This window comes from Rhodococcus sp. PvP016, assembly GCF_017832185.1.
Lineage (GTDB): Bacteria > Actinomycetota > Actinomycetes > Mycobacteriales > Mycobacteriaceae > Rhodococcoides.
Genome location: NZ_JAFIBH010000001.1, coordinates 286,942 through 342,962, shown reverse-complemented (window position 1 = coordinate 342,962; position 56,021 = coordinate 286,942). Strand labels below are relative to the sequence as shown.

At 69.0% G+C, this 56,021-nt stretch carries 60 protein-coding genes (2 of these 60 only partly in view); 46 read left to right on the top strand and 14 right to left on the bottom strand.

The window, feature by feature from the left end; genetic code table 11:
• Both JOE30_RS01415 and JOE30_RS01410 read left to right on the top strand, forming a co-directional pair.
• Positions 1–217, top strand: the 3' end of a protein-coding gene (locus JOE30_RS01415; RefSeq protein WP_204869078.1) for a glycosyltransferase. 1,286 nt of this gene lie to the left of the window's left edge; the window shows 217 of its 1,503 coding nt (coding positions 1,287–1,503); its start codon lies off the left edge, out of view; it ends in the stop codon at positions 215–217.
• The gene (locus tag JOE30_RS01410) at positions 214–1,878 is read left to right on the top strand and encodes a glycosyltransferase family 39 protein (RefSeq protein ID WP_204869077.1); all 1,665 of its coding nucleotides are present in this window, start codon (positions 214–216) and stop codon (positions 1,876–1,878) included. The genes JOE30_RS01415 and JOE30_RS01410 overlap by 4 nt, the downstream gene beginning before the upstream one ends.
• An 8-nt stretch (positions 1,879–1,886) precedes the next feature.
• On the opposite strand, the gene JOE30_RS01405 is transcribed toward JOE30_RS01410, so the two are convergent.
• Positions 1,887–3,455, bottom strand: a complete 1,569-nt coding sequence (locus JOE30_RS01405) for a Rieske 2Fe-2S domain-containing protein (protein ID WP_204869076.1) — start codon at positions 3,453–3,455, stop codon at positions 1,887–1,889.
• Positions 3,456–3,558: 103 nt separating this feature from the next.
• Here JOE30_RS01405 and JOE30_RS01400 point away from each other — a divergent pair, with 103 nt between their 5' ends.
• Complete coding sequence (locus tag JOE30_RS01400) at positions 3,559–4,647, top strand: UDP-N-acetylmuramate dehydrogenase (protein ID WP_204869075.1); 1,089 nt, start codon at positions 3,559–3,561, stop codon at positions 4,645–4,647.
• Positions 4,648–4,684: 37 nt separating this feature from the next.
• Positions 4,685–5,866 carry an Ig-like domain-containing protein gene (locus tag JOE30_RS01395; RefSeq protein ID WP_204870679.1) on the top strand — a complete coding sequence of 394 codons (1,182 nt, stop codon included), beginning with the start codon at positions 4,685–4,687 and terminating at the stop codon, positions 5,864–5,866.
• Positions 5,867–5,888: 22 nt separating this feature from the next.
• On the opposite strand, the gene JOE30_RS01390 is transcribed toward JOE30_RS01395, so the two are convergent.
• Both JOE30_RS01390 and JOE30_RS01385 read right to left on the bottom strand, forming a co-directional pair.
• Positions 5,889–6,656, bottom strand: a complete 768-nt coding sequence (locus JOE30_RS01390; protein WP_204869074.1) for an SDR family NAD(P)-dependent oxidoreductase — start codon at positions 6,654–6,656, stop codon at positions 5,889–5,891.
• A 20-nt stretch (positions 6,657–6,676) separates the two neighbouring features.
• A complete protein-coding gene (locus tag JOE30_RS01385) occupies positions 6,677–7,564 on the bottom strand; it encodes a TauD/TfdA family dioxygenase (protein ID WP_204869073.1) in 888 nt (295 codons plus the stop codon).
• A 320-nt stretch (positions 7,565–7,884) separates the two neighbouring features.
• Between JOE30_RS01385 and JOE30_RS01380 the strand changes: the two genes are divergently transcribed.
• Complete coding sequence (locus JOE30_RS01380) at positions 7,885–9,213, top strand: ROK family transcriptional regulator (protein WP_204869072.1); 1,329 nt, start codon at positions 7,885–7,887, stop codon at positions 9,211–9,213.
• 22 nt (positions 9,214–9,235) lie between these two features.
• The gene (locus JOE30_RS01375) at positions 9,236–9,964 is read left to right on the top strand and encodes a hypothetical protein (RefSeq protein WP_204869071.1); all 729 of its coding nucleotides are present in this window, start codon (positions 9,236–9,238) and stop codon (positions 9,962–9,964) included.
• Here JOE30_RS01375 and JOE30_RS01370 read toward each other — a convergent pair whose 3' ends face one another.
• Positions 9,965–11,188 carry an alkane 1-monooxygenase gene (locus tag JOE30_RS01370; protein ID WP_307806021.1) on the bottom strand — a complete coding sequence of 408 codons (1,224 nt, stop codon included), beginning with the start codon at positions 11,186–11,188 and terminating at the stop codon, positions 9,965–9,967. It lies immediately after the preceding gene.
• A gap of 89 nt (positions 11,189–11,277) precedes the next feature.
• On the opposite strand from JOE30_RS01370, the gene JOE30_RS01365 reads away from it, so the two are divergent.
• The gene (locus tag JOE30_RS01365; protein ID WP_204869070.1) at positions 11,278–12,105 is read left to right on the top strand and encodes an alpha/beta fold hydrolase; all 828 of its coding nucleotides are present in this window, start codon (positions 11,278–11,280) and stop codon (positions 12,103–12,105) included.
• A gap of 19 nt (positions 12,106–12,124) precedes the next feature.
• On the opposite strand, the gene JOE30_RS01360 is transcribed toward JOE30_RS01365, so the two are convergent.
• Positions 12,125–13,639: a DUF222 domain-containing protein gene (locus tag JOE30_RS01360; RefSeq protein WP_204869069.1), complete on the bottom strand. Its 1,515-nt coding sequence runs from the start codon at positions 13,637–13,639 to the stop codon at positions 12,125–12,127.
• Positions 13,640–13,815: 176 nt separating this feature from the next.
• Between JOE30_RS01360 and mshA the strand changes: the two genes are divergently transcribed.
• The 4 genes from mshA (at position 13,816) to JOE30_RS01340 (ending at position 19,013) form a co-directional block, all read left to right on the top strand.
• On the top strand, positions 13,816–15,162 hold the full coding sequence (mshA, locus tag JOE30_RS01355; protein WP_204869068.1) for a D-inositol-3-phosphate glycosyltransferase: 1,347 nt from the start codon (positions 13,816–13,818) through the stop codon (positions 15,160–15,162).
• Positions 15,159–15,716, top strand: a complete 558-nt coding sequence (locus JOE30_RS01350) for a YbjN domain-containing protein (protein WP_204869067.1) — start codon at positions 15,159–15,161, stop codon at positions 15,714–15,716. Before mshA ends, JOE30_RS01350 begins: the two co-directional genes overlap by 4 nt.
• A gap of 130 nt (positions 15,717–15,846) precedes the next feature.
• On the top strand, positions 15,847–17,448 hold the full coding sequence (locus tag JOE30_RS01345; RefSeq protein ID WP_204869066.1) for an AMP-binding protein: 1,602 nt from the start codon (positions 15,847–15,849) through the stop codon (positions 17,446–17,448).
• 98 nt (positions 17,449–17,546) lie between these two features.
• Positions 17,547–19,013: a carboxylesterase/lipase family protein gene (locus tag JOE30_RS01340; protein WP_204869065.1), complete on the top strand. Its 1,467-nt coding sequence runs from the start codon at positions 17,547–17,549 to the stop codon at positions 19,011–19,013.
• On the opposite strand, the gene JOE30_RS01335 is transcribed toward JOE30_RS01340, so the two are convergent.
• Positions 19,010–19,828 (bottom strand): triacylglycerol lipase, encoded by an 819-nt coding sequence (locus JOE30_RS01335; protein ID WP_204869064.1) that lies wholly within the window; start codon positions 19,826–19,828, stop codon positions 19,010–19,012. The genes JOE30_RS01340 and JOE30_RS01335 overlap by 4 nt on opposite strands.
• Before the next feature lie 114 nt (positions 19,829–19,942).
• On the opposite strand from JOE30_RS01335, the gene JOE30_RS01330 reads away from it, so the two are divergent.
• The 3 genes from JOE30_RS01330 to JOE30_RS01320 all read left to right on the top strand — a co-directional run bounded on the left by JOE30_RS01330 (position 19,943) and on the right by JOE30_RS01320 (position 22,673).
• Positions 19,943–20,698 carry a phosphoglyceromutase gene (locus tag JOE30_RS01330; protein ID WP_204869063.1) on the top strand — a complete coding sequence of 252 codons (756 nt, stop codon included), beginning with the start codon at positions 19,943–19,945 and terminating at the stop codon, positions 20,696–20,698.
• Positions 20,699–20,803: 105 nt separating this feature from the next.
• Positions 20,804–21,973, top strand: a complete 1,170-nt coding sequence (locus JOE30_RS01325; protein ID WP_027504493.1) for a cell wall metabolism sensor histidine kinase WalK — start codon at positions 20,804–20,806, stop codon at positions 21,971–21,973.
• Between the two features lie 16 nt (positions 21,974–21,989).
• The gene (locus tag JOE30_RS01320; protein WP_027504494.1) at positions 21,990–22,673 is read left to right on the top strand and encodes a response regulator transcription factor; all 684 of its coding nucleotides are present in this window, start codon (positions 21,990–21,992) and stop codon (positions 22,671–22,673) included.
• An 82-nt stretch (positions 22,674–22,755) separates the two neighbouring features.
• Here the strand turns inward: JOE30_RS01320 and JOE30_RS01315 are convergent, their stop codons facing one another.
• A complete protein-coding gene (locus tag JOE30_RS01315; protein ID WP_204869062.1) occupies positions 22,756–23,625 on the bottom strand; it encodes a type IV toxin-antitoxin system AbiEi family antitoxin domain-containing protein in 870 nt (289 codons plus the stop codon).
• Positions 23,626–23,805: 180 nt separating this feature from the next.
• Positions 23,806–24,606 carry a hypothetical protein gene (locus tag JOE30_RS01310; RefSeq protein WP_204870677.1) on the bottom strand — a complete coding sequence of 267 codons (801 nt, stop codon included), beginning with the start codon at positions 24,604–24,606 and terminating at the stop codon, positions 23,806–23,808.
• 154 nt (positions 24,607–24,760) lie between these two features.
• Between JOE30_RS01310 and JOE30_RS01305 the strand changes: the two genes are divergently transcribed.
• From JOE30_RS01305 to JOE30_RS01260, 10 genes are all read left to right on the top strand, one after another.
• Positions 24,761–25,717 carry a Ppx/GppA phosphatase family protein gene (locus JOE30_RS01305; RefSeq protein WP_056073899.1) on the top strand — a complete coding sequence of 319 codons (957 nt, stop codon included), beginning with the start codon at positions 24,761–24,763 and terminating at the stop codon, positions 25,715–25,717.
• Complete coding sequence (locus JOE30_RS01300) at positions 25,714–26,727, top strand: Yip1 family protein (protein ID WP_204869061.1); 1,014 nt, start codon at positions 25,714–25,716, stop codon at positions 26,725–26,727. The genes JOE30_RS01305 and JOE30_RS01300 overlap by 4 nt, the downstream gene beginning before the upstream one ends.
• The gene (locus JOE30_RS01295; protein ID WP_307806020.1) at positions 26,724–27,578 is read left to right on the top strand and encodes a sugar phosphate isomerase/epimerase; all 855 of its coding nucleotides are present in this window, start codon (positions 26,724–26,726) and stop codon (positions 27,576–27,578) included. Before JOE30_RS01300 ends, JOE30_RS01295 begins: the two co-directional genes overlap by 4 nt.
• A 68-nt stretch (positions 27,579–27,646) precedes the next feature.
• Positions 27,647–28,399, top strand: coding sequence for a MerR family transcriptional regulator (locus tag JOE30_RS01290; protein WP_204869060.1), 753 nt, complete (start codon positions 27,647–27,649; stop codon positions 28,397–28,399).
• Positions 28,396–29,247: a thioesterase family protein gene (locus tag JOE30_RS01285; RefSeq protein ID WP_204869059.1), complete on the top strand. Its 852-nt coding sequence runs from the start codon at positions 28,396–28,398 to the stop codon at positions 29,245–29,247. The genes JOE30_RS01290 and JOE30_RS01285 overlap by 4 nt, the downstream gene beginning before the upstream one ends.
• A gap of 62 nt (positions 29,248–29,309) precedes the next feature.
• Positions 29,310–30,125 carry a pyrroline-5-carboxylate reductase gene (gene proC, locus JOE30_RS01280; protein WP_204869058.1) on the top strand — a complete coding sequence of 272 codons (816 nt, stop codon included), beginning with the start codon at positions 29,310–29,312 and terminating at the stop codon, positions 30,123–30,125.
• 123 nt (positions 30,126–30,248) lie between these two features.
• Positions 30,249–30,494 carry a helix-turn-helix domain-containing protein gene (locus tag JOE30_RS01275; RefSeq protein WP_204869057.1) on the top strand — a complete coding sequence of 82 codons (246 nt, stop codon included), beginning with the start codon at positions 30,249–30,251 and terminating at the stop codon, positions 30,492–30,494.
• Positions 30,495–30,757: 263 nt separating this feature from the next.
• Positions 30,758–30,859 (top strand): 30S ribosomal protein bS22, encoded by a 102-nt coding sequence (locus JOE30_RS01270; protein WP_003402602.1) that lies wholly within the window; start codon positions 30,758–30,760, stop codon positions 30,857–30,859.
• Between the two features lie 182 nt (positions 30,860–31,041).
• Positions 31,042–32,154 (top strand): NAD-dependent epimerase/dehydratase family protein, encoded by a 1,113-nt coding sequence (locus JOE30_RS01265; protein WP_275581374.1) that lies wholly within the window; start codon positions 31,042–31,044, stop codon positions 32,152–32,154.
• The gene (locus JOE30_RS01260; protein ID WP_307806019.1) at positions 32,151–33,257 is read left to right on the top strand and encodes a lysophospholipid acyltransferase family protein; all 1,107 of its coding nucleotides are present in this window, start codon (positions 32,151–32,153) and stop codon (positions 33,255–33,257) included. The genes JOE30_RS01265 and JOE30_RS01260 overlap by 4 nt, the downstream gene beginning before the upstream one ends.
• Here JOE30_RS01260 and JOE30_RS01255 read toward each other — a convergent pair.
• Positions 33,254–34,744 (bottom strand): NAD(P)/FAD-dependent oxidoreductase, encoded by a 1,491-nt coding sequence (locus tag JOE30_RS01255; RefSeq protein ID WP_204870860.1) that lies wholly within the window; start codon positions 34,742–34,744, stop codon positions 33,254–33,256. The two genes, JOE30_RS01260 and JOE30_RS01255, sit on opposite strands and share 4 nt — an antisense overlap.
• A 56-nt stretch (positions 34,745–34,800) precedes the next feature.
• Positions 34,801–35,766 (bottom strand): HAD family phosphatase, encoded by a 966-nt coding sequence (locus JOE30_RS01250; protein ID WP_204870674.1) that lies wholly within the window; start codon positions 35,764–35,766, stop codon positions 34,801–34,803.
• A gap of 180 nt (positions 35,767–35,946) precedes the next feature.
• Here JOE30_RS01250 and JOE30_RS01245 point away from each other — a divergent pair, with 180 nt between their 5' ends.
• From JOE30_RS01245 to JOE30_RS01180, 14 genes are all read left to right on the top strand, one after another.
• On the top strand, positions 35,947–36,207 hold the full coding sequence (locus JOE30_RS01245; protein ID WP_027504505.1) for a glutaredoxin family protein: 261 nt from the start codon (positions 35,947–35,949) through the stop codon (positions 36,205–36,207).
• A 199-nt stretch (positions 36,208–36,406) separates the two neighbouring features.
• Entirely contained in the window at positions 36,407–37,267 is an 861-nt protein-coding gene (locus tag JOE30_RS01240) for a redox-sensing transcriptional repressor Rex (protein WP_204869055.1), read from the top strand.
• On the top strand, positions 37,264–38,658 hold the full coding sequence (locus JOE30_RS01235; protein ID WP_204869054.1) for a glutamyl-tRNA reductase: 1,395 nt from the start codon (positions 37,264–37,266) through the stop codon (positions 38,656–38,658). The genes JOE30_RS01240 and JOE30_RS01235 overlap by 4 nt, the downstream gene beginning before the upstream one ends.
• Before the next feature lie 29 nt (positions 38,659–38,687).
• Positions 38,688–39,686, top strand: a complete 999-nt coding sequence (hemC, locus tag JOE30_RS01230; protein ID WP_204870673.1) for a hydroxymethylbilane synthase — start codon at positions 38,688–38,690, stop codon at positions 39,684–39,686.
• Positions 39,679–39,888: a hypothetical protein gene (locus JOE30_RS01225; RefSeq protein WP_155956936.1), complete on the top strand. Its 210-nt coding sequence runs from the start codon at positions 39,679–39,681 to the stop codon at positions 39,886–39,888. Before hemC ends, JOE30_RS01225 begins: the two co-directional genes overlap by 8 nt.
• The gene (locus JOE30_RS01220; RefSeq protein ID WP_204869053.1) at positions 39,885–41,447 is read left to right on the top strand and encodes a bifunctional uroporphyrinogen-III C-methyltransferase/uroporphyrinogen-III synthase; all 1,563 of its coding nucleotides are present in this window, start codon (positions 39,885–39,887) and stop codon (positions 41,445–41,447) included. Before JOE30_RS01225 ends, JOE30_RS01220 begins: the two co-directional genes overlap by 4 nt.
• Positions 41,448–41,516: 69 nt before the next feature.
• Entirely contained in the window at positions 41,517–42,491 is a 975-nt protein-coding gene (gene hemB / locus JOE30_RS01215) for a porphobilinogen synthase (protein WP_204869052.1), read from the top strand.
• Entirely contained in the window at positions 42,488–43,171 is a 684-nt protein-coding gene (locus JOE30_RS21140; protein WP_204869051.1) for a DUF5336 domain-containing protein, read from the top strand. Before hemB ends, JOE30_RS21140 begins: the two co-directional genes overlap by 4 nt.
• Positions 43,172–43,260: 89 nt before the next feature.
• On the top strand, positions 43,261–43,398 hold the full coding sequence (locus tag JOE30_RS01205; protein ID WP_204869050.1) for a hypothetical protein: 138 nt from the start codon (positions 43,261–43,263) through the stop codon (positions 43,396–43,398).
• A gap of 57 nt (positions 43,399–43,455) precedes the next feature.
• A complete protein-coding gene (locus tag JOE30_RS01200) occupies positions 43,456–43,665 on the top strand; it encodes a hypothetical protein (RefSeq protein WP_027504511.1) in 210 nt (69 codons plus the stop codon).
• Between the two features lie 52 nt (positions 43,666–43,717).
• Entirely contained in the window at positions 43,718–44,185 is a 468-nt protein-coding gene (locus JOE30_RS01195; RefSeq protein WP_204869049.1) for a hypothetical protein, read from the top strand.
• Complete coding sequence (locus JOE30_RS01190; protein WP_204869048.1) at positions 44,182–44,679, top strand: hypothetical protein; 498 nt, start codon at positions 44,182–44,184, stop codon at positions 44,677–44,679. The genes JOE30_RS01195 and JOE30_RS01190 overlap by 4 nt, the downstream gene beginning before the upstream one ends.
• Entirely contained in the window at positions 44,676–44,915 is a 240-nt protein-coding gene (locus JOE30_RS01185; protein WP_204869047.1) for a hypothetical protein, read from the top strand. Before JOE30_RS01190 ends, JOE30_RS01185 begins: the two co-directional genes overlap by 4 nt.
• Before the next feature lie 36 nt (positions 44,916–44,951).
• Positions 44,952–45,227, top strand: a complete 276-nt coding sequence (locus JOE30_RS01180) for a metal-sensitive transcriptional regulator (protein ID WP_027504515.1) — start codon at positions 44,952–44,954, stop codon at positions 45,225–45,227.
• A 118-nt stretch (positions 45,228–45,345) separates the two neighbouring features.
• Here the strand turns inward: JOE30_RS01180 and JOE30_RS01175 are convergent, their stop codons facing one another.
• Entirely contained in the window at positions 45,346–47,355 is a 2,010-nt protein-coding gene (locus JOE30_RS01175) for an acyl-CoA dehydrogenase (RefSeq protein WP_204869046.1), read from the bottom strand.
• A gap of 42 nt (positions 47,356–47,397) precedes the next feature.
• Positions 47,398–47,718: a hypothetical protein gene (locus JOE30_RS01170; RefSeq protein ID WP_204869045.1), complete on the bottom strand. Its 321-nt coding sequence runs from the start codon at positions 47,716–47,718 to the stop codon at positions 47,398–47,400.
• A 96-nt stretch (positions 47,719–47,814) separates the two neighbouring features.
• Between JOE30_RS01170 and JOE30_RS01165 the strand changes: the two genes are divergently transcribed.
• The 8 genes from JOE30_RS01165 to JOE30_RS01130 all read left to right on the top strand — a co-directional run bounded on the left by JOE30_RS01165 (position 47,815) and on the right by JOE30_RS01130 (position 55,535).
• Positions 47,815–48,309 carry a GNAT family N-acetyltransferase gene (locus JOE30_RS01165; RefSeq protein ID WP_204869044.1) on the top strand — a complete coding sequence of 165 codons (495 nt, stop codon included), beginning with the start codon at positions 47,815–47,817 and terminating at the stop codon, positions 48,307–48,309.
• A gap of 40 nt (positions 48,310–48,349) precedes the next feature.
• A complete protein-coding gene (gene hemL / locus JOE30_RS01160) occupies positions 48,350–49,687 on the top strand; it encodes a glutamate-1-semialdehyde 2,1-aminomutase (RefSeq protein WP_204869043.1) in 1,338 nt (445 codons plus the stop codon).
• Positions 49,684–50,373, top strand: a complete 690-nt coding sequence (locus tag JOE30_RS01155) for a histidine phosphatase family protein (RefSeq protein ID WP_204869042.1) — start codon at positions 49,684–49,686, stop codon at positions 50,371–50,373. Before hemL ends, JOE30_RS01155 begins: the two co-directional genes overlap by 4 nt.
• Entirely contained in the window at positions 50,370–50,978 is a 609-nt protein-coding gene (locus JOE30_RS01150; protein WP_204869041.1) for a TlpA disulfide reductase family protein, read from the top strand. Before JOE30_RS01155 ends, JOE30_RS01150 begins: the two co-directional genes overlap by 4 nt.
• 42 nt (positions 50,979–51,020) lie before the next feature.
• The gene (locus JOE30_RS01145) at positions 51,021–51,812 is read left to right on the top strand and encodes a cytochrome c biogenesis CcdA family protein (protein ID WP_027504522.1); all 792 of its coding nucleotides are present in this window, start codon (positions 51,021–51,023) and stop codon (positions 51,810–51,812) included.
• A gap of 16 nt (positions 51,813–51,828) precedes the next feature.
• Positions 51,829–53,472 (top strand): cytochrome c biogenesis protein ResB, encoded by a 1,644-nt coding sequence (locus JOE30_RS01140; protein WP_204869040.1) that lies wholly within the window; start codon positions 51,829–51,831, stop codon positions 53,470–53,472.
• Positions 53,473–53,474: 2 nt separating this feature from the next.
• Positions 53,475–54,452, top strand: coding sequence for a c-type cytochrome biogenesis protein CcsB (ccsB, locus tag JOE30_RS01135; RefSeq protein ID WP_204869039.1), 978 nt, complete (start codon positions 53,475–53,477; stop codon positions 54,450–54,452).
• 87 nt (positions 54,453–54,539) lie between these two features.
• Positions 54,540–55,535: a MinD/ParA family protein gene (locus JOE30_RS01130; protein ID WP_204870671.1), complete on the top strand. Its 996-nt coding sequence runs from the start codon at positions 54,540–54,542 to the stop codon at positions 55,533–55,535.
• Positions 55,536–55,572: 37 nt separating this feature from the next.
• Here the strand turns inward: JOE30_RS01130 and JOE30_RS01125 are convergent, their stop codons facing one another.
• Together JOE30_RS01125 and JOE30_RS01120 are read right to left on the bottom strand one after the other, a co-directional pair.
• Positions 55,573–55,782, bottom strand: coding sequence for a hypothetical protein (locus JOE30_RS01125; protein ID WP_027504525.1), 210 nt, complete (start codon positions 55,780–55,782; stop codon positions 55,573–55,575).
• A 172-nt stretch (positions 55,783–55,954) separates the two neighbouring features.
• Positions 55,955–56,021: the 3' portion of a BldC family transcriptional regulator gene (locus JOE30_RS01120; RefSeq protein WP_042574081.1), read on the bottom strand. Its footprint extends 143 nt past the window's final position; only the last 67 of its 210 coding nucleotides appear in the window; its start codon lies beyond the right edge, outside the window; it ends in the stop codon at positions 55,955–55,957.

The window sequence follows — 56,021 nt, the reverse complement described above, 5'->3', positions numbered from 1 at the left end:
CACCATCTACATGTATCTCGTCGCGAGTCGGGAGAGCGGGAACGCCTACCTCCTCGTTCCGAGCCTCACCATGCCGCTCTACTGGGTGATGATGAGTGTCGCTGCACTGAAGGGGTGTTGGCAGCTGCTGCGGAATCCGTCGTACTGGGAGAAGACCTTCCACGGGCTCTCGACACCCGCGAAGGACACCGCGCTCACCGAGGACACGCCGCCGTGAGCGCGCGCGGACCGTCGACGGCGCTCCGGTGGTTCACGTGCCTCGCCGCCGCCTACGGCTTCGTGGGAGCAGTCCTGTCGCTGCGCTTCGGGTACCTGCTGGGCGATGCCCTCAGCCGGACGTACGCCGCGCAGGCGGTGCTGCACAGCCGTGATCCGCACGTGTCGGCCATCGGCTTCGTCTTCACGCCGTTGACCGCGCTGCTGCAGCTCCCCGTGGTCGCGTTCTCGGACCTGCTGCCCGCCATCACCCGCTGGAACCTCTCCGGCATCGCGGTGTCCGCCGTGTTCATGGCGGGCGCGGTGACGACGGTGCGCGGCATCTGTCTGGATCGCGGGTGCGGTCCCGTCCAGACCACGGCTCTCACACTGGTGTTCGCGGTGAATCCGATGATCGTGTTCTACGGTGCGAACGGCATGAGCGAGGCCGTCTTCCTGTTCTTCCTCTGCTGGACCGCGCGTCGACTGCTGCGCTGGATCAGCACCGACGACGTCCACGATCTGCTCGTCGCCGGAATCGCTCTCGCACTGGCGTATCTCACGCGCTACGACGCGGTCGCAGCCATCGCGGCCGCAGCCTTCCTCGTCTTCGGGGTGACCCTGTGGCGCCGGGGCCGTCCGCACTGGCGGGAGATGCGTCGACAGGCGCTGCTCGATGCAGTGCTGGTGGCGGGGCCGGGTCTGGTCGCGTTCCTGGTGTGGGCGGCGATCAGTTGGATCATCACCGGGCAGGCGTTCGCTCAGTTCAGCTCGACCTACGGCAACGCGGCGATCCTCGCGCAGTCCGGTGGGCCCACGGGGGACCCGATCGGCAACGCGGCCTACGTGGCCACCGCTGTCCTCGCGCTGGGCCCGGCGATTCCGCTGCTGCTGCCGACCGTGGCCGGACTGTCCTGGCGGCGACGTGACCTCGAATTCCTCGTGGCCCCGGCCTTGTTCGGCGCGGTTCTCGCGTTCCAGGCACTCACCTACATCGGCGGATCGACGTTCGGGTTCCTGCGCTTCTTCATCGCCGCGATCCCGCTGGCTCTCGTCGGATGCATCCAGATGCTGTCCGCGCGTGGCGCCGTCCCGAGCCGTCGTCCCGGCACGTTCGCACACTCGCGGCGTCGACCCGAGGCGCCCACGGACCGCACCCGGTTCCGCCGCATCGTGGCGGTGGGCACGGTGATCCTGTCGGTGGCGTCGCTGCCGGTGACCACCTACGTGCTCCTGCAGCCGTCGCTGTCACCGCAGCAGTACGCGCTGGGCCAGGTGCTGAGTCGGCAGCGGTCGGACGAGGCGCAGCGGATCATCGCGTCGTTCTCGACGGAGCGGGGCCTGGCCGACTATCTGGACGCGCAGGGTCTGCCCGACGGTTCGGTACTGGTGGACTCGGTCTACGGGTTCGCGATCGTCGCCGCGTCACGTCACCCGAGGCAGTTCGTGGTGCCCTCCGACCAGGACTTCACGACCGTCCTCAACGATCCTGCCGAGGCGGGTGTGCGGCTGATGCTCACGGTGCCGAACACTGGCCGCGGCGAGTCCGACGCGCTCAATCGCCGCTACCCGACCATCTGGGAGAACGGCGCCGAAGTCGGCTCGCTCGTGGTCGAGGTGCCCAACGACGGTGCAGATCAACCGGTCTGGCGTGTCTACCGGGTTCTCGGGGTGGCCGACTGACCGTCGGGTCAGGCGCGCTCGGCCCGCAGCGGGTGGCCCTTCGACGTGAGGCACTTGCCCGTCTCGAGGTTCCAGTCCCAGCCGTGCAGGTTGCACGTGAGCGTGGTGCCCCCTCGCCCGTTGTCACTGATGACACCGAACTTCGACAGATCTGCTTTCAGGTGCGGGCAGCGGCGCTGGATCTCCCAGCCGTCCTTGACAATGGTGGCCGTGTCGTCGTGTGCCTCGGCGAACCAGCCGTCCGCGTAGGCGATCCGCTCGTCGGTGAGGCACTTGAAGAACGTGTAGAGGAACTCGTTGTACCCACCGACCCGCTTGGCCCGGAACCGGGTGGACAGGAAGATCGAGTTGACCCAGTCGGACTCGCCGTCCCGCAGCACCGTGCGGACCAGCTCGGCCGGGATCTCGAACGTGTAGCGGAACTTCTCGTCCTGGATCGGTTCGCGGACGATCCGCTTGGGAAAGTCGAGCACGACACGATCCGCACCCTGCAGGTTGAGCTCCACGGGGTAGCCGATGCCGTCGGAGATCTGGTCGGTCTGCGCCATGATCGGCTCGAACAGCGCACGCAGCGGCCCCAGCAACGGCTCGCCGGCTGCGGTGGCCCACGACGCCTTCTCGGCCGCGATGACGTCGGCCTGACGCTGCGCGTACGCCTCGATGTAGTCGGCCTTGCCGGTGGTGAAGATGGCCTCCACCTCGTCGGTGGGCAGCGGGTGCGCCAGCTCGTTCAAGTCGGAACCCGCGAAGTCCGCCGTGGTTCCCGGCATCATCAGCAGGCCCTTGTCGTGGCCGTGGCGGCGCATCTGGTCCAGGAAGACCATCTGGTCGGGGAAGATGTTCGCCGGATCGCCGTAGACGTCGTTGAGCGAGCGCAACTCGTCGTCGAGGAAGCACGGGGGACCGGCGGACGGGATGACCCACGTTGCGCCGACCTGCTCGATGTACTGCCGACACCGGTCCATCTGACGCTGCCGCTTCTGCGTCCCGAACGCGTCCTTGGCGCGCTGCGGCATGTCGTAGACCATCGGGTACCAGATGGCGCCCGAGTACTGCAGCATGTGCACGTCGATGTGGCCGAAGGCCTCGGTCATCATGTCCAGATCGACGGGCCGGGCATCGTTCATGTTGAACGCGGTGGTCTCACCGTCGCTCACCACCAGGCCCGAGTCGCCGATGGGTCCGTCGGCCGGGGCACGCAGCGCCACGATCATGACGTCCAGGTCGCCCTTGGGGCCGGACACCGTGTGCTTGACCGAGTCCGTCGTCTCGAAGAACTTCGTGAAGCCGAGCTTCTCCAGCTCCGTGCGCAGGTCCGGCACCGGGTAGTCCGGCAGCAACACGACCGCGTCCTTGTTCACGTGCTTCGCCAGGTGCTTCGGGTCGAAGTGGTCCTTGTGCAGGTGCGAGACGTAGAGGTAGTCGCAGTTGCCCAGGTCGTCCCAGTCCAGCTGGGAGTTGTCGGGGAACGGGAACCAGGACGTGAAGTACGCCGGATTGACCCACGGGTCGCACAGAATGGACCCCGCAGACGTCTGGATGTGAAATCCCGCGTGTCCGACACTGGTGACCTGCACGTGAATCCTCCCGAAATATGGAACCTGGTTCGGTGACCATGGTAGGCGCGAACACCCGGTGCTCACGACGAGGCGGGGGGACAGCCGGGTAGCGTTCACCCCCGTGACGAGCAGTCCCCTCCAGTCCGCGACGGCTCCGGAGACCGGCGATCCCGGCTCCGCGACGGCCGCGCACCGCCCCGTGTCCTTCGCCGACCTCACCACGATCCACGTCGGTGGCCCCGTCGGACGTCTCGTCGAGGCGACCACCTCGCAGGAGCTCGTCGACGCCGTACGCAGCGCCGACGCCGCCGGGACTCCGGTGCTCGTCATCGGCGGTGGCTCGAACCTGCTGGTCGGAGACGACGGCTTCGACGGCACCGTCGTCCGCGTCGCGACGTCCGGTCTCCGGGTCGACGGCACCCGCATGCACGTGGACGCCGGAGTCGAGTGGGATCTCGTCGTCCGCACCGCGCTCGATCACGGACTCGCCGGCATCGAGGCGCTCTCGGGCATCCCGGGCAGCACCGGCGGAACGCCGGTGCAGAACGTCGGCGCGTACGGCGCCTCCACGTCGGACTGGCTCGAGTCGGTGACGGTGCTCGACCGGGAGAGCGGCGAGGTCGAGGTGTGGGACAACGCACGCTGCGGATTCGGCTCGCACCGGTCGTCGGCGTTCAAGTACACCGATCGCTACGTCGTGGTGGACGTCACGTTCGCGCTGCGACGCAGTGACGAGTCGGCGCCGGTGCGCTATGCGGCCCTCGCCGAGCGGCTCGGCGTGCGCATCGGGGAGAGCGTCTCGGCGCGCGAGGTGCGCGACGCCGTGATCGCTCTGCGGACCGATCGCGGCATGGTGTGGGACGAGGCGGAGCACGACTCCTGGAGTGTCGGGTCCTTCTTCCTCAACCCGATCGTGTCGTCCGTACCGCCCGAAGCACTCGGATCGCCGCAGTTCACGGACCCGAAGGGCATCAAGCTCAGTGCTGCCTGGCTCATCGAGCACGCCGGGTTCTCCCGCGGGTACGGCGAGCGCGTCGGCACCGGACGGGCCACCCTCTCCACCCGTCACGTCCTGGCCGTCACCAACCGGGGCGGCGCGAGCGCAGCGGACGTCACCGCACTCGCGTCGCACGTGCGCGCGGGTGTGCGGGACAAGTACGGCATCACGCTGATTCCCGAGTGCCGCCTGGTGAACTGCACGCTCGACTGATCGGTCTGTTGCCACAGGTAACGTCGTCCCCGTGAAGATGCAGGGGAGAACACCGTACGCAGCCGTCCTGGCCGTGCTGGCACTCGTGATCGCACTGGTCGCGGGGTGCTCCGGCACACCCGGGTCCTCGGAGAGCGCCGCGCCGACCACCGAGGCAGCGCCCGTGGCGGCCGTGACCTACACGCCGGCGGCCGGTGCGACCGACGTCTCACCCACCGCTCCGATCTCCGTCTCGGTCGCGAACGGCACCTTCGAGGCCGTGTCGCTCACCACCGCCGACGGCCGCGCCGTCGCGGGAACGCTGGATCCGGCGAAGACGACGTTCACCGTCACCGAGCCCCTCGGGTACGACGCGGTCTACACGTGGGCCGGAACGGCGGTCGGCAGTGACGGCAAGCCGGTGCCGGTCGAGGGCACCCTCGGCACGGTCGCGCCGCAGTCGATCACGTCGGTCTCCACCAACATCGGTGACGGTCAGGAGGTCGGTGTCGCGGCGCCGATCATCCTGAAGTTCGACGACGCGATCGTCGACAAGAAGGCGGTCGAGAAGGCGCTGACGGTGACCACGAACCCGCCGACGGCCGGCTCGTGGGCCTGGCTGCCCGACGACGGCGGATCCCGCGTGCACTGGCGTCCGCAGAACTACTGGGCACCCGGCACGACCGTCGACGTGTCGGCGAAGCTCTACGGCGTGAACTACGGCGGCGGCGCCTACGGCGACTCGGACGTCACGGTGAACTTCACCATCGGTCGGAGCCAGGTCGTCATCGCCGACGCGACCAGCCACCGGATGCAGGTGGTCCGCGACGGCCAGACCGTCATGGACATCCCGGTGAGTTACGGCGAGGGCAACGAGGACCGCAACGTCACGCGCAGCGGCATCCACGTCGTCACCGAGAAGTACGAGGACTTCCTGATGTCCAACCCGCCGTACTACGAGAACGTGCGGGAACGCTGGGCCACCCGAATCTCGAACAACGGCGAGTTCATCCACGCCAACCCGCTCACCACGGGGGTGCAGGGCTCGTCCAACGTGACCAACGGCTGCATCAACCTCTCCACCGAGGACGCGCAGACGTACTTCCAGATGGCCGTCTACGGCGACCCCGTCGAGGTCACCGGCACGCGCATCGATCTCTCGGCGGCGGACGGCGACATCTACGACTGGGCGATCGACTGGCCCACGTGGCAGAGCATGAGTGCCCTGACTGCTGCGTGAGAGTCGGACCGACACGTGAGTATCAGCTCCGGCGGCTGAAACGGCCGTTCGGAGCCTGATCGCGCGGTCGCACGACGATGGTGTCGAGGTTCACGTGCGAGGGGCGGGACGCCACGAAGCCGATGACCTCGGCGATGTCGGCGGCCACCAACGGGTCGATGCCCTCGTAGACCTTCGCGGCCTTCTCCTCGTCGCCGTCGAAGCGGACGAGGGAGAACTCCGTCTCCACCGCGCCCGGAGCGATCTCGGTCAGACGCACGGGCGTGCCCAGCAGTTCGCCGCGGAGCGTCCGGTGCAGCACGCCCTGGGCGTGCTTGGCCGTGGTGTATCCGGCGCCGTTGTCGTACGTCTCGAACGCGGCGATGGACGTGATGGTGACGACGAGACCGTTACCGGACTCGATCAGCTTGGGCAGCAGCGCCTTCGTCATCCGCAGCGTGCCGACGACGTTGGTCTCCCACATCCACTGCCAGTCGTCGAGGTCCGCGTCGAGAATCGGGGCGAGGCCCTTCGCGCCGCCCGCGTTGTTCACCAGGACGTCCACGCGCGGCAGCACCGAGGTGAAGGCCGCGACGGAGTCCTCGTCGGTCACGTCGAGGGCCAGGGCGGTGCCGTCGATCTCCTCGGCCAGCGCCTCGAGACGGTCGACGCGGCGGGCGCCCACGACCACGTGATAACCGTCGGCGGCGAGTGTTCGTGCGGTGGCGGCGCCGATTCCGGAGCTGGCTCCGGTGACGACGGCGGTGGGGCGATCGGTCTGGGTCGACGGTGTCGTCGGAACACTGGTCATGGGAACCAGGCTAGATCGCGTCAGCTCGCGATCGCGCTGTACCCGGACGCATCCCCGGCGACGACGCGCGAGCACTCGCCCTGCACGCTGACGGGAACGTCGCCCGCGAGGGTGATGCGCTCGAGGCGGCGGTACTGGTCGTCGTAGTCGGAGACGGCGTAGTGCTGCGTCGACCGGTTGTCCCAGATGGCGATGTCGCCGAGCTCCCACGACCACCGGATCGTGTTCTCCAGGCGGGTCACCCGGTCCTGCAACAGTTCGAAGAGCGCGCGGAATTCCTTGGAGGACAGACCCGGGAACGACTTCGCGAAGTGGCCCAGCAGGATCGCGCGCTTCCCCGTCTCGGGATGGACGCGCACCACGGGATGCTCGACCTCGAAGTACTCGCTGCGGAACTCCGCGCGGTACCGCTCGGCCGTCGACGTGACGGACTTCTCGGCAGCGGTCGCCGCGTAGTCGTAGATGTTGGTGTGCACGGCCCACAGCGACTCCGCGAGCGCCTTCATCGCAGGCGGCAGCTGCTCGTAGCCGGCGGTCGCCGACGCCCACGTGGTGGTGCCGCCGTACGGGGGGAGGTGCACGGCCCGCAGGATCGACGCCTTCGGCACGCGGTCGACGAACGTGACGTCCGTGTGCCAGCTGTCCGCCTTGTCGTACGTGGAATCGATGGCGAGAGTGCGGGTTCCGCGCGATCGGACCGTGGGGTGCGGGGTGGTGGGGATCCCGAGCCGCTCGGCGAAGGCGTACTGCACCTTCTCGTCCACGTGATGCTGGCCGCGGAAGAACACGACCTCGTGCTCGAGCAGTGCCTCGTTGATCTCGTGCACGATCTCGTCCGGCAGATCGCCGCCGATCTGCACGTCGTCGATGCGTGCGCCGATGTTCGCGCCCAGTTTCACGGTCTTCATGGGCCCACTGTGACCCTGTATTCCCAGGTTGTCGACCCTTCGGATCACCTCGAGCGAAAAGGGCGATTCTGCAGCGCGGCGACAACGGTGCTACTTTTCGGTCATGGCACCAGCGAGGAAGTCCGCACCGCGGGTCACGTACGTGACCGCCGCGCTCGGTTCCCGTCTGCCTCTCGCTCGCGAACTCTGTTGTCGACGCGGTCTCTCACGAGTCTGATCGCGCGTCGACGGACGACCTCCATGTGAGGTCTGACGATCGGGTGTGACCGGCCTCGTCTCCAGGCTCCCGGCCCATCCGTCTCGCCTTCCGAGGGATTCTCATGTCTGCCCCCACCGTTGTCTCCCAGAGTTCTGCTCCTCGTACGCCGGGTTCCGCCGCGCGGTCCCCGTACGGACGTCCCCACCGGCCGAGGCCGGCGCGCGTCGTCGCGCCCGAGCTGCGCGTCAGTGACACCCCGGCGGCCGTCGTCCTGCGTGCCGTGGTGCAGCGCGGCCCCGTGTCCCGCGATGTCATCGTCGCGGCCACCGGCATCAGCACCGCCACCGTCAATCGGCACGTCAGCGCGCTCATCGCCGCAGGATTGCTGCGTGAGCGCGCCGATCTGTCCACGTCCGGCGCCGTCGGGCGTCCTCGCGTTCCGGTGGAGGTGGACCACGAGGGGCAGTGCACGCTCGGGGTGCACATCGGCGCCACCACCACGCGCATCGTCGCCGTCGATCTGCGCGGCACCGTGCTCGGCGGCGTCGAGATCGCCACACCCTCCGGCCCGCACGCCGGCGCACTACGCTCCATCGCGGAGAGTGCCGCGTCCTTCGCCGCACGGTGGCACCGGCGCCGCATCCTCTTCGTGGGTGTCGCCATCGGTGGCCGTGTGAACGCGCAGAAGGGCACCGTCGATCACCCCCGCCTCGCCTGGTCCGACGCCCCGGTGGGTGCTGTCCTCGGCGAGCGGCTCGGTGCCGTGGTGGCCGTGGCGCCCCACGTCGAGGCGATGGCGGCGTCGGAGCTGCTGCTCGCGACGGAGACAGCCCCCGAGGATGCGGGACGGTCGGAGGCCGGTCGCTCTGCGGGCCGCGAGCCGGGTACGTCGCTGTATTTCTATGCGCGGGAGATGACGGGAGTGGCGCTGACCATCGACGGTCGGGTGCACACCCCCGCGGGCGGTCCGGGGTCGATCGCTCATCTACCGACCGGCTCGGACTCCGTGTGCGACTGCGGGCGTACGGGATGCCTCGAGGCGACCGTGAGCGATCGGGCCGTCGTGGCCGCGGCGCAGCGCGCCGGACTGCTGGACGAGTCGGAGCGTTCCATCGCTGCGGTGTACCTGGCGGCACGGACGGGTTCGACTGTGGCACAGGGACTTCTCAACGATCGCGCCGATGCGCTGGGTCGCGCACTGGCGTTGGTGCACGATGTCGTCAACCCCGACAGCGTGCAGGTGGGCGGTCAGGCGTTCACCGCGTATCCGGCGGCGATGGAGCGCGTCGAGGCTGCGTTCGAGTCATTCAGTTCGGTTGCGACGTCGCGGCGAGTGCGGGTCACCAGCTTCGGCAAGCGCGTGCAGGATCATGCGGCGGCGGCGGTGTCCCTCGGCTCGCTCTACGCCGATCCCGTGGTGACGATGCGCAAGATCGACGCTCAGCGCTGATCGCACGGGGAATACTGCGGACATGACAGCACCTGATCTCCGGTTCTACTTCGACCCGGTGTGCCCGTTCGCCTGGATGACCAGCAGGTGGGTCCGCCTCGTCCAGGCGCAACGGGACTACACCGTCGACTGGAGCTTCATCTCCCTGCGACAACTCAACGCCCACATCGACTACGAGGCGCACTTTCCGCCGGAGTACGAGGCGGGACACACCGCGGGGCTCCGGCTGCTCCGGGCTGCCGCGAGCGTGCGGGCCGAGCACGGTCGGGAGGCGATGGGCCCGCTGTACGCCGCGTTCGGCGCCCGGATCTTCGATACGGAACCGGTTCCCGACGAGGCCGGTGCTCACGCGCACCGCGGAACGGCCGAGTTCCTCGCCCCGATCCTCGCCGAGCTCGGCCTGCCCGAGCATCATGTTCGGGCGCTGGACGACACGTCGTTCGACGAGGAGATCCAGGCGTCGACCGACGAGGCGCTGTCGCTCACGGGCAAGGACGTCGGCACACCGATCATCCACGTGGAGCCGCCCGAGGGCGTGGCGTTCTTCGGCCCGGTCATCAGCCGGCTCCCGTCGGACGCCGAGGCGGTCGAGCTGTGGGACCACGTCGTGGGACTGGCACGGTTCCCGGGATTCGCGGAGCTGAAGCGAAGTCTGCGGGAGCTACCCCAGCTGCGGGCCCTCGGCGTGTCGGACGACGAGGCGGGCGTGCAACAGGACTGGCACGGCGGTAGTCGGCGCCGGAAGAAGTAGCTAGTTGCTCGGTACGGGGTACTTCGCGAGGTACTTCTCCCGCTTCGCGGGCTGAATGTTCGAGCGCCGGAGATCCCCGTCGTAGTGCGCGACCACGCGCTCGTCCATCAGCGCCCGCCACAGGAACGGGAAGTACGACACGAGTATCAGGGGCGCGTAACCTGCTGGGAGCTGCGGAGATTCGGGCATGCTCCGCAGCACCTGGTACCGGCGCGTGGGGTTGGCGTGATGGTCGCTGTGCCGTTGCAGGTGGTAGAGGAAGATGTCGGAGACGGCGTAATCGCTGTTCCAGCTGTGTTCCGGAGTACAGCGCTCATAGCGCCCGTTCTCCTTGGTGCGCCGCAGCAGCCCGTAGTGCTCGAGGTAGTTGACGGCCTCGAGGAGCGAGATCCCGTACACCGCCTGCAGAACCAGGAACGGCAGCAGTTCGAGACCGAACACGGCGACCAGGGCACCCCACAACGCGAGGCTCATGAGCCAGGCGGTGAGATTCGCGTTCGAGAAGGAGAAGGTGCGCTTCCCGTCGCGGTGCAGACGATCTCGCTCGAGCGCCCAACCGGAACGGAATCCGCCGAGAACGCTGCGGGGGTAGAACTGCCACAGGGTCTCGCCGAGACGCGAACTCGCCGGATCCTCCGGAGTGGCGACCCGGACGTGATGCCCGCGATTGTGTTCGACGTAGAAGTGCCCGTAGAAGCTCTGCGCGAGCACGATGCGCGAGAGCCACTGTTCGTACTCGACCTTCTTGTGACCGAGCTCGTGGGCCGTGTTGATGCCGATGCCGCCGACGAGTCCGATGGTCAGCGCCACGCCGATCTTCGAGGCGAGTGACAGGCCGTTCTCGAGCCCGAGCCACGAGAGGTCGTCGGCCGTCAACAGGTAGGACGACAGCCCGATGCCGAAGAACTGCATGGGGATGAAGGCGTAGACGCAGCCGCGATACCAGAAGTCGGCCTCGAGAGACTCGACCAGATCCTCGGGCGGATTCTCGTCGAACGGGACGACGATGCGATCCGCGACGGGGACCACGACGTAGAGGAACAGGGGACCCGACCACCACGCGACCTGAGACGCCCCCGGTGCCCACCACTGCAGTCCGAAGACGATGCCCACGGAGATGAGCGGCAGCATCGGAGCGATGAGAGCCCACGGCCAGTAGTACCGGTTGAGGTCACGCCATTCGCCCGTCTTCGGCGAGATGGAGCGCTGGTGTGTTTCGGTCACGACGGAACTTTATCGATGAGTCGGCCCTGCTCAGGGCGGTGAGAGGGCCCTTCTGACATCCCACAACGTGCGCCCAATATGTTGGTGGCATGGCAATACGAGAGGCCCTGGGGCGCGACGGAACTTCCCTCGTCTACCGAGTCACGGGTGACGCGTCGGCTCGGCCGGTGGTGCTGCTGCACGGCTGGGCGCAGACCGGAGCCTGCTGGGGCGACGACCTCCTCGCCGACCTGTCCGAGCGGTACCGCGTCATCGCGGTGGACCTGCGCGGGCACGGCATGTCCGGTGCCCCCGACGTCGGGTACGACCGGTCCGCGCTGTGGGCCGGGGACGTGCACGCCGTTCTCGAACAGGAGGGCATCCGCTCGGGTGCGGTCCTGCTGGGCTGGTCCTACGGCGGACTGGTGCTGTGCGACTACCTGTCGGTGTACGGCACCGGTGCGGTGGCGGGTGTCGTCTTCGTCGCGGCGATCACCGCGATCGGTCCGGACCGACCCGGCGGCGCCGTCGGCACGGCGATGCGTGCGGCGATCCCCGGCGCGATGAGCGAGGACTCGCGCGTGGCCATCAGGGCGCTCGCGAGTTTCGGCAACGCCCTCACCGGACCCGGCGAAGGACACGGCGGCGCCGCTCAGGCACTGTTCGGCGCCAGTCTGGCGACGCGTCCACGCGTGCGGTCCGCGGTGTTCCGGCGCGACGTGGGACACGACGAGACGCTGGCCGCGCTGGACGTTCCCACGCTGGTGCTGCACGGCACCGCGGACACGGTGGTGGACGTCAGCGCGGGTCGGCACACCGCCTCCGTCGTTCCCGGTGCGTCGACCTCGTGGTGGGACGGCGTCGACCACGGTCCCTTCGTCGCGGACCCGGCCCGCTTCCTGTCCGAGCTGACGGGTTTCGTCGACTCTCTGGGTTAGTCCACACACGTGATGCATGTCAGAACGGTGGGGGGTCGTCGGTGTCCGCGAGTTCGCGGGCCCGTCGGTTGCGGTTGCGTTCGTTCCTCCGTCGGGCATGTTTGTCCGCCAGACGTGTGCGGCGTCTGCTGGGGGGAGTGCGGGGCGGACTCGGTGGTGGTGGATCGGGCGTGTCGAAGGTGACGTCGGCGAGTCCGGGATGGATGTCGTATCCGTTGTGCGCAGGCCCCGGGACGACGAGTCCCTCGGGCGTGGTGACGGTGGAGACGACGCGTCCGGTGTCGTTCTCGGTGTACTGATCGTCGACGAAGTCACCGAACGTCTTCAGGTTGTGGTGGAACCTGCACTTGCCGCCGAGGTTGACGTCGGTCGTCTGGCCGCCGCCGTCGGGATCCTCGTGGTCGTACTCCGCGATGTGGTCGAGATCGCCGGTCCACACCCCACGGTTGCAGCCGGGCCAGGTGCAGTACTGGTCGCGGATGCGCACGAACGTGTCGAGGGCGCTGGAGGGGCGGTACGGATCGGCCGGCTGTGATGCGGGGTTGGTGGTCGAGACGGGGCGGACGAGGGCGTCGTCGCGGTCGGCGAGGTCGGCGACGTGGTCGGGGGAGATCACACCGTGGCCGACGAGGAACCCCGGATTCCCGTCGGCGGCGGTATTTCCGGCCGTGGTGGTGGAGTCGCCGATGGTGGTGGAGTCGGTGACGACGTGCACGATGACGGAGGTGAGGAGGCCGTCCTCACCGGTCCATCCGGGCGCGGAACAGTCCGGGTCGTCGCACTGGCACTCGTACGAGGTGCGGGTGGCGAGGGCGAAGAGGGCGTCGCTGGAACGGGCGCCCTTGCTGCGAGGATCCTTGCGGCAGACGCGCCCGGCCAACTCCTCCACCGCGGCAGCGACGACGACGGCATTCTCGGCTGTCATGGTGACGCCCAAGTAGGCCATGCCGTCGGGTCCCGCGTCGATCCAGAAGCTGCGGTTGTTCTCGGCGAGGACACGTCGTTCCCTGACGGCGTCGGGATCGTGGCGGTAGACGATGCGGTCGATCATGTCGCGCATGCGTGTGTCCGACCAGGAGCCGCGGCGTTGTAGGGCCGCGGCGATCTCGGTGTCGACCTCCCGCGCGTACGTGGTGCCGTCGACGAGGTCGGTTCGGCTGATGATGGTGTGGATGTGTTTGGGGGCGATGAGGCCGTCACGGAGGCACTCGGCTACACGGGGGAGCCGGTCTCGGAGTGCAACGGCGCGGGTCAGGATGCCTTCTCCGGCGCCCTGACTGACGGACAGGACGGCCGAGATGCGGGCGGCGCAGTGCGTCGTCGCATCCATTCGGCGGTGATCGGACATCTCGTGAGGAACGACGAGTCGAGTGTGTAGTTCCGCTGCTGCCCGGTACCGGGTCCATTCGAGGTAGGACAGTCCGGCCGTGGCGTAGGACATCGTGGACAGGAGGGTGTTCACGGGTGCGTCGAGGAGCGTTCCGGGTAGGCCCATGGCCTCCGGATCCCGCGTCGCCCACCCCTGTTCGAACATGTGTGCGAAGGTAGCAGCGCCCTCCGACAATCTCCCATGACTCCCGCGGGCAGTGGCGTACGTGTTCCCGGCGCTGTGAATGTCCGCGGGTTCTCGCGCATGTGTCGGCACGCTCGTAGGGGGATGGCCGGGTGGGCGGGCACCTGCAGCGCAATCGGACAGGGCACACTGGAACGGTGGTACGCCGTCACAGCCCGCATCGGGTAGCCGTGTTGTCGCTGCACACGTCTCCGCTGGCGCAGCCCGGCACGGGGGACGCGGGCGGCATGAACGTGTACGTCCTGCAGACCGCCGTGCAGATGGCGGCGCGCGGAGTCGAGGTGGAGATCTTCACCCGGGCCACGTCCTCCCGTGACGAACCCGTGGTCGAGGCCGCGCCCGGCGTGCTGGTGCGCAGCATCGCGGCCGGCCCGTTCGAGGGTCTCGACAAGCACGACCTGCCCACCCAGCTCTGTGCCTTCGCCGCGGGTGTCCTGCGTGAGGAGGCACGGCACGAACCGGGCCACTACGACATGATCCACTCGCACTACTGGTTGTCGGGCCAGGTCGGCTGGCTCGCCCGCGACCGGTGGAAGGTGCCCCTGGTGCACACCGCGCACACGCTCGCCGCGGTGAAGAACCTGTCGGTGGCGGCGGGCGACAAGCCGGAACCGGCGGCGCGGCGCATCGGTGAGAAGCAGGTCGTCGAGGAAGCCGACCGGCTCACCGCCAACACTCTCGACGAGGCTCGCGCCCTCGTCGATCTGTACGACGCGGCCGAGGACAAGATCGACGTCGTCGCGCCGGGGGCGGACCTGAGTATGTTCCGGCCGGGCGATCGCACCGCCGCTCGACGCTCCCTGGGTCTGGACGCCGACAGCCCTCTCGTGACCTTCGTGGGACGGATCCAACCTCTCAAGGCGCCGGACGTCCTCATCGCGGCTGTTGCCGAGATCCACCGGCGTGACCCGTCGTCGCGCGTGCGTGTCCTGGTGGTCGGTGGCCCGTCGGGCACCGGTCTGGAACGGCCGGACTCTCTCATCGACCTGAGTCGTCAGCTGGGTATCGAGGACCGGGTGACGTTCCTGCCGCCGCAACCGCCGGACCGGCTGGCGGACGTCTACCGAGCGTCGGATCTCGTTGCCGTGCCCAGTTATTCGGAGTCCTTCGGTCTCGTCGCCATCGAAGCCCAGGCCTGCGGTGTCCCGGTGGTCGCCGCGGACGTCGGGGGCCTCGGTGTGGCGGTGCGGGACGGGGAGACCGGCGTGCTGGTGCAGGGTCACGACCCGGCCGACTGGGCCACCGCCGTGCAGTCGTTGCTCGCCGACGACCGTCTGCGCACCGTGATGGCGTCGAATGCTTCACGACATGCAGAGAACTTCTCGTGGGTGCACACCTCGGACGCGTTGCTGGACACCTACGCCCGCGCGGCGTGGAGATTCGGCCGCACCGCGGGTGTCGAGAGACCGGCGGGTGAGTTCTCGCCTCGCAGACCTCGCGGTCTGTGGCGACTACGACGGACAGGACCGGTGAGAGCGCTGTGACGACGACCGACGAGGTGACGGAACTGATCGACTCGGTGTTGGCCGACCGGGAGTTGGACTACTCCCGAGCCACCGACACGCAGTTCGTGGTGGACCTTCCCGGTGAGAAGAAGCTCAAGACCTCGACGATGCTGACGGTCGGCAACCACGGCGTGCGCATCGAGGCCTTCGTGTGCCGCAAGCCCGACGAGAATTTCGAGGGCGTGTACCGATACCTGTTGCGGCGCAACCGCCGTCTGTACGGAGTGCACTACACGATCGACAAGATCGGCGACATCTACCTCGTCGGCAAGATGTCGACGCACGCGGTGACGGGTGACGAGATCGATCGGATCCTCGGGCAGGTGCTCGAGGCGGCCGACGGCGATTTCAACGTGTTGCTCGAACTGGGCTTCGCCGAGTCCATCCGCCGCGAGTGGGCGTGGCGGGTCTCGCGCGGCGAGTCGCTGAACAACCTGAAGGCGTTCGAGCATCTGGTGAACGGCAGGCCGGACGACGGGCCCGCGTCCTGGGTGCAGCCGGCGGACCGAGCGGACGACGGCGACCGGGACTGATTCGGACACCGTGCAGGTAGGCTCCTTCGTGTGATGGCTGTCACCCGGAATGTCCGAAGGATGTTCATGTGACCGCCCGACACACTAAGGTTGCCGTTCTGTCGTCCCTGCTGTGCCGATGAGGAGTTCCATGAGTTTCCGCAGCCCGTACCCCGACGTCGAGATTCCCGAGCAGAGCGTGTACGAATTCCTCTTCGGTGACCTCACCGAGGACGACCTCGCACGCCCCGCTCTGATCGACGGCCCCAGCGGCGCCGTCACCGATTACCGCACTCTCGTCGGTCAGATCAACGGTGTCGCAGGCGCACTCGCCTCGCGCGGTGTGAAGGTCGGCGACGTGGTCGCGGTGCACTCGCCCAACGTGCCGGCGTTCGCGTCGGTGTTCCACGGCATCCTGCGCGCCGGTGCGACCGCCACGACGATCAATGCGCTGTACAACGCCGAGGACATCGCGAAGCAGCTCACGGACTCGTCCGCGACCATGATCTTCACGGTCTCGCCGCTGCTCCCGCAGGCGAAGGCCGCCGCGGAGCAGGTCGGTCTGTCGGCCGATCGTATCGTCGTGCTCGACGGCGCGGAGGGCCACGAGTCGCTGCGCGACCTCCTCACCGAGGGTGCACAGGCGCCCGACGTCAGCTTCGACCCGTCGACCCACCTCGCGGTGCTGCCCTACTCCTCGGGCACCACGGGACGGCCGAAGGGCGTCATGCTCACGCACCGCAACCTGGTGGCCAACGTGTCGCAGATCGAGCCGCGCATGGGCGCGAACCAGGACGACGTCCTACTCGCCGTGCTGCCGTTCTTCCACATCTACGGCATGACCGTGCTGCTCAACCTCGGTCTCAAGGTGCGCGCCTCTCTGGTCACGATGCCGCGCTTCGATCTCGAACAGTTCCTGAGCCTCACCACCGAGAAGAAGATCACCTACCTGTTCATCGCGCCGCCCGTCGCCGTCGCACTGGCCAAGCACCCGATGGTGGACCAGTACGACATCTCCAGCGTGCGCATGGTCTTCTCCGGTGCCGCCGCCCTCGACGAGAACCTGGGCAACGCCGTCGCGAAGCGACTGAAGACCAAGGTGCGTCAGGGTTACGGCATGAGCGAGCTGAGCCCCGTCTCGCACGCCATTCCGTTCGACGGTGACGACATGCCGCTGAGCAGCTGCGGCACCGCCGTCGCCAACTCGGAGAACAAGCTCGTCGATCCGGCCACCGGCGAGGAGGTGGCCTACCCGGAGCCCGGCTCGGACAAGGTCAGTGAGCCCGGTGAGCTGTGGATCAAGGGCCCGAACGTCATGGCCGGCTACCTGAACAACGATGCCGCGACGGCCGAGACGCTCGATGCGGACGGTTACCTGCACACCGGCGACATCGCCGTCGTAGACGGTCGCGGATGCGTCAGCATCGTGGACCGGCTCAAGGAGCTCATCAAGTACAAGGGCTACCAGGTGCCGCCGGCCGAGCTCGAGTCGCTGCTGCTCACACACCCGCAGATCGCCGACGCGGCCGTCATCGGCGTGCTCGACGACGAGGGCGAAGAGGTGCCCAAGGCCTTCGTCGTGCTGCAGCAGGGCGCCGAGCTCACCGAGGACGACGTCATGACGTTCGTGTCCGAGAAGGTGTCGCCGCACAAGAAGGTTCGCCGCGTGCAGTTCATCGACACGGTGCCGAAGTCGGCGTCCGGCAAGATCCTGCGCAAGGATCTGCGCGCCGCGGAGCCTGCCGCCGGCTGACACTTCCTGCATCACCCGAACACCCTCTCCGGCGTGCTGGAGAGGGTGTTCGCGTCATGTGAGGGGTGTGGGGTCGCTCGGGGTGGTACTCATGAGCCATGGACACGATCACCGTCGACACACCGCAGGGTCCCGTGCGCGGACGCACCGACAACGGCATCGCCTCGTTCCTCGGAGTTCCCTACGCCGAGGCGCCGTTCGGACCGCACCGATTCCAGGCACCGACCGCGCCGCCGCGGTGGTCCGGCCCGCGCGACGCCCTCGAGCACGGCGCCACCGTCCCGAAGGTCGGGTACCGGCCTCCCACCAGTGAGATCCTCAGCGAGCCCGTGGTGCCCGGCGAGGAGTGCCTGAATGTCGCCGTGTACACGCCGGACGTCGCCGGCTCCGCGCCCGTGTTCGTCTGGATCCACGGCGGCGCCTTCGTGAACGGCAGCAACGCGGTACCCGCCTACGACGGCACCGCATTCGCGCGGGACGGCGTCGTCGCCGTGGTGATCAACTACCGGCTCGGGGTGGACGGCTTCGCGCAGATCGAGGGCGCACCCGCCAATCGTGGTCTGCTGGACCAGGTCGCGGCGCTCGAATGGGTCCGGGACCACATCGCGTCGTACGGCGGCGACCCGGCGCGCGTGACCGTCGCGGGCGAGTCCGCGGGCGCCATGAGCGTGGGCACGCTGCTGTCGATGCCCCGCGCCGAGGGTCTGTTCCACCGCGCGGTCCTGCAGAGCGGCGCCGGCCACCACGTCATCTCGGCCGAGACAGCGACCACCATCTCGGCCGCGCTGGCATCGGCCCTCGGTGTCCCGGCGACGGTGGAGGGGCTCGGCTCCGTGCCGGTCGACGCCCTCGTCGATGCCCAGCGCACCCTGTCCGATCGCATCGCCGCGGAGGCGTCGAGCGGCGCATGGGGTGAGGTGGCGCTGAACATGATGGCGTTCGAGCCGTGCATCGACGGCGATGTCGTTCCCGCACTGCCGTATTCGCGCATCGCCGACGGTGCGGGCACCGACGTCGAACTCCTGCTCGGCACCACCAGCGAGGAGCACGCGTTCTTCCTCGTGCCCGCGGGCATCGTTCCGCACATCACCGACGACTACCTGCGGACGGTGCTCGCCGGGTATCGACTGGACCCGTCGGTACTGGACGCCTACCGCTCCCAGCGTCCGGACGCCTCGCCCGGTGAACTCATGATCGCGGTCATGACCGACTGGTTCTTCCGCATCCCCGCCGTGCGCGTCGCCGAGGCGCACCCGGCCCACGTCTACGAGTTCACTTGGCGCTCAACGTTGTTCGAGGGGAACCTGGGTGCGTGTCACGCGCTCGAGATCCCGTTCGTCTTCGATGTGCTGGGCAAGCCCGAGACCGCCCGCATCACGGGGCCGAATCCGCCGCAGGCGATCGCCGACGAGATGCACCGTGCGTGGGTCGCGTTCGTGCGCGACGGTGATCCGGGCTGGGCGCAGTACGGGTCCGAGCGCACCGTGAAGATGTTCGGGACCGAGTCGGCCGTGGTGAACGACCCGCGGCCAGACACCCGCACGGTGTGGGACGGCGTCCGTTAGCCCGTGAAGGGCGGGACGAACTCGCAGGGCACGGGTCGCGGATGCGCGGGGTCGAGGGCGTTCAGCACGAACGCCGCGGCCCTCGGCGACCCGACGATGCCGGCGTGCTCGGAGAAGTCGAGGTCGCACGTGTCCTGCACGACGATGTTGGTCGCGTTCGGAGCCTCGACGTAGCCGTCGGTGTACGGGACCACCACCTCGTCGTACCGGGTCATGATGTTCGTGTACGTGATGCCCGGCGCGTAGCGGTACGACGCGGCGGGCCACGCGTACTGCGACGGGCCCGAGCCCTTCCACAGCGGAGCCAGCGAGACGTACCTGTCGATGTCGTCAGCGCCGCCGAGCACCTGTGCGTAAAAGTTGGGCAGCACCGTGCCCTGCGAGTGTCCGACGATGTCGACCTTCTCGGCTCCCGTCGCGGACAGCACCTCGTCGACGAACGCCGCGAACTGCGCTCCCTTCTCGGGAACCGGCCCGAGGCCACCGATCGCGCTGATCGGCCACGCACCCGGCAGGGCGCCGTACGTCGGGGCGAAGACGCAGTACCCCTCGTTCTTCAGCAGCGGCGCGTACACGCCCCACCCGGTCTGCTGCCCGGTGCCCGTGCCGTGCACCAGGATCACCGGATTCGGGTGCTCCGCCGTCGGCACGCACGAGAAGTCGTTGGTCCCGGGCAGCGATCCGCCCGGGTTCGCGATCTCCGCCGGGAAGCCGCTGAAGAAGTTGTAGTCGACGGGCAGCGGATCGGCCGTGGCGGTCGGGGCGCACGCGAGCCACGCGCACGCCGCCAGCGCCACTGTCCAGCGGGTTCTCATCTGCAGAGGCTAGCGGTCACGCCGGTTCGGCTCGGCGGAAGCGCAGTTCCCGCTGTGCGCCCCGCCGTGCCCGACCGGTCGTCCCGCCGACGGCATCGTGAGAAACTGGGCGACATGAGCATCGGAACCCTGATCCTTCTCCGCCACGGCGAGAGCGAGTGGAACGCATCCAACCAGTTCACCGGATGGCAGGACGTGCGCCTGACCGTCAAGGGTGAGGCGGAGGGAAAGCGTGCCGGCGAGCTGATCAAGGAGGCCGGTGTGCTTCCCGACGTGCTGTACACCTCGCTTCTGCGTCGCGCCATCAGCACCGCGAACCTCGCGCTCGACGCGGCCGATCGCCACTGGATCCCCGTCGTCCGCGACTGGCGTCTGAACGAGCGGCACTACGGCGCACTGCAGGGTCTCGACAAGGCGGCGACCAAGGAGAAGTACGGCGACGAGCAGTTTATGCTGTGGCGTCGTAGCTACGACACCCCGCCGCCCCCCATCGAGGTCGGCTCCGAGTACAGCCAGGACGCCGATCCGCGCTACGCAGATCTCGACAGCGTGCCGCTGACCGAGTGCCTGAAGGACGTCGTCGAACGGTTCGTTCCGTACTACGAGAGCGTCATCGTTCCCGAGCTGCGGGCCGGGAAGACGGTCATGATCGCCGCCCACGGCAACTCGCTGCGCGCCCTCGTCAAGTACCTCGACGGCATCTCCGACGCGGACATCGCGGGGCTCAACATCCCCACCGGAATCCCGCTGCAGTACGACCTCACGGAGTCGGGCGACAAGCTCGTTCCCACCGTGCCGGGCGGCACCTACCTCGACCCGGAGGCCGCCGCAGCCGGCGCCGCGGCCGTGGCGAACCAGGGCAAGAAGTAACGACTCGATGAACGCGGCGCGAACGTGCGCCGGACGTGCGGTGACGGCCGGAAAACCCGGCCCACCGTGCGTCGGTGCACGGTCGTGTGACCGTACGATCGGCCCGTGACCACTCCGACCGTCGTACTGATCGCCGCCGTGGCGGCGTTCGGTGGGTACCTCGTCGGTGGAGTGCTGATCCCGTATCTCAACTCCCGCCACGTCCTGCGTCAGACCCGCGACAACGGGCTGACGATGTCCCAGGTCCTCGACCTCATCGTGCTGGCCGCGCACAGCGGCATCGCCGTCGTCGACCAGTTCCACGACGTCGTGCTGTTCAATCCGCGCGCCGAGGAACTCGGTCTCGTCCGCGGTCGGTCGCTCGACGATCGGGCCTGGAAGGCCGCCACCAGGGTCCTCGAGACCGGTGACCACGTCGAGGTCGACCTCACGGTTCTCGACGCCCGCGGGCGCGCCGGCATCGCCGTGAAGGGGCACGCGCAGCTGCTCTCCCAGGAGGACCGCCGGTTCGTCGTCCTGTTCGCCGACGACGACTCGGAGCAGGTCCGCATGGAGGCCACGCGCCGGGACTTCGTCGCGAACGTGAGTCACGAACTCAAGACCCCCGTCGGGGCCATCAGCCTGCTGGCCGAGGCGCTGCTGCAGTCGCGCGACGATCCGGAGTCGGTCCAGCGCTTCGGTGAGCGGATGCTCGACGAGTCCACGCGCCTGGGCAACATGGTCAGCGAACTCATCTCGCTGTCCCGTCTGCAGGGTGCCGAGAAGCTCCCCGATCTCGACGTCGTCGACGTCGACACCGTGGTGAAGAGCGCGCTCTCGCGGTCCGCTCTCAAGGCCGAGGCCACGGGCATCGTCGTCACGACGGACCGCCCGAGCGGCCTCGAGGTGCTCGGCGATCAGACCCTGCTGGTCACCGCACTGTCCAACCTCGTCGAGAACGCCATCGCGTACTCCCCGAAGGGGTCGCCCGTGTCGGTGACGCGGTCCCTGCGTGACGACGATGCGACGGGCCCGCAGAGCATGGTGGCCTTCTCTGTCACCGACCGCGGCATCGGCATCGCCAAGGAGGACCAGGAGCGCGTGTTCGAGCGCTTCTTCCGCGTCGACAAGGCGCGGTCGCGGGCCACCGGCGGTACCGGTCTGGGACTTGCCATCGCCAAGCACGTGGCCGCCAACCACAACGGCCGCATCGAGCTGTGGAGCAAGCCCGGGACGGGCTCGACGTTCACGCTCCTCATTCCTGCTCACATCGAAGACGACGGCGAGCCGTCATGACCGAGAAGGACACCCCATGACGAGCGTGCTCATCGTCGAAGACGAAGAATCGTTGGCCGACCCGCTGGCGTTCCTGCTCCGCAAGGAAGGGTTCGACGCGACCGTCGTCGGCGACGGCCCCTCCGCCCTCGCCGAGTTCGATCGCGTGGGAGCGGACATCGTCCTGCTCGACCTCATGCTGCCGGGCATGAGCGGCACCGACGTGTGCAAGCACCTGCGCAGCCGCTCCGGTGTGCCGGTCATCATGGTCACCGCGCGCGACAGCGAGATCGACAAGGTGGTCGGCCTCGAACTGGGTGCCGACGACTACGTCACCAAGCCGTACTCCTCACGCGAACTCATCGCGCGCATCCGCGCGGTCCTGCGCCGCGGATCCGACACCGAGGAGATCGACGACAACAGCATCCTCGAGGCCGGGCCGGTGCGCATGGACGTGGAGCGCCACGTCGTCATGGTCGGCGGACAGCAGATCACGTTGCCGCTCAAGGAGTTCGACCTGCTGGAGTACCTCCTCCGCAACTCCGGCCGAGTGCTCACCCGCGGACAGTTGATCGACCGCGTGTGGGGCGCCGACTACGTGGGCGACACCAAGACGCTGGACGTGCACGTCAAGCGGTTGCGCTCGAAGATCGAGACGGACCCCGCGAAGCCCGTGCACCTCGTGACCGTGCGCGGACTGGGGTACAAGCTCGAGGAGTGAGCCCGTCCGTTGTCGGCGAGTACGTCGAAAGTGTCGTTGACGGAGCCGGAATCACGACAGTGTCGACGTACTCGCGGGGATATCAGGCGGCGAGCAGCCGGCGGACACGACCGACCAGGACATCGGGTTCGCGCCGCACATCGTCCGACGTGATCTGCAGAACGCGCCAGCCTTCATCGGCGAGCAGCGCAAGACGGGCCTTGTCGCGTCGCACACTCTCGGGTGTTCCGTGGAACTCGTCGCCGTCGTACTCCACCGCGAATCGTTGTGCAGGCCAAGCGAGATCGAGATAGAAGACGCCGCGTTCGTACACCACCGGCCACTGCAGTTCGGGCACCGGAAGTCGACCGTCGTGCAACACCAGGCGCGTCGCCGACTCCATCGGCGAACCGGATCTGCAGTCGACGAGCGGCACGAGGCGGCGGACCTCGACGATGCCCCGTCGCCCGCGTTGGGCAACGACTGCTCGTTCCAGAGAGCGGGATCCACAGCCCACCTGCGCCGCGGCATCGAGAACGGCGAGCGCGCGACCGGGAGAACGTTGCCGTGCTACCTCGACAGCAGTCCAGGCCGGCTCCACGACGAGTCGGGTGCCGATCTCCATGAGCGGCGCACCCCGCCGCTGATGCACCACTACCCCCGGTCGGCTCTCGATGCGCCGATCGTCGGGCTCCACCACATGTAAGTGCTGCGTCTGGTCGAGATCGAAACCGTGCATCGCCGCCGCCGTGTCCATGCTTGCAGCGACCCGCGTTCCGAGCTCGATGCTCAGAGCGTCGAGGCGCGCCGTGACCGGGAGCGCTCCGACTGCGTAGAGCCCGTGCCGGACGCGGGTCAGCTGACCGGTGTGCACCAGCCACCGCACGCGGCTCGGGGACATGCGTCGGAGCAGATCGGTGGTGTGCAGGAAGCCGCCGTTGGCTCTCATGGCGTCGACAAGTGTGGGGTCCATGGCGCAGACCGTCACGAGCCGCACCGACAGGCGCCGCGTCGTTCGACTAACCCGCGACAACGTTGTGGATGACGGGGTGCCTGTGGATAGAGCTCTACCCGCCCCCGGCGAGTACGCCGAAAGTGCTGCGGCGAGCGCCCGGATCACGACGATATGGACGTACTCGCGGGGGGTAAAAGGTTAGGTGCGCTGGGCCTCGCGCGTCGCGGGGTGCACGGCGATCAACCCCAGCCCTTGCCGACGCCGACACAGCGCGGCGAGTTCGGTGTAGACGTCCTTGCCGAGCAGTTCCGTCAGCTCCGGCGCGTACGACTGCCAGACGGCCTTCGATCCGACGTGTGCGTCGGGGGAGGCGGTGCAGTACCAACTGAGGTCGGCGCCGCCCTCACCCCAGCCGCGTCGGTCGTACTCGCCGACGACGGTCTGCAGGATCTCGACACCGTCGGGGCGGGTCACCCAGTCCTGGGTGCGGCGGATGGGCAGTTGCCAGCAGACGTCGGGCTTGACCTCGAGCGGTTCGACGCCGGTGCGCAGCGCCATCCGGTGCAGCGCGCAGCCGATACCGCCGTCGAAGCCGGGGCGGTTGAGGAAGATGCACGCACCTTTGTACTTGCGAGTGCGCAGCGCCTGCTCGCCCTCGAGGTCGTCGACCTCGACGAATCCCTTCTTGCCATGTCCCTTGTCGAAGAACTGCCAGTCGTCCGGCGTGAGCATCTCGACGGAGGCGGTGAGCTTGGCGTGATCGTCGTCGTCGGAGAGGAAGGCGCCGTGCGAGCAGCACCCGTCGTCGGGCCGATCGGGGACCGTTCCCTGGCAGGCCGGGGTGCCGAAGACGCAGGTCCAGCTCGACAGCAGCCAGGTCAGGTCGGCGCGGACGACGTGCTCGGGGTTGGTCGGATCTACGAACTCGACCCACTCGCGCGGGAAGTCCGGCGCCACCTCGGGTGCGGGGTCGAGCTTGCGGGTCGCGGCGGGTTCCAGCACATCTGCGGGCCGCCCGGTGGCCTCTCCGGACCGCCTTCCGGCCTCGTCGCCCACGCTCGTCGTCTGCTTTGCGGCCCGGCCGGCCTCCGGCCTACCCGCCTTGTCAGCACGTGTCACAAGCCACGACGCTAGACCCAGTACGGTGTTCCCTGTGCGGTTAGGGGTGCTCGACGTCGGAAGCAACACGGTTCATCTGCTCGTGGTCGACGCCCATCGCGGCGGACACCCGACACCGATGAGCTCCACCAAGGCTGCCTTGCGCCTGGCGGAGAACACCGACGACGCCGGTGACATCACCCAGTCCGGCTCCGATCGACTGGTGCGGACGGTCGCCGACTTCTCGTCCATCGCCACGTCGTCGGGCTGCGGCGAGCTCATGGCCTTCGCCACCTCGGCCGTCCGCGACGCCCGCAACTCGACCGCAGTGCTGAACCGAGTGCGCGACGAGACCGGCGTCAGCCTGCAGGTTCTCTCGGGCGAGGACGAGTCGCGGCTGACGTTCCTGGCCGTGCGTCGCTGGTACGGCTGGAGCGCCGGCCGGATCCTCGACCTCGACATCGGCGGCGGATCCCTCGAGCTCAGCACGGGGATCGACGAGAACCCCGACGTCGCGATGTCCGTTCCGCTCGGCGCGGGTCGCCTGACGCGGGACTGGCTGTCCGAGGACCCGCCCGGTAAGCGACGCGTCGCCGTTCTCCGCGACTGGCTCGACGCGGAACTGGTCGAGCCGGCCCGGAAGCTTCTCGAGCCCGGGGTCCCGGACCGTGCGGTGGGAACGTCGAAGACGTTCCGCTCGTTGGCACGCTTGACCGGAGCCGCACCGTCGGCTGCCGGTCCGCGGGTGGTCAGAACCCTGACCGCCGACGGACTTCGCCAGGTCATCTCCTTCATCTCGAGGATGACCTCGGCGGACCGTGCAGAATTGGAAGGTGTGAGCGCGGATCGATCGAGGCAGATGGTTGCCGGCGCACTGGTCGCCGAGGCGAGCATGCGCGCACTGTCGATCGATTCGCTGGAGATCTGTCCGTGGGCTCTGCGTGAGGGACTGATCCTGCGCAAGCTGGACACGGAGACGTTCGGCGAAGTGGTGGAGAGTCGAGAGACATGAGCGACGAGAACAACGACGGCGCTGCGGACACCGGACAGGTGTCGGTGGCCGAACTGCTGGCGCGCAACGGTGCGAAGGTGGGCACGCAGTCCGGTGGTGGTCGACGTCGACGCGGCATGGCCGGCGGGATCTCCGTCGCCGAGTTGACCGGTGAGATCCCGATCGTCCGCGACGAGACCCCGGCCGAGGCACCCGACGACGAGACCGATGCGTCGCCCGAGACCCAGTCACCGCAGGACCAGCCGCAGCAGGCCGAGGAACCGACCCGCGATGCCGACCCCGAGCGGCCCGCCCCGGCACCGGAGCCCACGCGGACCACGCCCCGGATCGACGACCGCCGCCGCGAGCAGCAGACCCGCCCGACCCCCGCGTTCGGTGCCGCCCGATCCGCTCGGCCCGAGCCGGCGCTGTTCTCCGGTGCTCCGTCCATGGCGGTCGATCGCCTGCGGGCCTCCACCGAGGAGCGTGCGCTCGCACCCGAGCGACCGGCGACGGAACGTTCCGCTCCCGACCGACCCGGCACTCCTGACCAGCAGCGGTCGACGCCGGCCGAGCCGGAGGTCGACGCCGACGAGGTCACGGCCGAGAACGACGCGGTGACCACGATCGTCCCGGCAGTGACCGAGGATGCCGAGGCTCCTGACACGACGACCGCCGCGGACGACCCGACGGACGACGCCGCTCTCGCAACCCCCACCGATGCGGAACCCGTCGAGGACGCACCGGTGGCGCCGTCGAAGTCCCGCAGCCCGGTCAAGCAGTGGTTGTCGCTGATCGGCCAGGGCATCGTGGCGATCGTGCTCGGCGCGCTCCTGTTCAAGGGATTCGAGCGGCTGTGGGAGATGCTGCCCTGGGTCGCGCTGGTCCTCGCGTTCTTCGTCATCGTCGGGCTCGTGGCCGTGGTGCGGGTGCTGCGCCGCACCGACGACATCGTGTCGATCTTGCTGGCGGTGGTCGTGGGCGGATTCGTCACTCTGGGCCCGCTGGCCTTCATGCTCAGCACCACGTGACGACGTCCGGTCGCCGGCACGTTCCGGTGGGGCTGTCCACGGCCTCGGTCTATCCCCAGAACACCGAGTCCGCGTTCCGCTTCGCCGCGGAACTCGGCTTCGACGGGATCGAACTCATGGTGTGGGCCGAGCCGATCAGCCAGGACGTCGGTGCGATCAAGCAGCTCAGCCGCGCGTACGGCGTTCCGATTCTGGCGCTGCACGCACCGTGCCTGCTGATCACCCAGCGGGTGTGGGGTTCGGATCCGGTCTCGAAGCTGGTGCGCTCGGTCCACGCAGCCGAGGCGCTCGGCGCGTCCACCGTGGTGGTGCACCCGCCGTTCCGCTGGCAACGCATCTACGCCGACGGTTTCCCCGACCAGGTCGCCGAGCTCGAGTCCGACAACGCGGGCATGGTCGTCGCCGTCGAGAACATGTTCCCGATGCGCGCGGACAGGCTCTTCGGTGCGGGTACAGGCTCGGTGAAGCGGCTAGAGAAGCGCGGCGGGAAGCCCGGCATCGGGTTCACCGCGTTCGCGCCGTCCTACGACCCGACCGACGTGGGCCACCAGCACTACACGCTGGACTTCTCGCACACCGCGACGTCCGGGCTCGACGCCGTGGCGCTGTCCGAGCGCATGGGCGCCGGGCTCAAGCACCTGCACCTCGCGGACGGCCGCGGCGCCTCCGTCGACGAGCACCTCGTGCCCGGCGACGGCACGCAGCCGGTCGCGGAGGTCTGCCAGGCGCTGGTCGCGCGCGGCTTCGACGGTCAGGCCGTTCTCGAGATCAACACCCAGAACGCGCGGACCGCCACCGAGCGGTCGGCCGCACTCGAACGATCGTTGGCGTTCGCCCGACAGCACCTCTGACGTCCTGCACCACTGAAGTCCTGCACCTCGGATAGTCGCACTATCCACTGTGGTCTAGAGTTCGACCAATGCGCATGTCCGAGCTGGTCGAACGATCCGGAGTCCCGCGACCCACGATCAAGTTCTACCTCCGCGAAGGGCTCCTCATGCCCGGGGTCGGTGCGGCGACGGTGTCCGAGTACACCGACGAGCACCTCGACCGACTCCGGCTGATCAAGGCTCTGACCGGCGCGTCCCTTCCTCTCGGACGGATCAGGACGGTGCTCGCCGCCCTCGACGAGGCGACCGGCGACGTCCATCCCGCGATGAGCCGGGCGCTCGGCGCGCTCCCGCCCTACCTCGACGACGCGGGGCAGGACGGAATCGACCCGGGTCCGGCGCCGCGTACGTCGCGGATCCTGGAACGGCTCGGCCACGCTGCCGCCGGTCTCCCGATCGACAGTTCTGCCGCTCGTCAGCTCGACCACTCCCTCGCCGCCGCCGATGCTGCGGGCGTCCCGCTCTCCGACGACGACGTCGTCGCGTACGCGCGTGCCGTGCGCGTCATCGCGGAGGGGGAGTGGGCGCGGGTGCTCGACCACACCGAGCCCCGCGCGGCCGTGCGCTTCGCCGTGCTCGGGACGGTGCTCTACGAACCGGTCGTCACCGCACTGCGCCGCCTCGCGCACCACGACCTCGCCCAGCAGCACTTCGCCCCGACCGGCTCTCCCGACCAACTGACCCGGCCGGCCTCCGGCCTTCCCGACCAACTCACCCGGCCGGCCTCCGGCCTTCCCGACCGTCATGCGACCTTCCCGACGACAGATTCGAGCGACCAGTGACCGACGCCCCGTTCCGCACCCTCACCACACTCGAGCGCACCGACACGGATCTGTTCGAGGGCAGCATCGACCCGACGTGGACCATCGGCCCCAAGGTGCACGGCGGCGCGATGATGAGTGTCTGTGCCGCGGCCGCCACGCAGCGTCTCGCGCTGGACGACGACCCGGTCGAGCTGACTCCGCTCGCGGTCAGCGCCAGCTACCTCGCGGCGCCCGATCCCGGCCCGGTGACGGTCGAGACGTCGGTGCTCAAGCGTGGTCGGCGCGTGGTGCACGTCGACGCGGTGTTGCTGCAGAACGGCCGTCCCGCGGTGCGGAGCGTGGTCACGCTCGGCACGCCGGACAACGGGGCGCCCGTACACCAAGAGCACGAGTCGTCCCTGGCGTCGGTCCTCGACATGGCCGTCGAGCCACCGAACTCGGCCGCCCGAGTGGCGCCCGGACACCCGATGGCCGATGTCGTGCACGTCGCCACGGGCTGTGACATGCGTCTCGATTCCACCGCCGCGCACTTCCTGACCGGCGCGCGGGGGTCGGCGGAGATCCGCATGTGGGTCCGGCCGCGGCCCGACGACGAGAACGATCCCGTCACCGCGGCGCTGTTCGCCATCATGGCCGGCGACATCTGCCCGCCCGTGACGATGAATCGCGGCCTCTTCGGCTGGGCTCCGACGGTCCAGCTCACGACGTACCTGCGCCACACCCCGGCTCCCGGCTGGCTGCGGGTGAAGTCGTCGAGCACCGTGCTCGGCGGTTCCTGGTTCGAGGAGGACCACACCATCGTCGACGCGACCGGTGCCGTGGTGGTGCAGAGCCGACAGCTGGCCATGGTGCCGCTCGCGACCTGAGCTCCGACCGAGGGACCGCGACACCCTGCCGACCGCCACCCGGGGCATGGCACGCTGAGCGCATGACGAGAATTGCGGTGATCGGCGGCGGCCGGATCGGTGAGGCGTTGATCGCGGGACTGATCGAGGGCGGGTTACCCACCGGCAACGTGGTGCTGGCGGAGAAGTACCCGGCACGCGCGGACGCGGTGGCCACCCAGTTCGGCATCCGGACCACCAGCGTCATCGACGCCATCGAGGGCGCCGACGTCATCGTCGTCGCGGTGAAGCCCGACGACGTCGATTCGGTGATCACCCAGATGTCCAAGGCCGAGCTCAACGGGGAGCGCGAGCAGATCATCGTCACGATGGCCGCCGGCGTCACCGCGTCGCGCTACGAGCCGAAGCTGCCCGCGGGCATCCCGATCGTCCGTGTCATGCCCAACACCCCGATGTTGGTGGGCGAGGCGATGAGCGTGCTGGCCCCCGGCAGGCACGCCCGCTCCGAGCACATCGAGACGGTGCGCAAGCTGCTCGGCACCGTCGGGAAGACGGCCGTCGTGTCCGAGGACAAGATCGACGCGGTCACCGCCGTCTCCGGATCCGGACCCGCCTACTTCTTCCTCATGGCCGAGGCGATGATCGACGCCGCCGTGGGCCTCGGACTGCCTCGCGACACCGCCACGACACTGGTGGTCCAGACGATGGTGGGCTCCGCGGCGATGCTCGATCGCTCCGACGAGTCACCGCAGGAGCTCCGCGCCGGTGTGACGTCTCCCGGCGGCACCACGGCCGCGGCCATCGCCCAGTTGGAGCGAAAGGGCTTCCGAGCTGCGCTTCTCGACGCGATCGACGCCGCCAAGGAACGGGGAACGGCGCTCGGATCAGCGGCCGAATAAATATTGGTCCCCCCACCCGTCGCTTTTGTCACTCGAGTCCCGCTAAGCTCGCTGCAGCACGTGCGTGTCTGTTCTGCCGGAGGGGAAGCCGGCAGCGCGGGCGTGCCGGAGGTAAGTGAATACATGGAATCTGTCAACAAGCCGGCCGGTTCGGGCAAGAGCCCGAAGCGCGACGGCCAACCGAGCGTGTCCGAGACCCAGTTCATGACGGTCGCCGAGGTGGCGGCTCTCATGCGCGTGTCGAAGATGACGGTCTACCGGTTGATCAAGAACGGTGAACTGCCTGCTGTGCAGGTGGGACGCTCGTTCCGAGTGCATGCGAAGGCGGTGCACGACTACCTGGAGACGTCCTACTTCGACGCAGGCTGACGTACGCCTCGTCCCGTCTGTTCCACGTGGAACGGTGCATGCCCGGGGAAGGGCATCGGCACGGTTCACCGGAATCGGATGGTTCGGGCGTGCGCCGCTGCTGCGGAGGCCGGTCGAGGGTGGTCGTGTGAGCTGGGTATGATGGGGCTGAGTCGCGTGAGCGCGCAGTCCCGTCACTGCCGTGTCCGCCGACGACCGAACAGCACCAGCAGCGGTATCAGCAGTGCAGCTGTACAGAGACGAAAGAACGCGAGGACACCCGCATGGGTTCAGTGATCAAGAAGCGTCGCAAGCGCATGTCGAAGAAGAAGCACCGCAAGCTGCTTCGCCGCACCCGCGTTCAGCGCAGGAAATTGGGTAAGTGATCCGGTAGGGATCGCGACGACTTCCGCCCGCGAGGATCGAGTTTCGACCGTCCTCGCGGGCGTTGTCGTATCCAGGTGTCGCGAGCCGGTTCTTCTCGTGCCGGAGCGCGCACGCGGGGTTCGTGACACCATGGCGTGTGTGGTGCCGCGCGAGCGGTGGCCGCAGGAGAAACCGAGGGGGTCTGGTGAGCTCTGACGACACCGGGCGCGACGCTCCACGCGTCGTGCTCGTCACGGGAGCGAGCCGATTCCTGGGCGGATACCTCACCATGCGACTGGCGCAGAACCCGTCGATCGAGCGGGTCGTGGCCGTCGACGCCGTGGCTCCCACCAAGGACATGATCCGGCGGATGGGACGCGCCGAGTTCGTACGGGCGGACATCCGTAACCCGTTGATCGGCAAGGTCATCCGCAACGCGGGCGTCGACACCGTCGTGCACGCGTCGCTGTTGTCCCGGCCGCCCAGCGGCGGTGGCCGCACGGTGATGAAGGACCTCAACGTCCTCGGGGCGATGCAGCTGTTCGCCGTCTGCCAGAAGTCGCCGACGGTGCGGCACGTGGTGCTGAGATCGTCGACGGCGGTGTACGGCTGCAGTGCGAAGGATCCGGCGCAGTTCACCGAGGAGATGGGCGCGCGGTCGCGTCCGCAGGGCGGCTTCGCCCGCGACGCCATCGAGACCGAGGGCTACGCCCGTGGGCTGGGTCGTCGTCGTCCGGACATCGACGTCAGCATCCTGCGCAATGCCCCCATGATCGGACCCCGCCTCAACGGATCCGTCTCGCGCTACCTCACCTCGCCGGTCACCCCGTCGATCCTCGGTCGCGATGCGCGCATGCAGTTGCTGCACGAGGAGGACGCGCTCTCCGCACTCGAACGCGCCACGTTGGCCGGTCCCGCGGGCACCTTCAACATCGCGGCGGACGGTATCATCATGCTGTCGCAGGCCATCCGCCGGGCCGGCCGCGTGGAACTCCCGGTGCCCATGGCCCTGTTCCGCACCACCGGCAAGGCGGTGATGGGATCGCTGATGCGCGACTTCTCGGCCGAGCAGCTCGACTACTTCAACTTCGGATGCGGAGTGGACACCACCCGGATGAAGAACGTCCTCGGATTCACCCCACGGTGGACCACCGTGCAGGCGTTCGACGACTTCGTGCGCGGAGTCGCGCTGACGCCGGTGATCCGGCGTGAATGGGTCGACGCGATCGAGAATCGCGTCATCGGACTGTTGGGCGGTGCATCCCCCGGGGCGCACCCGTCGCCCGTGTCGTTGCCGGCCGGAGCGGGAAGGTGACCGACGTGGCCAAAGTTATTCCGCTGCACGGTAAGTCGTTCGATCGCCTCCGGCAGTCCACGCCCGACGGTGGGCCACGCGCCGGCAGCGACCCGGCGGACGTCCGCGGCCGGCACCCCTCGTCCTATGCGTCCCCGTCGCCTTCGCCCTCGATGATGCCGAGTGTCGAGACGCGGACGCCTCTGGTCGTGCCCGAGGCGCCGGCACCGCACGCGACGCCGGACGTCGGCGAGTTCCCGTCGGCCGTCGAGTCGGTGCGGCGTGCCCTCGTCGACCGTGTCGCCGGGGGAGCGGACTTCCTGCGGACGCGGCTGTCGGGCGACTACGAGGTCGACGAGTTCGGCTACGACCCCCACTTCGCCGATTCCGTCTGGCTTCCGGCGCTGCGACCGCTGTTCGAGAAGTGGTTCCGCGTCGAGGTCCGCGGGATAGAGAACGTGCCCGCCGAAGGCGGCGCCCTGGTGGTCTCGAACCATGCGGGTGTCATCCCGATCGACGGACTCATGGCCTCGGTCGCCATGCGGGATCACCACCCGCAGCACCGCGCGCTGCGGATGCTCGCCGCGGACCTCGCGTTCGAGACTCCGCTGGTCGGCAGCATCGCGCGCCGCGCCGGCCACACCCTGGCCTGTCAACCCGACGCCGAGCGACTGCTGCGTGGCGGCGAGGTCGTGGCGGTGTTCCCGGAGGGGTTCAAGGGCATCGGCAAGCCGTTCAGTGAGCGCTACAAGCTGCAGCGCTTCGGCCGCGGTGGCTTCGTCTCCGCCGCGCTGCGCACCCAGACGCCCATCATCCCGTGCTCGATCGTCGGATCCGAGGAGATCTACCCGAAGATCGGTGACCTGACGACGCTCGCGCGGGTGCTCGGCCTGCCGTACTTCCCGGTGACGCCCCTGTTCCCGCACTTCGGCCCGCTGGGTCTCGTCCCGCTGCCGTCGAAGTGGTACATCGAGTTCGGCGAGCCCATCGAGACCACGTCCTACGAGCCGTCCGCCGCCGACGACCCGATGGAACTGTTCGAGGTCACCGACCGCGTGCGCGAGACGATCCAGCAGACGCTCTACCGGCTGCTGACCCGGCGCCGGAACGTCTTCCTCGGCTAGAAGGCGTCGGCGATCAGCTCGTCGACGATCTGTGCCGACAGCGTCACCAGCGGGAGTCCACCGCCGGGGTGCGACGATCCACCGACCAGGAACAGGCCGGGAATCGGTGAGCGATTGGCGGGGCGCAGGAACGCGGCCGTTGCCCCGTTGGACGACGTTCCGTAGATGGACCCGCCCGGAGTCATGGTGCGCCGCATCAGGTCTGCCGGGGAGATGATCTCCCGCCACAGCACTCGGTCGCGCACGTCCACTCCGCGCGACGCCATGACGTCGAGGATGCGGTCGGCGTAGCCCTCCGCCAGTCCCGGGGCGTCCCAGTCGACCAGTGCCGAGGAACCGGTGCCGTGCCGCGCGGCGTTGACGAGCACGAACCACGCCTCGGTGTCGTCGTCCGGGCGCAGAGCCGGATCGTCGGGGGCGCTGACGTAGACGGTCGGGGCGTCGGCGGGGTGCGCCGGCCGCGTGCGGGTGCCGAAGACGGCGTCGAACTCGGCGTCGTAGTCGTCCGGGAACAGCACCCGGTGGTGTGGGGTGTCGGCGTCGCGGCCCCGCAGAGCCAGCAGGATCACGAAGCCGGACAGGCTGGCGGTGGTCGCGTCGAGGCGCCGCCGGGCGAGCACGGTGCGCCGCGTGGCGGGGACCAGAGACCGGTAGACCTGCTCGGCATCGGCGTTCGCGACGACGATGTCGGACGCGACGGGTCCGTGCGTGGTGTCGACGCCGGTGGTGCGTCCGTTCTCGACGCGGACACCCGTCACCGTGACACCCGTGCGGATCTCCGCTCCGAGCGACGTCGCGCGGTCGGCGATCGCCTCGGCGATGCGGTGCAGCCCACCGGGAACGTGCCACGACCCCCAACGCTGCTCGACGTGCGGCACCGTGGCGAGGGCCGCCGGAGCGCGCCGCGGATCCGAGCCGGTGTAGGTGGCGTAGCGGTCGAGCATCATCGCGAGCCGCGGATCGGTGAGGTACTGCCGACCGAGACCGCGCAGCGACGACCACGGGCTGATGGTGCGGAGATCGCCCACCCGTCGCGACAACGACACCAGTTCGCGAGGGCCGATGGGCGACTCGAGGAACGCCTCGTGGGTGGCGTCCCAGATCTGCTCGGCACGCTCGGAGAACCGGGACCACTGCGCACCGGTGCCGGCTCCGAGCGCGGCGTCCAGAGCGGCGGGGATCTCCTCCGCGCGACCGGGCATGTCCAGTTCGGTGCCGTCGGGAAAGCGGTAGCGACACGCGACCGGGAGCCGGTCGAACGTGAGGTCCGACGGCCCTCCGGTCTGCGCGAACAGTTCGTCGAACACGTGCGGCATGGTGACCAGCGACGGCCCGGTGTCGAACGAGAAACCGTCTCGCCGGACGATGCCGAGCTTCCCGCCCAGATCGTGCGACTGCTCGAGCACGACGGTCTGGACACCGCGGTGGGCCAGGCGGGCGGCGGTGGCGAGTCCGCCGACACCCGCACCGATGACGACCGCTGTCACGGGTAGGCCGGAGGCCGGTCGGGTGACGGGCGCGGGCAGGCCGGAGGTCGGTCGGTTCACAAGTTGCGGCGGCCGAGTACGGCGGCGACGCCACCGCCGACAGCTCCGAGTGCGAGAGCCGTGGGGACACCGATCTTGGCGGCCTTGCGGCCGGTGCGGAAGTCGCGGATCTCCCATCCGCGGTTCTTCGCGAGCTCGCGCAGGTCCGCGTCGGGGTTGACCGCGACGGCCGTTCCGACGAGTGAGAGCATCGGCACGTCGTTGTGGCTGTCGGAGTAGGCGGTGCAGCGCCGCAGATCGAGGCCCTCGCGGACGGCGAGGGTCCGCACGGCGTGGGCCTTGCCGCGACCGTGCAGGATGTCGCCGACGAGGCGCCCGGTGAAGACGCCGTCCTTGCTCTCGGCGACGGTGCCCAGCGCGCCGGTCAGGCCGAGGCGCTTGGCGATGATGGACGCCAGTTCCACGGGGGTCGCGGTGACGAGCCACACCTGTTGGCCGGCGTCGAGATGCATCTGCGCGAGAGCGCGGGTGCCGGCCCAGATGCGGTCGGCGATGATCTCGTCGAAGATCTCCTCGCCGAGGCGCACGATCTCCGCCGTGGACCGACCCTCGACGAAGGACAGTGCCTTCTCGCGGCCGGTGCTGACGTCGCCCAGGTTCTCCTTGCCGCTCACCCGGAACTTGATCTGTTGCCAGGCGAACTCCGAGACGTCCTTGGACGTGAAGTACTTGCGTGCCGCGAGCCCGCGGGCGAAGTGGATGATCGACGCGCCCTGCACCATCGTGTTGTCGACGTCGAAGAACGCGGCCGCGGTGAGATCGCGCGGAACCGTGCTGACGTGGTCGTCGGCTGCCTCGGCGCTCTCGGCCTGCAGTGCGATGGCGGCATCGGCGCTGGCCTCACCGGCGAGCTTGGCGCGGATCTGGGCGGCGGTGGGGCCGAGGGGATTGCGGATCCGTCGACGGACCTGCTTCTCGGCCTCCTCCGGGTCGACGAGTCGACGGTCCCGCGACTCGTCCATCACCTCGGGTGACTCGGTGAGTTCCGAATCGGGCGTGACAGCAGCATGTGCGTCGTCCGGATCATGCTGATCGGGCACGGTGCACCTCCCCACCTCGACCGGTCGTCCCACGGGCGCGGGCCGTCCCGGTCCTGCCGATCCACCCTAACCGCGTGCGCGAGGCGGTGAGACACTCGACTCATGACCAGCCCGGTACGCACCGTGACGTTGCTGACACGCGCCGGATGCGGGGCGTGCGACGCCGCCCTGCGCGTGCTCGTTCCCCTGTGCGCGGAGTACGGCGTGGCCTGCGAGTCGGTCGACGTCGACGCGGTGGCCGCGCAGGACCCTGACCTGCGGGCGGAGTACGGGGACCGGCTGCCGGTGGTGCTGCTGGACGGCCGCGAACACAGCTACTGGGACGTCGACGTGCCCCGGCTGCGGCGCGATCTGGAGAACTGACCCGGGCCGGTCGTCACCGTCGGTGCGTGCGGCCGTCGACTCGGGGGCGCGGGATCCTACTACACGGGTCGGCGACTTTGTTCATCCCTCCACGAGAGGTTACCGTGGAGAGAAGAAAGGGGTCGGCGACGAACCCTGCGTCACAGGTACCACGGTCCTGTGCGTGGCCCGCCGATCCTCGGATGACCGTGGAGACCGCATGCCTGTCATCAGGCGTGCCGTCGGACGAGGAGCCTTCGACGTGACCTCACAACGCCGCCTGCCCGGCGTCGGTATCGCGCGCTCCGGCGCCGTGTCCGACTCCGGCCGCGACGGTGGTGCTGTGTCTCGCGCTGTGCCCCAGGCTACGGTCACCCGATTCGCGGGGTATCTCCGGGTACTGAGTTCGCTCACCGACACCCGAGTGATGATCGTCTCCAGCGAGGACCTCGCGACGGCCGCCGGGGTCGGCTCGGCCACGCTGCGCAAGGACCTCTCGTTCCTCGGCCCGATGGGTGTGCGCGGAGTGGGATACGACGTCGCTCGCCTGCGGGCGCGTATCGAGCTGGCGCTCGGTCTGGATCGCGGTCACCGCGTCGTCCTGGTGGGCACCGGCAACCTCGGCACCGCACTGGTCGGGTACGACGGGTTCAGTCGTCGCGGCTTCACGATGGTCGCCCTGTTCGACAACGATCCGGCCGTCGTGGGCCGTGAGATCACCGTCGGCAACGCCGACGACGGCTACTCGCAGCTCACCGTTCTGCACGTCGATCGGCTGGTCGAGGTCGCCGCCGAGCTCGGCGCCACCGTCGGCGTCGTCGCCACGCCGGACGCTGCCGCCCAGTCCGCCGTCGACGCCCTCGTCGAGGCCGACATCGACTGCATCCTCAGTTTCGCGTCCACCGATCCGGTGACGCCCCCGCACGTCGATCTCCGCCGCGTCGATCTCGCCGTGGAGCTGCAGGTCCTCTCGTTCGCGAACGCCCACAAGGCACCGCGCATCCGTCCCGCCCGTCCGGTCTGTCGTGATCCCCGGACGGTCACCCCCGCTAGTAGAAACGGATCGGTGATAGCACCGTGAGTGTCCTTCTCCTCGGGATTTCGCATCGAAGCGCTCCCGTCTCGGTGCTCGAACGTATCGCCGTCAGCGACACGGAACGCCCGAAACTGACCGACGAGATCATGATGTCGCCGCATGTCTCCGAGGTCATGATCGTCTCGACGTGCAACCGCGTCGAGGTGTACGCGGTGGTCGACGCCTTCCACGGCGCCCTGACCGACCTCGGTGCACTGCTGTCCGAGCACTCCGGTCTCGAGCTCGCCGAGCTGACGAAGTACGCCTACGTGCGCTACAGCGAGGCCGCGGCCGAGCACCTGTTCGCCGTCGCCGGTGGTCTCGACTCGATGGTGATCGGTGAGCAGCAGATCCTGGGGCAGATCCGTGCCGCCTACGCGGCGTCGGACGCTCAGCAGGCATCGGGCCGCGCGCTGCACGAGCTGGCGCAGCAGGCGCTGCGGGTCGGCAAGAAGGTCCACTCCGAGACGGGCATCGACAAGGCGGGAGCCTCGGTGGTCTCCGTCGCGCTCGATCGAGCCGCCGACGCGCTCGGTGGTCTCGCAGGCAAGAAGGCCGTCGTCCTCGGCGCCGGCGCGATGGGCGGACTCTCCGTCGCCCATCTGACGCGCACCGGCATCGGCAGCATCGCGGTCGCCAACCGCACCCAGAGTCGCGCCCAGCACCTGTCCGAGACCGCCGCAGCGGGCGGCGTCACGTCGTTCGCGATCACGCTCGACCAGCTGTCCGCGACGGTGGCGGACGCCGACATCCTCGTCACCTGTACCGGTGCGGTGGGTGCCGTCGTGACCATTGCCGACGCCCATCGCGCGCTCGCGCAGCGCGACACGCAGGCTCGCCCGCTGGTGATCTGCGACCTGGGCCTGCCCCGCGACGTCGAGCACGCCGTCGCCGGCCTGCCCGGCGTCACCGTCCTGGACATGGAGTCGCTCCAGCACGACCCCGCGGCCGGCGCCGCGGCGTCCGACGAGCGTGCGGCCCGCGACATCGTGGCCGCCGAGCTCGCCTCCTACCTGTCCGGACAGCGCCTCGCCGAGGTCACCCCGACCGTCACGGCGCTGCGTCAGCGGGCCGCCGAGGTGGTCGAGTCGGAGCTCATGCGGCTCGACTCGCGGCTGCCCGATCTGGCCGACCCACAGCGGGACGAGGTGGCGCGTACCGTGCGCCGCGTCGTCGACAAGCTGCTGCACGCGCCCACCGTGCGGGTGAAGCAACTCGCCACCACGCCGGGCGGTGACTCCTACGCCGAGGCGCTCCGGGAGCTCTTCGAGCTGTCGCCGAGCACGGTGCAGGCCGTCGCGTCGCCCATGGAGGTCGCCACGGCCGTGGACACGGACAACCCCACCGCCGCCCTCGCGGACGACTTCACCCTCTCCCACGAGCGGGGTACGGAATGATCGCGAACGCCGCTGCACTGGGTGATCGTGTGGTGCGTGTCGGCACCCGCGGCAGCCTGCTCGCCACCACGCAGGCCGAGACCGTCCGCGCTGCCATCACGGCCGCCGGTGTCCGCACCGAGCTCGTCGTCGTGACCACCGCGGGCGACAAGTCGGCCGCACCGGTGCAGGAGATCGGCGTGGGCGTCTTCACCGCTGCCCTGCGGGAAGCGTTGGCGGACAAGACCATCGATGTCGCCGTGCACTCCTACAAGGATCTTCCGACGGCGGAGGACGAGCGTTTCACCATCGGCGCGATCCCGCAGCGCGAGGACGCGCGTGACGCCCTGGTGGCGCGCGACGGACTGGTGCTCGGCGAACTGCCCGCCGGTTCCACCGTCGGCACGTCCGCACCGCGACGTATCGCCCAGCTGCGCGCACTCGGCCTCGGCCTGGACGTCCAGCCCCTGCGCGGCAACCTCGACACCCGCATCGGCAAGGTCACCAAGGGTGAGCTCGACGCCGTCGTCGTGGCCCGTGCCGGACTGGCGCGAATCGATCGTCTGGACGTCGTCACCGAGGCTCTCGAGCCGGTGCAGTTCCTGCCGGCTCCCGCTCAGGGCGCACTCGCAGTGGAGTGCCGCTCCGACGACCACGATCTGGCCTCCGTGCTCGCGACCCTCGACGATCCCGCGGCGCGCGCCTCGGTGACGGCGGAGCGGGCCCTGCTCGCCGAGCTCGAGGCCGGCTGCACCGCTCCGGTCGGGGCCATCGCCGAGGTCGTCGAGTCCATCGACGAGGACGGCCGAGTCTTCGAGGAACTGTCCCTGCGCGGCTGCGCCGCGGCGGTGGACGGCTCCGACGTGATCCGAGCCTCCGCAGTGGGGCCCGTCGACGACGCCGACGGCATCGGCCGCCGCGTCGCCCGAGAACTTCTCGATCTCGGCGCCCGAGACCTGGTCGCCGTCACCGAGCCCTCCAGTTCGTCCACCGCCGCCTCGACCCAGAGACCGGGCGGTACCGAGAAAGGCGAGTCGATCGATGCGTGAGCAGAGGGCGCTGAGCGTCGTCGGGACCGCGAGCCGACACAGACGTGGCGGCCTGCCCGGGCGACGCGTGACACCCCGTCCGGGACGGTACGAGCGCATCGCCACATCGCGGTTGATCCCCAAGCGGGGTCCCGCCACCGAGATCGAGATCCGCTTCCGCGACAAGTACGCGGAACAGACTGCACTGGAGAACGAATCATGAGCCGAGTCCGCAAGAACACCCCGGGACGGATCCTGTTCGTGGGCTCCGGACCGGGCGACCCGGCCCTGCTCACCGTCCGGGCGCGGGACGCGCTGGCGATCGCCGAGATGGCCTTCACCGATCCCGACGTCGACAAGGGCGTCATCGCCCTGGTGGGCACCGCTGTCCCGGCCGATGCCGAGACGGGCGAGAACGGCGTGGACGTGCGTCCGGCGCTCGGCGAGCCCGCCGAGGTGGCCAAGACGCTGGTCGCCGAGGCGAAGAACGGCCACGACGTGGTCCGGCTCGTCTCGGGTGATCCGCTGACCACCGACTCCGTCATCGCCGAGGTCACCGCCGTGGCGCGGACCCAGGTGCAGTTCGAGGTCGTTCCCGGCCTCCCCGCGGGGTCCGCGGTGCCGAGCTACGCCGGCATGGCACTGGGCTCCGAGCACACCGAGGCCGACGTCCGGGGCGACGTCGACTGGGCGTCGCTCGCCGCGGCACCCGGACCTCTCGTCCTGCACGCGACGTCCGGCCACCTCGCCGAGACCGCCAGCGCGCTCGTCGAGCACGGCCTGGCGCCGCAGACACCCGTCGCGATCACCGTCCGTGGTACGACGCGTCAGCAGCGCACCGTCGAGGCGACCCTCGCGACGCTGAACGACGCGGGATCCGAGCTCGTGGGATCGCTCATCGTCACGGTCGGCAAGGTCGTGTCGCAGCGCAGCAAGATGTCCTGGTGGGAGAGCCGCGCGCTGTACGGCTGGACCGTCCTCGTGCCGCGCACCAAGGATCAGGCCGGCGAGATGAGCGAGCGTCTGGTCACGCACGGCGCCATCCCCATCGAGGTGCCGACCATCGCCGTCGAGCCGCCGCGCAGCCCCGCGCAGATGGAGCGCTCGGTCAAGGGCCTCGTCGACGGCCGCTACCAGTGGGTCGTGTTCACCTCCACCAACGCGGTGCGCGCGGTGTGGGAGAAGTTCGAGGAGTTCGGACTCGACGCTCGCGCGTTCTCCGGCGTCAAGATCGCCTGCGTCGGCGAGGCGACGGCCGAGAAGGTCCGTTCGTTCGGCATAAACCCCGAGCTCGTCCCGTCCGGCGAGCAGAGCTCCACCGGGCTGCTCGAGGACTTCCCGCCGTACGACGAGGTGTTCGACCCCGTCAACCGGGTCCTGCTGCCGCGCGCCGACATCGCGACCGAGACCCTCGCCGAGGGCCTCCGCGAGCGTGGCTGGGAGATCGACGACGTCACCGCGTACCGCACGGTGCGCGCTGCGCCGCCGGCCGCCGAGACCCGCGAGATGATCAAGACCGGCGGCTTCGACGCCGTGTGCTTCACGTCGAGCTCGACCGTGCGCAACCTCGTCGGCATCGCCGGCAAGCCGCACGCGCGCACCCTCGTGGCGTGCATCGGACCGAAGACCGCCGAGACGGCCGTCGAGTTCGGCCTGCGTGTCGACGTGCAGCCCGAGACGGCTCAGGTCGGACCGCTGGTCGAGGCACTGGCCGAGCACGCTGCACGACTGCGCGCCGAGGGTGCCCTGCCGCCTCCGCGCAAGAAGTCCCGTAGGCGCTGACCCGCCCGTGCGCCCTTTGCGCATCCAGGGATACGCAAAGGGCGCACGGCCGAACGAAGTGAGGGTTCCGTGTTCCCCGTAGACCGTCCCCGGCGACTGCGTCGTACCCCTGCCATCCGCCGGTTGGTGGCGGAGACGTCGCTGGAACCGCGGCATCTCGTGCTGCCGATGTTCGTGGCCGACGGCCTCGACTCCCCGCGGGAGATCAGCTCGATGCCCGGCGTCGTCCAGCACACGCCGGACTCGCTGTCCGCCGCGGCCGACGAGGCCGTGCGGGCCGGCGTCGGCGGTCTGATGCTCTTCGGGGTTCCGCGTCCGGAGGACAAGAACGGGCAGGGGTCGATGGCCTCGGATCCCGACGGCATCCTGAACAAGGGGCTGCGTCGGCTCCGGGACGACCTCGGCGACAGCACCGTCCTGATGGCGGACACGTGCCTCGACGAGTTCACCGACCACGGTCACTGCGGCGTCCTCGCCGCGGACGGCAGCGTCGACAACGACGCCACGCTGGTGCGCTACGTGGACATGGCTGTGGCGCAAGCTGAGTCGGGCGCTCACCTGCTCGGCCCGAGCGGCATGATGGACGGGCAGATCGGCGCGATCCGCGAGGGCCTCGACACCGCCGGATTCGCCGACGTGGGTCAGCTGGCCTACACGGCGAAGTACGCCTCCGCGTTCTACGGTCCGTTCCGCGAGGCCGTCGGGTCGACGTTGCGCGGCGATCGCCGGACCTACCAACAGGATTCGGCCAATCGGCGCGAGTCGATGCGCGAACTCGACCTCGACATCGCCGAGGGCGCCGACATGGTGATGGTGAAGCCCGCGATGAGCTACCTCGACATCCTGCGAGACGTGGCCGACGCGTCGCCGGTGCCCGTCGCCGCGTATCAGATCTCGGGGGAGTACGCGATGATCACCGCCGCCGCGCAGAACGGGTGGATCGACCGTGACGCGGCGATCATGGAGTCCGTTACCAGCATTCGCCGAGCCGGCGCCGACATCGTCCTCACCTACTGGGCCACCGAGATCGCGACGCGGCTGTGAACGACCAGCGCCCCGGCGGCAACCCGGAGGACCCTCGCCACGACCCCCACGATCCGCAGGGTCAGCAGCCGCAGTGGGGTCGAGAGCCACAGTGGGGTCAGCAGCCGCAGTGGCAGCAGCCGCAGGGCAACTGGCACCCCGAGGGTCTGCCCCCGAGCGCGATGCAGCCGATGCGGTCACCGGAGAACAGCGAGGCGCCGGTCGACATCGAGACGGCGCGCCACCTGTGGTTCGGCGTGATCGGCATCGGTCTGCTCTCGATGCTCATCGGGCTCTACTCCTTGTTCACCGATCGTGACGCCTTTCTCGACGCGTTCCTGACGGACCTCGAAGCGCAGGACCCGTCGTTGGCACTGCCGCCCGAGACCGCGGACACCGTGCTCGTCGTGGCCATGGTGCTGTCGTTGATCGTCGGGGTGCTGATCGCGGGGCTCGTCCTGCTGGTGGTGCGCAAGATGCGGGCGGGAAAGCTCTGGGCACGTGCAGTTCTCACGGCGATCGGTGTGGTCATCGTCGTCACCACGATTCCCACGCTCTTCGGCCTCGGTTCGGGAGGCGCGATCGCTCTGGTGACCGCGGTTCTGGGGATCCTGCAGGCAGTCGCCGCCGCGGGTGCGGTGTACCTGATGCATCGCCGCGAGTCGTCGGAGTACTTCCTCTCCCGGAGATCGCCGCGCTGACCTGCGACACGCCGTGACAGATGTGACCTGAGTTACAGAAGTGGCGTTATGGTTCTGACGATCGGACACACCCTGATCGGAGGATCTCCATGACCCCACGACAGACGGTCGGGCACGACACGAACGACCGCCGGAACCCTCTCGCCGAGGTATTCGCCCTGCTGCTCCTGACGTCCGCCGTGGTGGTGGTCGTCCTCGTCGTCGCCAGCGGTTTCTCGGGCGCCTGAGACGCTCTTCCTGCCTGGTCAGGCTGTCTTTTTGCGTCAAACATCGATCGGTGTATCGTGACCACTGTCACAAGCATTCTGATCAGTACGGAGACAGTGTTGCCCGCCGATTTCTCCTCCACCTCCGCCGGTTCCACGGCGCCTCGCACTCGTATGCAGACCGTCGAGTGCAGCAGTGGCCGACGTGAGTTGTGGCTGCTCGCCATCGTGCTGATCACGGGCATCCTCATGGCTGCCGCAGTGCTTCTGCCGGCCGTCCTCACCTGATCGAGCGACGCCTGGACTCCACCGTGTGGAGGCGTCTTGGCAGGATGGTCGAGTGATCGTCGAGAAGCCCGAGCCCGCGTCGCCCGCCCGACCCCGGATCGTCACCGTCGCGTTCGCCGTGTGGGTTCTCGGGGCCGTCCTCGTCGTGCTGCTCGGTCTCATCTCGCTGACGTTCCCGGCCGACTCGCTGCGGACCCAGCTGACCGAGACCGGGGGCGAGGCGGATGCCGTGGAGAGCGTCATCACGGTGCTGCGCACGGTCGGTGTCCTCGAGATCATCGTCGGACTGGCCATCGGATTCCTCGCCGGGCCCGCGTGTCGACGCGGCGATCCACGGTTCCGCCGGGCGCTGACGGTGCTGTCGATCGTCTTCGGGCTGGTGCTGCTGGGCTCGGTGACCGTCGGCTTCGCGATCGTGCCCCTGCTGGCGACTCTCGGGGCGATCCTCTTCTTCGTGGCCTGCGTGCTCGTGTACCGACCGTCCGCGGCGCCGTGGTTCGTGGCACCGGAGACCCCGTGAGCGACGAGACGGAATCGGTGATCTTCGCCGAGTACGGCGCGAAGTGGCGCGCCCTGGCCTGGGGGCCGATCTTCTGCCTCATCGCTCTCGGCGTCGAGATCTACACGGGCCCCGTCGTGCACTACGTGGCGCTCGTCGTGATCGCGCTGGTTCTCATGGCCTTCACCTACGTACAGATCGTGGCCGCCCGCCGGCACGCCACGGTGATCCTGACGCCGACGACGCTGAGCCAGGGCACGGAGAACGTCGCCATCGCGGACATCCTTGAGGTGTATCCGGAGCCCGACTACGACGCCAACGGGAACACCCTGGAGAAGTGGCAGGCCGCCCGAGTGCTGGGGGAGCTGTCCGGAGTGCCGCGCAAGCGGACCGGCGTCGGCCTGAAGCTGCGGGGCAACGGCCTGGTCCAGGCGTGGGCGAAGGACGACGAGACGCTCCGCGAGGAACTGCTCGCACTCGTGGCGCCCGCCACCGACGCGGAGCCCGACGCGTGATGCGCCGCCTCGCTCCGGTGGTGGTCGCGGTCGTCCTCGCCGTCGTGGCCGTGGTGCTGTGGATTCAGTCGAGGACCACGACCACCGTGACCGAGCAGTTCCCCACCACGTCGTCCTTCGAGGGGTTCTCGGTCACGTACGACTCGACCCGCGTCGCGGGGCCCTGGGCGGCGCTCTCCGTGGTCGCGGCGGCCGTCGCGGTGTATCTGGTGATGCGCGTCGTACGGCGGCGCTGACCTCTACCCGTTACCCCCTGGGGGTACTCTGGGCGCATGAGCAGTTTCGATCAGGACGACCTTCTCAAGCGACTGCGCCGCATCGAGGGCCAGGTGGCCGGCATCTCCCGCATGGTGGCCGACGACCGGTACTGCATCGACGTGTTGACGCAGGTCTCGGCCGTCACCAAGGCGCTGCAGTCCGTGTCGCTGAAGTTGCTGGACGCCCACCTCGCGGGCTGCGTCGTGGACGCGGCCCGCGAAGGTGGACCTGAAGCGGACGCGAAGGTCAGAGAGGCGTCCGAGGCGATCGCTCGTCTCGTCCGTTCCTGAGCCCCGCCCCCGGCGAGCACGTCCCCCACCCTCGGGGAGTACGTCCACAGTGTCGTTGTGGAGCACTGAATCACGACACTATGGGCGTACTCGCGAGGGGGGGCGACGAGGTGCCGGCCTAGTCGGCGGTGACGGATTCCTTCACTTCGCCCGGCTCGTCGTCGGCGAGCATGGCCGCACCCAGCAGGGCCTCGGGAACGCCGAACGCGTCGATCAGGGTGTGGGCGTGCGGGCGCAGCGTCCGGCAGCGCTCGTTGATCCCGCGCGTGACGGCCTTCGACCGCTCCGTGGAGATGTAGCGGTGCTCGATGAACCAGGCCTTGTCCGCGTCGATCGTGGTGAGCGCGTAGAGGTCGCACACCTCGCCGAGCAGTTCCTTGGCGTCGTCGTCCTCGCAGTTGTCGATGCCGGCGACGAAGGCCTCGAGCACCACGCGATCGACGTGCGCCGTGGCCGCGTGCAGGATGTGGTCCTGCACCGCATTGAACGCGTCGAACTGGCTCATCTTCTTGGACAACCCGTTCAGACGCTTGGCCGCCGTGGAGATGAGGTACTCCTCGCGCTCCTCGAACATCGAGATCTGGGTGCCGCGGTTGAAGAGGCTGCCCTCCTCCTCGTTGTCCTGACGCGAGTCGACGAGGGTCTGGATGATGGGCGCCGCCGCCGTGCGCTTCTTCACCACGTCGCCGACCGTGCCGGCGGCGAACTTCACCCAGTCGGCCGCGCCGAACGAGCGGACCTCGTGGGCGTACGCGGTGAGCAGCTCCTTCGCGACGAGCTGCGTGAGCACCACGTTGTCGCCCTCGAAGGTGGTGAAGACGTCCGAGTCCGCCTTGAGCGCGATGAGCCGGTTCTCGGCGAGGTAACCCGCGCCGCCGCAGGCCTCGCGGGACTCCTGGATCGCCTTGGTCGCGTGCCAGGTGTTCGCTGCCTTCAGGCCGGCCGCGCGCGACTCGAGTTCCCGCTGCTCGGTGGCGTCGGGATCCTCGGCGCTCTGGATGTCGTGCATCTTGGAGACGAGCTCGTTCTGTGCGAACTGCAGCGCGTACGACTTCGCGATGAGCGGGAACAGGCGACGCTGGTGGACGAGGTAGTCCATGATCGTGACCTCGTCGTCGGTCCCGGGCGCGCTGAACTGCTTGCGCTGCAGCGCGTACTTCGTCGCGATGGTCAGTGCGACGCGCGCCGCGGCGCCTGCCGAACCGCCCACGGTGATGCGGCCGCGGATGAGGGTGCCCAGCATGGTGAAGAAGCGCCGGTTCGGGTTGTCGATGTCCGACGAGTAGCTGCCGTCGGCCGCGACGTCCGCGATCTTGTTGAGCATGTTCTCGCGCGGGATGCGGACGTGGTCGAACATGATGCGGCCGTTGTCCACGCCGGGCAGGCCGCCCTTGTAGCCGATGTCGAACGTGGTGACGCCGGGCAGGTCGCTGCCGAAGTTCTCGTCGCGGATCTGGACGACGAAGCAGTGCACACCCTTGCTCTCGGGCTCCTCACCCGGTCCGGCGGTGATCAGCTGCGCGAACACGGCGGCATACTTCGCCGACTCGGCGGCACCGCCGATGTAGTCCTTGCGCGACGACTTGTCCGGCGTGTGGATCACGAATTCCTGCGTCTCGCGGTCGTACGTCGCGGTGGTGCCGATGGACTGCACGTCGCTGCCGTGGCCGGTCTCCGACATCGCGAAACAGCCGAGCGTCTCGAGATCGATCAGGGGCTTGATGAACTCCTTGTGATGCTTCTCGGTGCCGAGGTTCTCGATCGCACCACCGAATAGACCCCACTGGACGCCGGCCTTCACCATGAGCGACAGATCCGACATGGCGAGCATCTCGATCATCGTGACGGCGGCGCCGATGTCGCCCGTGCCGCCGACCTCCTTGGCGAAACCGGACTCGGCGGCGCCGGCCGCGGCGAGCACGCGCAACTGCTCGAAGGCCTTGGTCCGCGCGATCGCGGTGTTGGGTGTGTAGTGCGGCGCGAACTCGTGACGTGCGAGCTGCTCGCGCGTCTGGTTCCGTACGTCGCGCCACCGTCCGTCGAGAGTCCTGCGCAGGTGCTTCGCCAGCTGAGCAGCGTTGTCGGAGGACGTGCCGGTGTCAGTGGTGCCGGTCTCGGTAGTGGTCATACTCGACGGTAACCAAAACTCGAGGTGCCCGGGAGGGACTTGTCAGCGCGGCCACAGAAATTCACGCCACACCGCGCGAATCTTGCGAGACATCACACTCGTGGCGTCCATCGACGCAGCCTGTGGGCTCGACGGGGCGTAGGGGCCGTCGCGGAAGAGCGAGGCGCCGTTGTCCGCGATGGCGCGCGACATGATCGAGCTGAAGCCGTCGCACTGCTCGACGAGGTGCTCGCGGAACCCGTCGGGCCAAGCGGGAAGGCCGGAGGCCGGGGCGGACTCGGGAAGGCCGGAGGCCGGTCGGGATTCCGGGTATCGCTGCTCGGGGAGTTCCGGGTGCCGGTCGGGCTCGTGTGCTGCCGTCATGGCAGAAGGATATGCCCGGTGTAACACGGATGTAACACTTTCGATCACGTCGATTCTCGTCGATCGTGCCTGCCGGCAGCCGACTACCGTGTCGCTGTGCTGATTCGCGACGCCGTGCCCGCCGACCTGCCCGAGATCCTCACCGTGCACAACGCCGCCATCGCGGACACGACCGCGATCTGGGACGAGGAGCAGGTGGGACTCGCGGACCGGCAGGGCTGGTTCGACCAGCGCACCGGCGCCGGCCTGCCGATCCTCACCGCCGAGATCGACGGCCGGGTCGCGGGCTACGCGTCCTACGGGCCGTTCCGTCCGAAGTCCGGCTACCGGCACACCGTCGAGAACTCCGTGTACGTCGCCGACGGCTTCCATCGGCGCGGCGTCGCGACCGCATTGATGGCGGAGTTGATCGAGCGCGCCCGCCGTGGGGACGTCCACGCGATCGTCGCGGGAATCGAATCCTCGAACACCACCTCGATCGCTCTGCACGCCAAGTTCGGGTTCACTGTGGTGGGCGTCATGCCGCAGGTCGGCGTCAAGTTCGGGCGCTGGCTCGACCTGACCTGGATGCAACTACTACTCGCTCCGTAGATCAGGAAGAGCACTCCGCGTCCTGTGAAACACTGGAGGTGTGACTCCTTCGAGCGGAACCGACACCGGCGTCCCCACCGCCCGATCCGCAGAACTCTTCGCACGCGCGTCCGCCGTCATCCCCGGTGGCGTGAACTCGCCCGTGCGAGCCTTCCACTCCGTGGGCGGCACCCCGCGGTTCATGGCCGAGGCCAGCGGATACACCCTGCGCGACGCTGACGGCAACAGCTATGTCGACCTCATCTCCTCGTGGGGACCGATGATCCTCGGTCATGCCCACCCGGCGGTGGTCGAGGCAGTGCAGAAGGCGGCCTCCACGGGACTGTCCTTCGGCGCTCCCACGCTCGGCGAGATCGAGTTGGCGGAGGAGATCGTGCGCCGCGTCGATCCCGTCGACGAGGTGCGCCTGGTGAATTCGGGCACAGAGGCGACCATGAGCGCGGTGCGCCTGGCACGCGGGTTCACCGGTCGCAGCAAGATCGTCAAGTTCTCCGGCTGCTACCACGGCCACGTCGACGCGCTGCTCGCCGACGCCGGCTCGGGCGTCGCCACTCTCGGGTTGCCGACGTCACCCGGCGTGACGGGCGCGCAGGCGGCCGACACCATCGTCGTTCCCTACAACGACCTCGATGCGGTCGCGAAGGCCTTCGCCGACCACCCGGGCCAGATCGCGTGCGTCATCACCGAGGCCGCCGCGGGCAACATGGGTGCGGTGGCGCCGCAGCCCGGCTTCAACGAGGGTCTGCAGCGTCTGACCCGCGCTCACGACGCACTGCTGATCATGGACGAGGTCATGACGGGCTTCCGCGTGAGCGCATCGGGGTGGTACGGCGTCGACGGCATCGCCGGTGACCTCTACACCTTCGGCAAGGTCATGAGCGGCGGCCTGCCCGCCGCCGCATTCGGTGGCCGCTCGGACATCATGAGCTACCTCGCCCCCGCGGGTCCCGTCTACCAGGCCGGCACCCTGTCGGGTAACCCCGTCGCGGTCGCCGCCGGGCTGGCGACGCTGCGCGCGGCGGATGCCGACGTCTACGCGGCGCTCGACGCGAACTCCACCCGCCTGGGCGGCATCCTCGGTGACGCACTTACGGCGGCGGGCGTCCCGCACCGCGTGCAGTACGCCGCCAACATGGTCAGCGTCTTCTTCTCCGAGGATCCGGTGATCGACTACGCCGGCGCCAAGGCCGCCGCGACCTGGCGTTTCCCCGCCTTCTTCCACGCGCTCCTGAGCCGCGGCGTGTACCCGCCGCCGAGCGCGTTCGAGGCCTGGTTCGTCTCCGCGGCGCTCGACGACCGCGCGTTCGAGATCATCGAGGCGGCCGCTCCCCACGCCGCCGCCGCAGCAGCCGCTGCCGAGCAGAAAGCACCGTCATGACCGAGTCGCACATCGTCGACGCGTCCGGTATCGACACTTCCGGGCACCCACACGCCGACACCCGCACGATCGTGCACGTGATGCGGCACGGCGAGGTGCACAACCCCAAGGGCATCCTCTACGGGCGCCTCCCGAACTTCCGGTTGTCGGTGAACGGTCAGGCCCAGGCGCGCACGGTGGCGAACGTGCTCGCCGGGCACGACGTCACGCACGTCGTCGCCTCCCCACTGCAACGCGCGCAGGAGACGGCGGCGCCCATCGCGTCGGCGTTCGGGCTCTCCATCGAGACGGACGAGAACCTCATCGAGGCCGGGAACGACTTCGAGGGTCTGAAGGTCGCCGTCGGCGACGGTGCGCTGCGTCGGCCCCGCCACTGGCTCAAGCTCCGTGATCCGTTCACCCCGTCGTGGGGCGAGCCCTACCTGCAGATCGCGCACCGGATGCTGGCTGCTGTCAACGCGGCTCGCGTCTCGGCCGTCGGCCACGAGGCCGTGTGCGTGAGTCATCAGCTGCCCGTGTGGACCCTTCGCCGCTTCCTGCAGGGCGATCGGTTGTGGCACGACCCCCGCAACCGCCAGTGCGGCCTCGCGTCGCTCACCTCGCTGATCTACGAGGGCGACACCCTCGTCGACATCGTCTACTCCGAGCCCGCGGGGGCGTCGGACCCCCTCCAGACCGGCGCATGAGACCCGCCCGCCTGCTCGCGCCGCTGCTCGTGGCCGCCACCGTCGTCACCGGGTGTGCCACGGGTACCGACGCCGTGGCACAGGGTGGGACCTTCGAGTTCGTCTCACCCGGCGGCAAGACGTCGATCTTCTACGACCCGCCCGCCGAGCGGGGCACCGTGGGGAACCTCTCCGGACCCGACCTCATGACCGAGGGCACGACGACGTCGCTGTCCGACTACGAGGGCCAGGTCGTCGTCCTCAACATCTGGGGTCAGTGGTGCGGCCCCTGCCGCGGTGAGGCCGACGATCTCGAGCAGGTCTTCGAGGCGACCAAGGACCAGGGTGTGCAGTTCCTGGGCATCAACGTGCGCGACAACCAGCAGGACAAGGCGCAGGACTTCGTCATCGACAACAACGTGACGTACCCGTCCATCTACGACCCGCCGCTGCGCACCCTCCTCGCTCTCGGATCGAACTACCCGACCACCGTCATTCCCACCACGATCGTGCTCGACCGTGAGCACCGCGTCGCCGCGGTGTTCCTGACGGAGCTCCTCGCGAGCGACCTGCAGCCCGTGGTCGAGCGCATTGCGAACGAGACGCCGGAGGCGTCCGATGGTTAGGGCGTTGTCGGCGCCGGAGGCATCCGATGGTTAGGCCGTCGGATGGGTGAGGCGTTCCAGTCGGCTGCCGCGTCGGGGCCGCTGTTCCTGGCTCTCGGTGCCTGCCTGCTCGCCGGTCTGGTGTCCTTCGCGTCGCCGTGCGTCGTCCCCCTGGTTCCCGGTTACCTGTCCTACCTGGCCGGTGTCGTGGGAGCGGACTCTCCGTCCGTCACCGCCGACGAGGCGGCCACCAAGACTCTGGTGCGGGGTCGCAGCCGCGTCGCCGGTGCCGCGGCCCTGTTCGTTCTCGGGTTCACCGTGGTGTTCGTGCTGGCCACGGCCTCGGTCTTCGGCGCCATCTCGGTGCTGTCGGTCAACCGCGAGATCCTGCAGCGTGTGGGCGGCGTCGTCACCATCGCGATGGGGCTCGTCTTCCTCGGTCTGATCCCCGCCCTCCAGCGCGACACGCGCTTCGAACCGCGCCGCGTCGGCAGCATCCTCGGGGCACCGCTGCTCGGTGGCGTGTTCGCGCTCGGATGGACCCCGTGTCTCGGACCCACGCTGGCGGGCGTCATCTCGCTGACGGCCGGTACCGAGGGCACCACCGCGGCGCGCGGCGTGGTGCTGATCGTCGCCTACTGCCTGGGACTGGGACTGCCTTTCGTCGTCCTGGCGTTCGGTTCCGTCAGCGCGTTGCGCGGCGTCGGATGGCTGCGCCGCAACGCCCGTGCCATCCAGGTGTTCGGCGGTCTGATGCTAGTGGCTGTCGGCATCGCCCTGGTGACCGGCGCCTGGGACCTGTTCGTCAGCTGGATCCGCGACGGAGCGGTGACCAGCGTGACCTTGCCGATCTAGTGGACGAGAAAGAGATATGAGCACTGACCTGTCGGCCCGCCCGGACGCCGAGGCCCGCCCGCCGCGGCAGTCTCCGGCGGGGCGCGTCGTCGCCGCCGTCCGGAACACCTGGCGCGGCCTGACGTCGATGCGCACGGCACTCGTGCTGCTGTTCCTCCTCGCCCTGGCTGCGATCCCGGGCGCTCTGCTGCCGCAGCGCAGCCTCAACTCGGGGAAGGTGGACCAGTACATCGCGGACCGCCCGTCCCTCGGGCCGGTCATGGACCGGCTGGAGTTGTTCGACGTCTTCGGCAGCTTCTGGTTCACTGCGATCTACGTCCTGTTGTTCGTCTCGCTCGTCGGCTGCATTCTGCCGCGCTGCGTCGATCACGCCCGTGCGTTGCGCACCCCGCCCGTGGCCACCCCGCGCAACCTGGGACGACTGCCCCACCACCTGCGCACCGAGGTCGACACGGCACCCGACGTACTCCTCGACGAGATCGACGGCCGCATGCGCGGCTGGCGGAAGATGCGGCGCACCGAGGAGAGCGGCGCCCTGACGCTGTCCGCGGAGAAGGGGTACCTGCGCGAGGCGGGCAACCTGGTGTTCCACCTGTCGCTCGTCGGCCTGCTCGTGGCCATCGCCGTCGGCAAGCTCTTCAGCTACGAGGGCAACGTCGTCGTCATCGCCAACGACGGTCCCGGCATCTGCACCACCTCGCCCGCCCAGTTCGACTCGTTCCGCGCCGGCAACAGCGAGGACGGCACCGGCATGACCCCGCTCTGCGTGCGCGTGAAGAACTTCACGGCGGACTACCTCGAGAACGGGCAGGCCGAGCAGTTCACGTCCGACATCGAGTACCAGGCCGGCGACGATCTGGTCACGAACACCTGGCGCCCGGACACGCTGCAGGTCAACCACCCGCTGCGGGTCGCCGGTGACCGCGTCTACCTGCAGGGACACGGTTACGCGCCCACGTTCACGGTGACGTTCCCGGGCGGGGAGACCCGTACCGAGACGGTTCAGTGGGAGCCCACGGACGGCACCACGTTCCTCTCCAGCGGAGTGCACCGCTTCGATCCGCCCGGCGGTCTGTACCCGGACCCGGACGTCCGCCGTCAGAACCAGATCGCCATCGAGGGGCTGTTCGCGCCCACCGCGTTCTTCCACGGCTCGCTGCTGTCGTCGAGCTTCCCCGCCCCGAACGATCCGGCGGTGGCCGTCGACATCTACAAGGGCGACACCGGCCTCGACACCGGTAACCCGCAGTCGCTGTTCTCGCTGAGTCAGGTGCTCGTGGAACAGGGCCGGCTGGTCAAGCAGGATCGCGTCAACCTGACACCGGGGGAGTCGACGACGCTGTCCGACGGCACGCAGGTGCGGTTCGACGGCGCCGAGGAGTTCGTCAACCTGCAGGTCTCGCACGACCCCGCGCAGATGTGGGTGCTGGTGTTCGCGCTGTCGATGATGGCCGGTCTGCTGGTGTCCCTGGTGATCAAGCGCCGTCGCATCTGGGTCCGCGTGAGCGCGGACGACGACCGACGACGTACCGTAGTAGAAGTGGGCGGACTCGCCCGGACCGATCAGGCCGGCTGGGGTGACGAGTTCGATCGCCTCACCGCGCGGGTGCTCGACCGACCCGACGCCGACGACGTACCGACCTCGAACAACAGGGAGTGACCATGCCGATCGACGCCACACTCGCGCAGTTCAGCGACTGGTCCTTCCGGTCGGCGTTCGGTGTCTACCTGCTCGCGGCGGTGTTCCTCATCGCCCAGTACGCCACGCAGACCGTCACGGCTGCGGAGCAGAAGTCCGAGCGGCACCTCGTCGCGGCGGGCAAGGCGCCCGTGCGGCCCACCGGTCCCGGTCGGATCGAGGAGGCGCCCCGGCGTCCCGCGTCCGAGCGCTACGGCGGCATGGGCTACGCGCTGGTGGTGCTGGGTCTGCTGCTGACGGTCACGTCGATCGTGCTGCGCGGATTCGCCACCGACCGGTTCCCGCTCGGCAACATGTACGAGTTCGTCACGATGGCCACGGCCGCCGCGACGGCGACCTCGATCATCGCGTTGCGGAAGATGCGCCCGACGCTGATCTTCGTGGTCGTCCCGGTCATGATCCTGATGTTCCTCGCGGCCACGGTCCTCTACGCCGACGCGGCCCCCGTGGTCCCGGCCCTGCGCTCGTACTGGCTGCCGATCCATGTGACCATCGTCAGCATCGGCAGTGGGATCTTCCTGGTGGCCGGCGTCGCGTCCCTGCTGTTCCTGCTGCGGATGCGCTTCCCGGCGACGGAGGACGGCGCGAACACGGGTGCACTCGCCCGGTTCGCCCAGCGTCTTCCGGACGCCCGCACGCTCGACCGCCTGGCCTACAAGACCACGATCATCGGCTTCCCGCTGTTCGGCGCCGGCGTCATCCTCGGTGCGATCTGGGCCGAGGCAGCGTGGGGACGCTTCTGGGGCTGGGATCCCAAGGAGACGGTGTCCTTCATCGCGTGGGTCGTCTACGCGGCGTACCTGCACGCACGGGCGACGTCGGGCTGGCGGAACACCCGCGCGGCATGGATCAACGTCGCGGGCTTCGTCGCCATGCTGTTCAATCTCTTCATCATCAACATGGTCGTCTCCGGTCTGCACTCGTACGCGGGTCTGAACTGACCGTCGGCTCGACATGACCGCCGGGGGGAATCGGTGACGGACGATCGTTGGGACGGGTGGTCGCCCGGACCGCAGGACGACGGGCGGATGACGTCTGCGTCGACGCCGACGGATCCGGCGATCCAGCAGGTGCCTGCCTCGCCGATGCAACCGCCCACGGCGCACGACCTCTCGACGTCACGGCTGCTGCGGACCTCACCGCCCCCACCGACGGGCGGCTGGCGCCGCACGCTCTTCGACGTCACCGGTGGCCGGGTGAACGTGGGCAACAGCGCCAAGGAGCAGCGGCGGCTGGCATTGATCCGGCAGGTCGGCAACCCGTTGCACGGGTGTCATCGCATCGCGATTCTGAGTCTCAAGGGCGGCGTCGGGAAGACGACGGTGGCGGCGGCGCTGGGATCGACGTTCTCCTCGGTCCGGGGCGACCGCGTGATCGCCGTGGACGCGAACCCCGACCGCGGAACACTGAGCTCCCGCGTTCCACTGGAGACCGAGAAAACGGTGCGCGACCTGCTGAAGGACGCCCGTGACATCGACAAGTACAGTGCGGTCCGCGACTTCACGTCGCAGAATCACCACCGGCTCGAGGTGTTGGCGTCGGAGTCCGACCCGGCCATGTCGGAGGCGTTCGACGCGTACGACTACGAGACCACGGTGGCCGTGCTCGAGCGGTTCTACAACATCGTGCTGACCGACTGCGGTACAGGGCTTCTGCACTCGGCGATGCGGGCGGTCCTGCGCAGCGCCGACGGGTTGGTGATCGTGAGCAGTGGATCGGTGGACGGTGCGCGGAGTGCATCGGCGACGATGGACTGGCTCGACGCGCACGGCTACCGGCATCTGGTGGAGCAGTCGTTGACGGTGGTCAACATGGTGCGGCCGGGGTCGAAGGTCATCGACGTCTCGAAGATCGTCGATCACTTCGGTCAGCGATGCCGCGCCGTGCGGGTGATCCCGTACGACGACCATCTCGCGCAGGGGGCGGAGGTCGACCTCGACGCGCTCTCGCCGGCGACCCGCACGGCGCTCCTCGAGACGGCAGCAGCGATGACCGCCGAGTTCCCGCCCCACGTCACGCGGTGACGGTCATCTGCTGCTCGCGCTTCACGCGCGACGCGGCTCAGTCGACGGAACCGGGCGTTCCCGCATCGGGACGCTCGGGACCGTTGCCCCGATCACGTGCAGGGTTGTTCCTGATCTTCCACAGGAACTCCGGGTCGTCGTCCGGTCCGGTGACGCGTCCTCTGGGTGCCCCGGTCTCGGGGCCGAAAGACTTCCAGAGGAGCACGATCACGACCACGAGCCCGATCAGAGCCAGAACATAGATCATCACGCACCTCCACTACCGAGCGTAGTCGTGGCGGAGCGCCGGGGCACTCGAGTCGAGCTCGCAAGATCCTGAGAATCTGGTGGCACGCACTGGTGTCCGGCACGAACACCGTGGGTGGCGACCGACCGTCGACTCGGTGACCAGTGGGTGGCGCTCTAACGGTGACGCGTGATCAGCGGTGTGCCTCGGTGGTGAGCGAGGTCAGGAGCTGCATGACCTCGGACTCGCGGAAGCGGCGG

What these genes read in the sequence shown, in the direction of transcription:
- JOE30_RS01375 (WP_204869071.1), top strand. Translation starts at nt 9,236, where the DNA reads ATGACAGCACCTGATCTCCGGTTCTACTTCGACCCGGTGTGCCCGTTC.
- JOE30_RS01180 (WP_027504515.1), top strand. Translation starts at nt 44,952, where the DNA reads ATGAGCAGTTTCGATCAGGACGACCTTCTCAAGCGACTGCGCCGCATC.
- JOE30_RS01275 (WP_204869057.1), top strand. Translation starts at nt 30,249, where the DNA reads ATGGAATCTGTCAACAAGCCGGCCGGTTCGGGCAAGAGCCCGAAGCGC.
- JOE30_RS01150 (WP_204869041.1), top strand. Translation starts at nt 50,370, where the DNA reads ATGAGACCCGCCCGCCTGCTCGCGCCGCTGCTCGTGGCCGCCACCGTC.
- JOE30_RS01385 (WP_204869073.1), bottom strand. Translation starts at nt 7,564, where the DNA reads ATGAAGACCGTGAAACTGGGCGCGAACATCGGCGCACGCATCGACGAC.
- proC (WP_204869058.1), top strand. Translation starts at nt 29,310, where the DNA reads ATGACGAGAATTGCGGTGATCGGCGGCGGCCGGATCGGTGAGGCGTTG.
- JOE30_RS01175 (WP_204869046.1), bottom strand. Translation starts at nt 47,355, where the DNA reads ATGACCACTACCGAGACCGGCACCACTGACACCGGCACGTCCTCCGAC.
- JOE30_RS01145 (WP_027504522.1), top strand. Translation starts at nt 51,021, where the DNA reads ATGGGTGAGGCGTTCCAGTCGGCTGCCGCGTCGGGGCCGCTGTTCCTG.
- JOE30_RS01395 (WP_204870679.1), top strand. Translation starts at nt 4,685, where the DNA reads ATGCAGGGGAGAACACCGTACGCAGCCGTCCTGGCCGTGCTGGCACTC.
- JOE30_RS01345 (WP_204869066.1), top strand. Translation starts at nt 15,847, where the DNA reads ATGAGTTTCCGCAGCCCGTACCCCGACGTCGAGATTCCCGAGCAGAGC.
- JOE30_RS01240 (WP_204869055.1), top strand. Translation starts at nt 36,407, where the DNA reads ATGCCTGTCATCAGGCGTGCCGTCGGACGAGGAGCCTTCGACGTGACC.
- JOE30_RS01220 (WP_204869053.1), top strand. Translation starts at nt 39,885, where the DNA reads ATGAGCCGAGTCCGCAAGAACACCCCGGGACGGATCCTGTTCGTGGGC.
- JOE30_RS01205 (WP_204869050.1), top strand. Translation starts at nt 43,261, where the DNA reads ATGACCCCACGACAGACGGTCGGGCACGACACGAACGACCGCCGGAAC.
- JOE30_RS01245 (WP_027504505.1), top strand. Translation starts at nt 35,947, where the DNA reads ATGACCAGCCCGGTACGCACCGTGACGTTGCTGACACGCGCCGGATGC.
- JOE30_RS01320 (WP_027504494.1), top strand. Translation starts at nt 21,990, where the DNA reads ATGACGAGCGTGCTCATCGTCGAAGACGAAGAATCGTTGGCCGACCCG.
- JOE30_RS01250 (WP_204870674.1), bottom strand. Translation starts at nt 35,766, where the DNA reads ATGGACGAGTCGCGGGACCGTCGACTCGTCGACCCGGAGGAGGCCGAG.
- JOE30_RS01225 (WP_155956936.1), top strand. Translation starts at nt 39,679, where the DNA reads ATGCGTGAGCAGAGGGCGCTGAGCGTCGTCGGGACCGCGAGCCGACAC.
- JOE30_RS01130 (WP_204870671.1), top strand. Translation starts at nt 54,540, where the DNA reads ATGACGTCTGCGTCGACGCCGACGGATCCGGCGATCCAGCAGGTGCCT.
- JOE30_RS01170 (WP_204869045.1), bottom strand. Translation starts at nt 47,718, where the DNA reads ATGACGGCAGCACACGAGCCCGACCGGCACCCGGAACTCCCCGAGCAG.
- JOE30_RS01330 (WP_204869063.1), top strand. Translation starts at nt 19,943, where the DNA reads ATGAGCATCGGAACCCTGATCCTTCTCCGCCACGGCGAGAGCGAGTGG.
- JOE30_RS01365 (WP_204869070.1), top strand. Translation starts at nt 11,278, where the DNA reads ATGGCAATACGAGAGGCCCTGGGGCGCGACGGAACTTCCCTCGTCTAC.
- JOE30_RS01335 (WP_204869064.1), bottom strand. Translation starts at nt 19,828, where the DNA reads ATGAGAACCCGCTGGACAGTGGCGCTGGCGGCGTGCGCGTGGCTCGCG.
- JOE30_RS01380 (WP_204869072.1), top strand. Translation starts at nt 7,885, where the DNA reads ATGTCTGCCCCCACCGTTGTCTCCCAGAGTTCTGCTCCTCGTACGCCG.
- JOE30_RS01340 (WP_204869065.1), top strand. Translation starts at nt 17,547, where the DNA reads ATGGACACGATCACCGTCGACACACCGCAGGGTCCCGTGCGCGGACGC.
- JOE30_RS01125 (WP_027504525.1), bottom strand. Translation starts at nt 55,782, where the DNA reads ATGATCTATGTTCTGGCTCTGATCGGGCTCGTGGTCGTGATCGTGCTC.
- ccsB (WP_204869039.1), top strand. Translation starts at nt 53,475, where the DNA reads ATGCCGATCGACGCCACACTCGCGCAGTTCAGCGACTGGTCCTTCCGG.
- JOE30_RS01140 (WP_204869040.1), top strand. Translation starts at nt 51,829, where the DNA reads ATGAGCACTGACCTGTCGGCCCGCCCGGACGCCGAGGCCCGCCCGCCG.
- JOE30_RS01290 (WP_204869060.1), top strand. Translation starts at nt 27,647, where the DNA reads ATGCGCATGTCCGAGCTGGTCGAACGATCCGGAGTCCCGCGACCCACG.
- JOE30_RS01315 (WP_204869062.1), bottom strand. Translation starts at nt 23,625, where the DNA reads ATGGACCCCACACTTGTCGACGCCATGAGAGCCAACGGCGGCTTCCTG.
- JOE30_RS01155 (WP_204869042.1), top strand. Translation starts at nt 49,684, where the DNA reads ATGACCGAGTCGCACATCGTCGACGCGTCCGGTATCGACACTTCCGGG.
- JOE30_RS01270 (WP_003402602.1), top strand. Translation starts at nt 30,758, where the DNA reads ATGGGTTCAGTGATCAAGAAGCGTCGCAAGCGCATGTCGAAGAAGAAG.
- JOE30_RS01300 (WP_204869061.1), top strand. Translation starts at nt 25,714, where the DNA reads ATGAGCGACGAGAACAACGACGGCGCTGCGGACACCGGACAGGTGTCG.
- JOE30_RS01360 (WP_204869069.1), bottom strand. Translation starts at nt 13,639, where the DNA reads ATGTTCGAACAGGGGTGGGCGACGCGGGATCCGGAGGCCATGGGCCTA.
- JOE30_RS01390 (WP_204869074.1), bottom strand. Translation starts at nt 6,656, where the DNA reads ATGACCAGTGTTCCGACGACACCGTCGACCCAGACCGATCGCCCCACC.